Source organism: Bacillus sp. NMCC4, from assembly GCF_002998555.1.
Taxonomy (GTDB): Bacteria; Bacillota; Bacilli; order Bacillales; family Bacillaceae; genus Bacillus.
Genome location: NZ_PVRA01000013.1, coordinates 1 through 55,999 on the forward strand (window position 1 = coordinate 1; position 55,999 = coordinate 55,999).

General features: G+C 41.0%; 71 protein-coding genes, 1 rRNA gene, 1 pseudogene and 1 other annotated feature (1 of these 74 cut by a window edge). Of the genes and pseudogenes, 3 read left to right on the forward strand and 70 right to left on the reverse strand.

Going from position 1 to position 55,999, the window contains the following annotated elements:
* Positions 1-196: ribosomal RNA gene (locus C6Y02_RS17675) — 16S ribosomal RNA — on the reverse strand; the annotation flags it as partial.
* A gap of 378 nt (positions 197-574) precedes the next feature.
* Between C6Y02_RS17675 and pdaB the strand changes: the two genes are divergently transcribed.
* Positions 575-1,339 (forward strand): polysaccharide deacetylase family sporulation protein PdaB, encoded by a 765-nt coding sequence (gene pdaB, locus C6Y02_RS17680; protein ID WP_106031893.1) that lies wholly within the window; start codon positions 575-577, stop codon positions 1,337-1,339.
* On the opposite strand, the gene C6Y02_RS17685 is transcribed toward pdaB, so the two are convergent.
* On the reverse strand, positions 1,332-1,934 hold the full coding sequence (locus C6Y02_RS17685; protein WP_106031894.1) for a KinB-signaling pathway activation protein: 603 nt from the start codon (positions 1,932-1,934) through the stop codon (positions 1,332-1,334). The two genes, pdaB and C6Y02_RS17685, sit on opposite strands and share 8 nt — an antisense overlap.
* A gap of 90 nt (positions 1,935-2,024) precedes the next feature.
* Here C6Y02_RS17685 and gerD point away from each other — a divergent pair, with 90 nt between their 5' ends.
* A complete protein-coding gene (gene gerD / locus C6Y02_RS17690) occupies positions 2,025-2,609 on the forward strand; it encodes a spore germination lipoprotein GerD (protein WP_003217144.1) in 585 nt (194 codons plus the stop codon).
* A 38-nt stretch (positions 2,610-2,647) separates the two neighbouring features.
* Here the strand turns inward: gerD and C6Y02_RS17695 are convergent, their stop codons facing one another.
* From C6Y02_RS17695 to C6Y02_RS17705, 3 genes are all read right to left on the reverse strand, one after another.
* Entirely contained in the window at positions 2,648-3,706 is a 1,059-nt protein-coding gene (locus tag C6Y02_RS17695; protein WP_106031895.1) for an Mrp/NBP35 family ATP-binding protein, read from the reverse strand.
* 103 nt (positions 3,707-3,809) lie between these two features.
* Complete coding sequence (cwlD, locus tag C6Y02_RS17700) at positions 3,810-4,523, reverse strand: N-acetylmuramoyl-L-alanine amidase CwlD (RefSeq protein WP_106031896.1); 714 nt, start codon at positions 4,521-4,523, stop codon at positions 3,810-3,812.
* A gap of 58 nt (positions 4,524-4,581) precedes the next feature.
* On the reverse strand, positions 4,582-5,025 hold the full coding sequence (locus tag C6Y02_RS17705; RefSeq protein WP_106031897.1) for a YbaK family protein: 444 nt from the start codon (positions 5,023-5,025) through the stop codon (positions 4,582-4,584).
* 146 nt (positions 5,026-5,171) lie between these two features.
* On the opposite strand from C6Y02_RS17705, the gene C6Y02_RS17710 reads away from it, so the two are divergent.
* Positions 5,172-5,741 (forward strand): DUF4825 domain-containing protein, encoded by a 570-nt coding sequence (locus tag C6Y02_RS17710; protein WP_106031898.1) that lies wholly within the window; start codon positions 5,172-5,174, stop codon positions 5,739-5,741.
* An 81-nt stretch (positions 5,742-5,822) separates the two neighbouring features.
* Here the strand turns inward: C6Y02_RS17710 and C6Y02_RS17715 are convergent, their stop codons facing one another.
* From C6Y02_RS17715 to cysE, 65 genes and pseudogenes are all read right to left on the reverse strand, one after another.
* Positions 5,823-6,011: a hypothetical protein gene (locus tag C6Y02_RS17715; RefSeq protein WP_060595383.1), complete on the reverse strand. Its 189-nt coding sequence runs from the start codon at positions 6,009-6,011 to the stop codon at positions 5,823-5,825.
* 109 nt (positions 6,012-6,120) lie between these two features.
* A complete protein-coding gene (locus tag C6Y02_RS17720) occupies positions 6,121-6,594 on the reverse strand; it encodes a GNAT family N-acetyltransferase (RefSeq protein ID WP_106031899.1) in 474 nt (157 codons plus the stop codon).
* A 38-nt stretch (positions 6,595-6,632) separates the two neighbouring features.
* Positions 6,633-7,379: an amidohydrolase family protein gene (locus C6Y02_RS17725; RefSeq protein WP_106031900.1), complete on the reverse strand. Its 747-nt coding sequence runs from the start codon at positions 7,377-7,379 to the stop codon at positions 6,633-6,635.
* A 97-nt stretch (positions 7,380-7,476) separates the two neighbouring features.
* Positions 7,477-7,992, reverse strand: coding sequence for a GNAT family N-acetyltransferase (locus tag C6Y02_RS17730; RefSeq protein ID WP_106031901.1), 516 nt, complete (start codon positions 7,990-7,992; stop codon positions 7,477-7,479).
* Between the two features lie 189 nt (positions 7,993-8,181).
* Positions 8,182-12,522: an Eco57I restriction-modification methylase domain-containing protein gene (locus tag C6Y02_RS17735; RefSeq protein ID WP_106031902.1), complete on the reverse strand. Its 4,341-nt coding sequence runs from the start codon at positions 12,520-12,522 to the stop codon at positions 8,182-8,184.
* Positions 12,522-13,271: a DNA methyltransferase family protein gene (locus C6Y02_RS17740; RefSeq protein WP_106031903.1), complete on the reverse strand. Its 750-nt coding sequence runs from the start codon at positions 13,269-13,271 to the stop codon at positions 12,522-12,524. The genes C6Y02_RS17735 and C6Y02_RS17740 overlap by 1 nt, the downstream gene beginning before the upstream one ends.
* A gap of 1,056 nt (positions 13,272-14,327) precedes the next feature.
* The gene (gene rpsI / locus C6Y02_RS17750; protein WP_003217273.1) at positions 14,328-14,720 is read right to left on the reverse strand and encodes a 30S ribosomal protein S9; all 393 of its coding nucleotides are present in this window, start codon (positions 14,718-14,720) and stop codon (positions 14,328-14,330) included.
* 20 nt (positions 14,721-14,740) lie between these two features.
* Positions 14,741-15,178, reverse strand: a complete 438-nt coding sequence (gene rplM, locus C6Y02_RS17755) for a 50S ribosomal protein L13 (protein WP_003217042.1) — start codon at positions 15,176-15,178, stop codon at positions 14,741-14,743.
* A 166-nt stretch (positions 15,179-15,344) separates the two neighbouring features.
* Entirely contained in the window at positions 15,345-16,088 is a 744-nt protein-coding gene (gene truA / locus C6Y02_RS17760; protein WP_106031905.1) for a tRNA pseudouridine(38-40) synthase TruA, read from the reverse strand.
* Positions 16,089-16,099: 11 nt separating this feature from the next.
* Positions 16,100-16,897, reverse strand: a complete 798-nt coding sequence (locus C6Y02_RS17765) for an energy-coupling factor transporter transmembrane component T family protein (protein ID WP_044139647.1) — start codon at positions 16,895-16,897, stop codon at positions 16,100-16,102.
* Complete coding sequence (locus C6Y02_RS17770) at positions 16,894-17,763, reverse strand: energy-coupling factor ABC transporter ATP-binding protein (protein ID WP_044139648.1); 870 nt, start codon at positions 17,761-17,763, stop codon at positions 16,894-16,896. The genes C6Y02_RS17765 and C6Y02_RS17770 overlap by 4 nt, the downstream gene beginning before the upstream one ends.
* Entirely contained in the window at positions 17,739-18,581 is an 843-nt protein-coding gene (locus C6Y02_RS17775; protein WP_008356549.1) for an energy-coupling factor ABC transporter ATP-binding protein, read from the reverse strand. The genes C6Y02_RS17770 and C6Y02_RS17775 overlap by 25 nt, the downstream gene beginning before the upstream one ends.
* A 124-nt stretch (positions 18,582-18,705) precedes the next feature.
* Positions 18,706-19,068 (reverse strand): 50S ribosomal protein L17, encoded by a 363-nt coding sequence (gene rplQ, locus C6Y02_RS17780; protein WP_003216944.1) that lies wholly within the window; start codon positions 19,066-19,068, stop codon positions 18,706-18,708.
* Between the two features lie 76 nt (positions 19,069-19,144).
* Complete coding sequence (locus C6Y02_RS17785; RefSeq protein WP_003217009.1) at positions 19,145-20,089, reverse strand: DNA-directed RNA polymerase subunit alpha; 945 nt, start codon at positions 20,087-20,089, stop codon at positions 19,145-19,147.
* Positions 20,090-20,264: 175 nt separating this feature from the next.
* Entirely contained in the window at positions 20,265-20,660 is a 396-nt protein-coding gene (gene rpsK / locus C6Y02_RS17790) for a 30S ribosomal protein S11 (RefSeq protein WP_003217231.1), read from the reverse strand.
* Between the two features lie 20 nt (positions 20,661-20,680).
* Entirely contained in the window at positions 20,681-21,046 is a 366-nt protein-coding gene (gene rpsM, locus C6Y02_RS17795) for a 30S ribosomal protein S13 (protein ID WP_003217023.1), read from the reverse strand.
* 21 nt (positions 21,047-21,067) lie between these two features.
* The gene (gene rpmJ / locus C6Y02_RS17800; protein WP_003156543.1) at positions 21,068-21,181 is read right to left on the reverse strand and encodes a 50S ribosomal protein L36; all 114 of its coding nucleotides are present in this window, start codon (positions 21,179-21,181) and stop codon (positions 21,068-21,070) included.
* Between the two features lie 31 nt (positions 21,182-21,212).
* Positions 21,213-21,431, reverse strand: a complete 219-nt coding sequence (gene infA, locus C6Y02_RS17805; RefSeq protein WP_003217190.1) for a translation initiation factor IF-1 — start codon at positions 21,429-21,431, stop codon at positions 21,213-21,215.
* Positions 21,409-21,716 (reverse strand): annotated as a pseudogene (locus C6Y02_RS19580) (KOW domain-containing RNA-binding protein). Before C6Y02_RS19580 ends, infA begins: the two are co-directional and overlap by 23 nt.
* A gap of 27 nt (positions 21,717-21,743) precedes the next feature.
* A complete protein-coding gene (gene map, locus C6Y02_RS17815; RefSeq protein ID WP_003217210.1) occupies positions 21,744-22,490 on the reverse strand; it encodes a type I methionyl aminopeptidase in 747 nt (248 codons plus the stop codon).
* Positions 22,487-23,140 (reverse strand): adenylate kinase, encoded by a 654-nt coding sequence (locus C6Y02_RS17820; protein ID WP_034665602.1) that lies wholly within the window; start codon positions 23,138-23,140, stop codon positions 22,487-22,489. The genes map and C6Y02_RS17820 overlap by 4 nt, the downstream gene beginning before the upstream one ends.
* Positions 23,141-23,195: 55 nt before the next feature.
* A complete protein-coding gene (gene secY / locus C6Y02_RS17825) occupies positions 23,196-24,488 on the reverse strand; it encodes a preprotein translocase subunit SecY (protein WP_012008710.1) in 1,293 nt (430 codons plus the stop codon).
* Position 24,489: 1 nt separating this feature from the next.
* Positions 24,490-24,930 (reverse strand): 50S ribosomal protein L15, encoded by a 441-nt coding sequence (rplO, locus tag C6Y02_RS17830; RefSeq protein WP_003216888.1) that lies wholly within the window; start codon positions 24,928-24,930, stop codon positions 24,490-24,492.
* 30 nt (positions 24,931-24,960) lie between these two features.
* The gene (gene rpmD, locus C6Y02_RS17835; RefSeq protein WP_003217067.1) at positions 24,961-25,143 is read right to left on the reverse strand and encodes a 50S ribosomal protein L30; all 183 of its coding nucleotides are present in this window, start codon (positions 25,141-25,143) and stop codon (positions 24,961-24,963) included.
* 13 nt (positions 25,144-25,156) lie between these two features.
* The gene (gene rpsE / locus C6Y02_RS17840; RefSeq protein WP_003217179.1) at positions 25,157-25,657 is read right to left on the reverse strand and encodes a 30S ribosomal protein S5; all 501 of its coding nucleotides are present in this window, start codon (positions 25,655-25,657) and stop codon (positions 25,157-25,159) included.
* A gap of 24 nt (positions 25,658-25,681) precedes the next feature.
* On the reverse strand, positions 25,682-26,044 hold the full coding sequence (gene rplR / locus C6Y02_RS17845) for a 50S ribosomal protein L18 (protein ID WP_003216951.1): 363 nt from the start codon (positions 26,042-26,044) through the stop codon (positions 25,682-25,684).
* A 32-nt stretch (positions 26,045-26,076) separates the two neighbouring features.
* Positions 26,077-26,613: a 50S ribosomal protein L6 gene (gene rplF, locus C6Y02_RS17850; protein ID WP_106031906.1), complete on the reverse strand. Its 537-nt coding sequence runs from the start codon at positions 26,611-26,613 to the stop codon at positions 26,077-26,079.
* Positions 26,614-26,644: 31 nt separating this feature from the next.
* Entirely contained in the window at positions 26,645-27,043 is a 399-nt protein-coding gene (rpsH, locus tag C6Y02_RS17855; RefSeq protein WP_003217040.1) for a 30S ribosomal protein S8, read from the reverse strand.
* Positions 27,044-27,074: 31 nt separating this feature from the next.
* Positions 27,075-27,260, reverse strand: coding sequence for a 30S ribosomal protein S14 (rpsN, locus tag C6Y02_RS17860; RefSeq protein ID WP_008356542.1), 186 nt, complete (start codon positions 27,258-27,260; stop codon positions 27,075-27,077).
* Between the two features lie 22 nt (positions 27,261-27,282).
* Positions 27,283-27,822: a 50S ribosomal protein L5 gene (gene rplE / locus C6Y02_RS17865; RefSeq protein WP_003217159.1), complete on the reverse strand. Its 540-nt coding sequence runs from the start codon at positions 27,820-27,822 to the stop codon at positions 27,283-27,285.
* A 25-nt stretch (positions 27,823-27,847) separates the two neighbouring features.
* Entirely contained in the window at positions 27,848-28,159 is a 312-nt protein-coding gene (gene rplX, locus C6Y02_RS17870) for a 50S ribosomal protein L24 (RefSeq protein WP_003217151.1), read from the reverse strand.
* A gap of 35 nt (positions 28,160-28,194) precedes the next feature.
* A complete protein-coding gene (rplN, locus tag C6Y02_RS17875; protein ID WP_003216882.1) occupies positions 28,195-28,563 on the reverse strand; it encodes a 50S ribosomal protein L14 in 369 nt (122 codons plus the stop codon).
* A 39-nt stretch (positions 28,564-28,602) separates the two neighbouring features.
* Complete coding sequence (rpsQ, locus tag C6Y02_RS17880; protein WP_003216906.1) at positions 28,603-28,866, reverse strand: 30S ribosomal protein S17; 264 nt, start codon at positions 28,864-28,866, stop codon at positions 28,603-28,605.
* 25 nt (positions 28,867-28,891) lie between these two features.
* Positions 28,892-29,092, reverse strand: a complete 201-nt coding sequence (gene rpmC, locus C6Y02_RS17885) for a 50S ribosomal protein L29 (protein WP_003217155.1) — start codon at positions 29,090-29,092, stop codon at positions 28,892-28,894.
* A complete protein-coding gene (gene rplP / locus C6Y02_RS17890; protein ID WP_003156478.1) occupies positions 29,082-29,516 on the reverse strand; it encodes a 50S ribosomal protein L16 in 435 nt (144 codons plus the stop codon). Before rplP ends, rpmC begins: the two co-directional genes overlap by 11 nt.
* A 1-nt stretch (position 29,517) precedes the next feature.
* Positions 29,518-30,174, reverse strand: coding sequence for a 30S ribosomal protein S3 (gene rpsC, locus C6Y02_RS17895; RefSeq protein WP_003217241.1), 657 nt, complete (start codon positions 30,172-30,174; stop codon positions 29,518-29,520).
* A 3-nt stretch (positions 30,175-30,177) separates the two neighbouring features.
* Entirely contained in the window at positions 30,178-30,519 is a 342-nt protein-coding gene (gene rplV, locus C6Y02_RS17900) for a 50S ribosomal protein L22 (protein WP_007496316.1), read from the reverse strand.
* A 17-nt stretch (positions 30,520-30,536) separates the two neighbouring features.
* Positions 30,537-30,815: a 30S ribosomal protein S19 gene (rpsS, locus tag C6Y02_RS17905; RefSeq protein WP_003216920.1), complete on the reverse strand. Its 279-nt coding sequence runs from the start codon at positions 30,813-30,815 to the stop codon at positions 30,537-30,539.
* Between the two features lie 57 nt (positions 30,816-30,872).
* Complete coding sequence (rplB, locus tag C6Y02_RS17910) at positions 30,873-31,706, reverse strand: 50S ribosomal protein L2 (RefSeq protein ID WP_007496314.1); 834 nt, start codon at positions 31,704-31,706, stop codon at positions 30,873-30,875.
* A 28-nt stretch (positions 31,707-31,734) separates the two neighbouring features.
* Positions 31,735-32,022 (reverse strand): 50S ribosomal protein L23, encoded by a 288-nt coding sequence (gene rplW / locus C6Y02_RS17915; protein ID WP_003217016.1) that lies wholly within the window; start codon positions 32,020-32,022, stop codon positions 31,735-31,737.
* Positions 32,022-32,645 carry a 50S ribosomal protein L4 gene (rplD, locus tag C6Y02_RS17920; protein WP_007496312.1) on the reverse strand — a complete coding sequence of 208 codons (624 nt, stop codon included), beginning with the start codon at positions 32,643-32,645 and terminating at the stop codon, positions 32,022-32,024. The genes rplW and rplD overlap by 1 nt, the downstream gene beginning before the upstream one ends.
* Before the next feature lie 27 nt (positions 32,646-32,672).
* Complete coding sequence (gene rplC / locus C6Y02_RS17925; RefSeq protein ID WP_012008703.1) at positions 32,673-33,302, reverse strand: 50S ribosomal protein L3; 630 nt, start codon at positions 33,300-33,302, stop codon at positions 32,673-32,675.
* Positions 33,303-33,339: 37 nt separating this feature from the next.
* Positions 33,340-33,648: a 30S ribosomal protein S10 gene (gene rpsJ / locus C6Y02_RS17930; RefSeq protein ID WP_003156464.1), complete on the reverse strand. Its 309-nt coding sequence runs from the start codon at positions 33,646-33,648 to the stop codon at positions 33,340-33,342.
* Between the two features lie 218 nt (positions 33,649-33,866).
* Complete coding sequence (locus C6Y02_RS17935; protein ID WP_106031907.1) at positions 33,867-34,826, reverse strand: alpha/beta fold hydrolase; 960 nt, start codon at positions 34,824-34,826, stop codon at positions 33,867-33,869.
* Between the two features lie 110 nt (positions 34,827-34,936).
* Positions 34,937-36,127 (reverse strand): elongation factor Tu, encoded by a 1,191-nt coding sequence (gene tuf, locus C6Y02_RS17940; RefSeq protein ID WP_034283892.1) that lies wholly within the window; start codon positions 36,125-36,127, stop codon positions 34,937-34,939.
* Between the two features lie 118 nt (positions 36,128-36,245).
* Positions 36,246-38,324, reverse strand: a complete 2,079-nt coding sequence (gene fusA / locus C6Y02_RS17945; protein WP_106031908.1) for an elongation factor G — start codon at positions 38,322-38,324, stop codon at positions 36,246-36,248.
* Between the two features lie 54 nt (positions 38,325-38,378).
* The gene (gene rpsG, locus C6Y02_RS17950) at positions 38,379-38,849 is read right to left on the reverse strand and encodes a 30S ribosomal protein S7 (protein WP_003216884.1); all 471 of its coding nucleotides are present in this window, start codon (positions 38,847-38,849) and stop codon (positions 38,379-38,381) included.
* A 120-nt stretch (positions 38,850-38,969) separates the two neighbouring features.
* Positions 38,970-39,389, reverse strand: a complete 420-nt coding sequence (gene rpsL / locus C6Y02_RS17955; protein WP_003216962.1) for a 30S ribosomal protein S12 — start codon at positions 39,387-39,389, stop codon at positions 38,970-38,972.
* Positions 39,390-39,501: 112 nt separating this feature from the next.
* Positions 39,502-39,750, reverse strand: coding sequence for a 50S ribosomal protein L7ae-like protein (locus C6Y02_RS17960; RefSeq protein WP_034665612.1), 249 nt, complete (start codon positions 39,748-39,750; stop codon positions 39,502-39,504).
* Between the two features lie 145 nt (positions 39,751-39,895).
* On the reverse strand, positions 39,896-43,495 hold the full coding sequence (gene rpoC / locus C6Y02_RS17965) for a DNA-directed RNA polymerase subunit beta' (protein ID WP_034665614.1): 3,600 nt from the start codon (positions 43,493-43,495) through the stop codon (positions 39,896-39,898).
* Positions 43,496-43,556: 61 nt separating this feature from the next.
* Entirely contained in the window at positions 43,557-47,138 is a 3,582-nt protein-coding gene (gene rpoB, locus C6Y02_RS17970; RefSeq protein ID WP_003217223.1) for a DNA-directed RNA polymerase subunit beta, read from the reverse strand.
* A 255-nt stretch (positions 47,139-47,393) separates the two neighbouring features.
* A complete protein-coding gene (locus C6Y02_RS17975) occupies positions 47,394-47,999 on the reverse strand; it encodes a class I SAM-dependent methyltransferase (protein ID WP_044139657.1) in 606 nt (201 codons plus the stop codon).
* A gap of 96 nt (positions 48,000-48,095) precedes the next feature.
* A complete protein-coding gene (gene rplL, locus C6Y02_RS17980; protein WP_003216952.1) occupies positions 48,096-48,461 on the reverse strand; it encodes a 50S ribosomal protein L7/L12 in 366 nt (121 codons plus the stop codon).
* Between the two features lie 41 nt (positions 48,462-48,502).
* Positions 48,503-49,003 carry a 50S ribosomal protein L10 gene (rplJ, locus tag C6Y02_RS17985; protein ID WP_034665618.1) on the reverse strand — a complete coding sequence of 167 codons (501 nt, stop codon included), beginning with the start codon at positions 49,001-49,003 and terminating at the stop codon, positions 48,503-48,505.
* Positions 49,004-49,072: 69 nt separating this feature from the next.
* Positions 49,073-49,213 (reverse strand) — a sequence feature (ribosomal protein L10 leader region).
* Positions 49,214-49,261: 48 nt separating this feature from the next.
* Positions 49,262-49,960 (reverse strand): 50S ribosomal protein L1, encoded by a 699-nt coding sequence (gene rplA, locus C6Y02_RS17990; RefSeq protein ID WP_034665623.1) that lies wholly within the window; start codon positions 49,958-49,960, stop codon positions 49,262-49,264.
* Between the two features lie 99 nt (positions 49,961-50,059).
* The gene (gene rplK / locus C6Y02_RS17995; protein ID WP_003216956.1) at positions 50,060-50,485 is read right to left on the reverse strand and encodes a 50S ribosomal protein L11; all 426 of its coding nucleotides are present in this window, start codon (positions 50,483-50,485) and stop codon (positions 50,060-50,062) included.
* A 171-nt stretch (positions 50,486-50,656) separates the two neighbouring features.
* Positions 50,657-51,190 carry a transcription termination/antitermination protein NusG gene (gene nusG, locus C6Y02_RS18000; protein ID WP_003217197.1) on the reverse strand — a complete coding sequence of 178 codons (534 nt, stop codon included), beginning with the start codon at positions 51,188-51,190 and terminating at the stop codon, positions 50,657-50,659.
* Positions 51,191-51,360: 170 nt separating this feature from the next.
* Positions 51,361-51,537 (reverse strand): preprotein translocase subunit SecE, encoded by a 177-nt coding sequence (secE, locus tag C6Y02_RS18005; RefSeq protein WP_003216942.1) that lies wholly within the window; start codon positions 51,535-51,537, stop codon positions 51,361-51,363.
* 34 nt (positions 51,538-51,571) lie between these two features.
* On the reverse strand, positions 51,572-51,721 hold the full coding sequence (rpmG, locus tag C6Y02_RS18010; protein WP_012008694.1) for a 50S ribosomal protein L33: 150 nt from the start codon (positions 51,719-51,721) through the stop codon (positions 51,572-51,574).
* A gap of 76 nt (positions 51,722-51,797) precedes the next feature.
* The gene (gene sigH, locus C6Y02_RS18015) at positions 51,798-52,454 is read right to left on the reverse strand and encodes an RNA polymerase sporulation sigma factor SigH (RefSeq protein ID WP_003217132.1); all 657 of its coding nucleotides are present in this window, start codon (positions 52,452-52,454) and stop codon (positions 51,798-51,800) included.
* A 63-nt stretch (positions 52,455-52,517) separates the two neighbouring features.
* Positions 52,518-53,030: a ribosome-dependent mRNA decay endonuclease Rae1/YacP gene (gene rae1, locus C6Y02_RS18020; protein ID WP_034665628.1), complete on the reverse strand. Its 513-nt coding sequence runs from the start codon at positions 53,028-53,030 to the stop codon at positions 52,518-52,520.
* A gap of 2 nt (positions 53,031-53,032) precedes the next feature.
* Positions 53,033-53,782 carry a 23S rRNA (guanosine(2251)-2'-O)-methyltransferase RlmB gene (gene rlmB / locus C6Y02_RS18025; RefSeq protein ID WP_034665632.1) on the reverse strand — a complete coding sequence of 250 codons (750 nt, stop codon included), beginning with the start codon at positions 53,780-53,782 and terminating at the stop codon, positions 53,033-53,035.
* Positions 53,766-54,197 (reverse strand): Mini-ribonuclease 3, encoded by a 432-nt coding sequence (locus tag C6Y02_RS18030; protein WP_034665636.1) that lies wholly within the window; start codon positions 54,195-54,197, stop codon positions 53,766-53,768. The genes rlmB and C6Y02_RS18030 overlap by 17 nt, the downstream gene beginning before the upstream one ends.
* A 3-nt stretch (positions 54,198-54,200) precedes the next feature.
* Positions 54,201-55,601: a cysteine--tRNA ligase gene (cysS, locus tag C6Y02_RS18035; RefSeq protein WP_106031909.1), complete on the reverse strand. Its 1,401-nt coding sequence runs from the start codon at positions 55,599-55,601 to the stop codon at positions 54,201-54,203.
* On the reverse strand, positions 55,598-55,999 hold the 3' portion of the coding sequence (cysE, locus tag C6Y02_RS18040) for a serine O-acetyltransferase (protein ID WP_012008691.1). 252 nt of this gene lie beyond the right edge of the window; the window shows 402 of its 654 coding nt (coding positions 253-654); its start codon lies off the right edge, out of view; it ends in the stop codon at positions 55,598-55,600. Before cysE ends, cysS begins: the two co-directional genes overlap by 4 nt.

Here is a 55,999-nt window from a genome sequence, read left to right on the forward strand (position 1 = left end):
CCATGCGGTTCAAGGAACTATCCGGTATTAGCTCCGGTTTCCCGGAGTTATCCCAGTCTTACAGGCAGGTTACCCACGTGTTACTCACCCGTCCGCCGCTAACATCCGGGAGCAAGCTCCCTTCTGTCCGCTCGACTTGCATGTATTAGGCACGCCGCCAGCGTTCGTCCTGAGCCAGGATCAAACTCTCCGAAAAAGTACAAAACCGAAGTTTTGTTTTTCGTCAGCGTTTGACTGACTACCTATGATGTTTCATAGGATTTTTTTATAAAAACTCGAATTAACAGGTACGTTTTGTCTTGTTTAGTTTTCAAAGATCATCTTCGCCGTTCTTAGCGGCTTTAATAATATAACATTTCGCTTCATCTTATGTCAACAACTTTTTTTAAGTTTATTTCCCGAAGCGTTTTGTGTTTGTCACTGTGTGTCAGCGACGATTAATAATATATCACGAAAATATTCTATCGGTCAACGCCTTTTCAAAACTTTTTTTGAAATAGTTTTATTGTGCATCTCAAATCCTTGTCCTGCATACAATCAAGTAACAATCTCGGACAAGGCAGGAGTGTTTGAATTGAGTCGATTATATGTGTTTCCTATTAAACGGCTGAAGCAAGCCGTCATTATTCTTGTAGCAGCCCTTGCAGCTGCAACCTTTTTTTATGTACAAAAGGCACCGCCGCTGTCGGTATTTAAAACAGAACACGGACCCCGAGCCATTTATAAAGGCGAGACTTCCTCAAAACATGTCTCCCTTACTTTTAATATCGGCTGGGGAGATGAGAAGGCTGTTCCTATTTTAAATGTCCTTCGAGAGTACGATATAAAGAACGCTACTTTCTTTCTGTCTGCTTCTTGGGCTGAGCGTCATCCTGATATCGTCAAACAAATTAGAGAGGACGGTCACCAAATCGGCAGCCTTGGCTATGCTTATAAAAATTATAGCCAGCTTGAAGATAGTGAAATCAAGCAAGATCTTGTCCGGGCACAAAATTCATTTCAAAAGCTTGGACTAGATGACATTCAACTATTAAGACCGCCAACTGGGCAATTTAACGAAAAAGCATTGAAAATTGCCACACAGTACGGTTATACCGTTGTCCATTACAGCGTCAACTCACAAGATTGGCTGAATCCGGGCGTCGATCAGATTGTTCAGAATGTAAATGATCGAATGAAAAGCGGAGATATTGTTCTCCTACATGCCTCAGATTCAGCAACCCAAACCGCTCAAGCCTTACCAGCTATTTTGAAACAAATCAAAGAAAAGAATTTAAAAAATGTGACGGTTGGCGAACTGATCTCCAATACCAAAACAAGGTCATCGGAAGTTAAGTAGCTTTCGCCTTTGAAAACCGCGGCATAGCTAACAACTGAAACGCATTACAGCCTAATAGCGGAAATAGCATTAAATACAGCCAGTCCTCTTCGTTGACTCTGAGCGCCGGGAACCATTCTATCGACGTGATGACAACCATGAGAAACATTGCGGAAACAAAAGTTTTCTTAGAGGACTGCTGCTGTTTAAAGTAAGCCACGATCAATGCGAACACACCGATAAAGACAGGCAGCCATAGGTATGGAAGAAATGATTCATTCTCTCCAAAAAACAAAAATCGCAAGTAAGCTAAATCAAACAGCACAAAGATCACCAGAAACAGCTGAATGGTATTCCATAGAGAATGTGATCGGAATATCTCTAACGCAAACCGGTGCACCGTTAAAAAGACAACAAACCCCATCTGACTAATGACACTAAAAATCATCCCCACACCAATGAACCAAAACAACACAGATGCGATTTCTAGTATTTCAAACGATATAAAAAGCTTCTGATATTTCCCCCACTCCAGCGCAAAGCCAACCACGCTTGTAATGACCGCTCCAACAGCTAGCACAGAGAAGAAAAAACGAACTAAATCCCGACTTTTCATTGAATTGATCCAACCCCTATTTTTGTTATGTATAAATTTACGAGAAACATTCATATTAAAAGTAAGACATGTAACGAAAGGAGCCACAGTATGTCAAAAGGCATCTTGCGTATAATGAGCTGTTTTCTCCTTTTATCTCTAACAGCTTGTGCTCCCAAAACCCAATCCTCATCTAATATGGACTATGACGAAACAAAGAAAATGGTCGTCGATATATTGAAGACAGATGACGGTAAAAAGGCCATTCAACAGTTATTAAATGACGAGGCAATGAATGAAGCTTTGGTAATGGATGAACAAACTGTGAAAAAAACGATAGAGAAAACACTGACTTCTGATAAAGGCAAAGAGTTCTGGAAGAAGGTCTTTGAGGATTCTAAATTTGCCGAGACTTTCGCTAAATCCATGCAGCAACAGCATGAAAAGATGTTAAAACAGTTAATGAAGGACCCTGACTATCAGCAATTGATGATGGATATTCTCAAGGATCCCGAAATGGAAAAGAAATACGGTGAACTGGTGAAAAGCAAAGAGTTCAGAAAGCACTTAGAAAAAGTCATTACAGAAACATTAAGCAGTCCTCTTTATAAGAAGAAATTCGAAGATGAGCTTAAAAAAGCAGCATCTGAAAGCAGTGATTCCGGATCAAAAGGCAGCGAAGAAAGCGGCAGTTAAACATCACCCGAGGGGACATTCATCCACTCGGGCTTTCATTATGCTTTTACTGCTAATTGTTCAATAACTTTATTCGCAATGTGTTGATACACTTCTCCCGTCGGATGACTCGCATCATAGACAGATGGAGCAAAATCATCTTCATTCCAATCAGGCTGCCTTAGAGGAATTTGACCAAGGACCGATACTCGCAGCTCTTCCGCCAGCTTATCCCCGCCTCCTTTTCCAAAGACATATTCTTTCTCACCTGTTTTTTTGCTTTCATAATAGCTCATATTCTCAACGACACCCAGCACCTCGTGATCTGTTTGCAGTGCCATTGCGCCTGCTCTAGCAGCAACGAAGGCAGCTGTAGGATGCGGTGTTGTGACAATGATTTCTTTACAGCTTGGAAGCATTGTATGAATATCAAGCGCCACATCTCCCGTTCCAGGCGGAAGGTCTAATAGTAAGTAATCTAATTCTCCCCACTCGACTTCGTGGAAGAAGTTATTCAGCATTTTACCAAGCATCGGTCCTCTCCAAATGACCGGTGCATTTTCTTCAACAAAAAAGCCCATTGAAATCACTTTGACACCAAAGCGTTCCACAGGAATAATTTTTTCCCCTTTAACAGTTGGTCTGACGGTGATTCCCATCATATCCGGTACACTAAAGCCATAAATATCTGCATCAATCAGTCCGACTTTTTTCCCTAGACGAGCCAGTGCTACAGCAAGGTTAACAGACACGGTGGATTTACCAACGCCGCCCTTTCCACTCGCAATCGCTAAGAACTCAGGCGGATTTTTAGAGTTGAGCAAATTTTCTTCCTCATCTTGTGAAGGCATAAACCTTTCAAGTGTTTCCTGAGGCAATTCTTCAAAACGTAGCCCTACTGTGTTAGCGCCAGCTGCTTTCAAGGCTTGTACGATGTCTTGCTGCAGCTTCATCTGCTCAGCAGTACCCGTTTTGGCAATGGCCACCTTTAAGCTCACATGCTCTTTTTCAGGCTTTAGGCTAATTTCCTTGATGGCATCCAGCTCACCAAGCGGTATATGAAGGAAAGGTTCGTCCATCTTCCCAATTAATTTTCTCACATCATCTTGTCCGATCATAGCAGAACCTCACCCTTTATTGAATTCGTTTACAATCCAAGTATATCATACATATCCTTACAATGTCTGTCCTGTTTGCCTGCGATCAAAAGGAAAAAGCCCCTTATTCAGGCGGCTCTTTTTGCTCTGTTAAATATCTGAGAATGCCTTTATAAATGGAGGCAGCAATTTGATCCTGATATTTAGGTGTTGCCAGCTGACCTGCCTCTTTCGGGTTGGAGAGAAATCCAATTTCCACAAGGGCTCCTGGCTTTGTGACATTTTGCATTAAATAAATGCCATTGATCCGTTTCGCCTTTCGATCTGTGTTTTCAAGATTCCTGCGTAATTCATCTTGGATGAACTTCGCTGCCTTTTCATTCTCTTCATATTTTCCGTAAAAAAACGTCTGTGCGCCGCTCCATTTGTTCGATGGGATCGCATTTAAATGAATACTTAAATAGAGATCGGCTTCAGACTCATTGATGGCTTTTACACGGTTTCTTAGATCCTCCGCTTTCTTTCGGGCATATCCCTTTGTATTCTTTGATGATAAATCAGAATCATCCTCGCGGGTCATAAGAACAAGGGCACCCTGCTCCTGTAAATAGTCACGTATCTTCATGGATACATCCAGTGCAATCTCTTTTTCAAGCAACTCTCCTCCTACAGCCCCGCCATCTGGACCGCCATGACCCGGATCTAAATAGATGATCTTGCCGCTCAAAGGCAAGTTCCACGATTTCCACGAATCATCATTTAGAAACTGAAACCTGAATAAGAATAAGAGGACAATAAACCCGATTAAAAACCCTGTCCATTTCAGCTTTCTTTTCATCCCTGTCCCTCCCATACACCATTATTTTATAGATATGGGACAAGGGCTGGAAATATGCTTAGTGCAGCCGAAGCTTATGCCTTTTTTCTGATTCTCGAAAGCCTTCCTGCCACCACATGCTTAAAAAATCCTTCGCAAATGGATACAGGCACGACATCTTCCGCTCCATTCGGAACATATTCCCCCACGATTGCAAACACCCTGCTAGCTCCTCAACCAGCTCATCTTCCTCCTGGGAGGACCGCTTCTTGATATCGTCGAACGATTCGCCGTATTTACTCGACTCACCGTATCTCCCGCCAGCTAAAAAAGCTTCAATGGCGAAATCTATGCAGCCATCACTCATAATCCCAGCTGGATCATCTGCAAATGGGAACAGCTTCTTCGTGAATTTCTCGGAAGCAACCGTGACCTGTTGAAGAGACAATGTACGCAACAGCTTCTTTTCAAGCGTGACATCTCGTTTTGTTTTCAATTGATAAAATGAAAGAACCTCTGCCATGGACTGAACTCCTTTTTTCTTTGTATTGTTCGTTGATTTGACCAAAACATGCTGTTCAGTAAATGGAAATCAATGAGCTATTGGATTGGGAAATTGTGATAAGATGAACAATTATATATAGAAAGAATGGAAAAGGGGCAAAATCAATGAAGAAATGGATGTATATCCTGCTGCTACTAACAGTCGTCTTATCTGGATGCAGCAGTCAAGCAACCAAGCAGAAGAGCGACATAAAAGGAATAGAAGACATATCCTTAAAACAGCTTTCCAAGCATAAAAGCACGTATCTAGGTAACAACTCAGCCATTCGTGACATCTTATCAGAGCTTCCTGGAGGCATGATTCGAGAATTTGAAATCGTTGATGGGAAAGCATTAGACGTCACGTACGGCGTAAAAGAAAATGCCGGATACACAGAAGAACAATTTGACGCATACTGGTTTGATCAAAAGGAGACAATTGAGAAAACGTATTTATACAACGCACTCGCACTTTTTATCCTTGTCGATAACGTAGAGCAAGTGACACTCAAAATGAACTCTAACGACAAATCATCCGTCACGTTTCAAAGAAAAGAGCTAGAAAAAAAGCTGCCTCACTTATTTAAAGAGTACCAAGACGATGCAGCGCTTTGGCAGAAGGAACTGGTTGATGGAGTTGTGAAGTCAAAAGAGAAACGCCAAGATGTATACAACAAGTTTCCCATGCAGAATTAATAAAACAGAGGGGTGTCTCCCTCTGTTTTATTGATAATTATGTAGTAAAAGCTTGAATCAATCGTTGTCGAAAGTTTTGATCTACTGCTGCAGTAAGCATAAATTCATTGAATATTCTCCAATCCAGTGAGAATGATTCGCTTTCGGATCATTGATAAAAAGAGAAATGGATATTGATGATGTATCTGTTCTTCGATATAAAGCAGCTGTGAAAACAAACAATGTTGCTCCGCCTTTATACCAAAGATATTGATCTGTTTCCGTCTTCAATGTTTCTCCTTTCCAAATAACAGAGGATTTACATATTCAATATAACAAATATTTCAAATAAAGGCGCAAAAAAGCAGAGGTTCGTGAATCCCTCCACTTCTTGATGTTCTTATTGATGGGGCAGATGCAGTTTCATCCCATTATGCGTAGCTTCAAACCCTAATTTTTCGTAAAAACGGTGTGCATCTGGTCTCTGTTTGTCTGTTGTTAGCTGAATCATATGACAGCCGCGGTCGCTTGCGTGTTGAATAGCCCTTTTTATCAACATCGTGCCAATTCCTTTTCCTCTATGAGTCGAGGCTGTACGAACTCCTTCTATTGAAGCTCTCCATCCTCCTTGATGTGTAAGAAAAGGCGTCATGGTCAATTGGAGAACACCTACAGCTTCTTCCTGATCACACGCAACCATGAGTTCAATATTTGGATCAGCATCTATTGAGTGAAAGGCTTTGATATAGCTTTCTAATAATGGTTGAGTGTAGCGCTCTCTTTTTTGACCTAACATATCATCAGCGAGCATGAAGACGATCTTGTCGAGATCTTCCAGCGTGGCTTCTCTGCACGTCAGTTGACTTAAATCCAAAGAAAACACCTCCTATGAAATGAAGTGGAACAATTTCATCATTGACCAAAATACCAATGACGTGCGTTCTCATATAAGATGTGATCAGCAGCTTTTTCATCAAAAATCTGTTGAATTAATTCAACATCACCGTATTCAAACGGACGCTTTGCCCTTGTGGATGGAAGGTCTGTACCAAACATTAGTGCATTAGGATTCGTTTGATAAATAGACGTCAACGCATGTTCGACGTTTAAATCAACACGTCCAAAACCTGTTGCTTTCACACGAACCCCTTTTTCAACCAGCTTTAGCAAATGCGGCAAGCCTTCTTCCGATAAGCCTAAATGATCAATTGAAACGGCCGGCAGCTTTTCAAGTGTTGATGAGATGTCAGGGAGATGCTTAGCGTCTATGTAAATCTCACTATGCCATCCCGCCAGCTCATACACCCTTTTCGCAAAATAATCGAGCTTCGAAATATTCTCCGAACCACCCCGCTTCACGTTAAAACGTAAAGCTTTTACCCCGTGTTGATCCAAATGAACAATCTCATCATCAGTTGCTGTAAAAGGTAATTGAGTCACACCGCAAAAAGACGGCCCCATTTCATCCAGCGCCTTCAACAAATAGCCTTGGTCAAAGCCTTGAAATGACCCTGACACGATTGCTCCACCTAAAATCCCAAAATCAGCCGTCTCTCTCCTATAATCATTCACCACATAACTAGGCGGTGTATACCCTTGGTTTTCTTGAATGGGAAAATCAAAATCAATGATATGAAAATGTGCATCAAAGATCCTCATGCGCGCGCCCCTCTTCTGCTTATTTGATCTGATTATATCAATAGCGAAAGCCAACAGATATTTGGAATGACGAATCACTTCATATCATGAAAACTTATCAAGTTTTCCATTCCTCTCGTAAGATGGCATAGTAAAATTCATCCCACCACTCATTTCCTTGAGGTATACACTTTTTAAAATACCCTTCTCTTCTCATCCCCATTTTCTCCATCACTCTCCACGATGGCACATTTTCAGGCTGACAAGTGGCAATGATTCGATGTAAATTCATTGTGTGAAAGCCATAATGTAGTACAGCATAAGCCGCTTCTGATGCATAGCCTTTGTTTTGATATGCAGGATTGAAGACCCACCCAATTTCATATGTGTGCTCACCAAAGTACGGATGAAACGCGATATGCCCAATGCATGTATGATCTTCTTTTAATAGGACAGCGACATACTTAGCATTTTCATGACGATTATTTTTGATAAATTCCTTCGCATCTTCTTTAGAAAATACATCTTCCGGAATATACTTCATCACTGCCGGATCAGATGTATATGCATAAACATCCTGCCAATCATCATCAGTAAATGGTCGAATGAGACACCTTTCTGTCGTTAGATTCATAGGACAACCTCCAGCTTTTTTAACAGAAAACTTCTATACTCATATTTTATACGTATTCAAGAGGAAGAGACCAGTCATTATTTATCAAATAAAAAGCACCAGCAGGATGCTGATGCTTTTGTAAATTGGAAGAAATTAAATTCAAAAATGTAATAGAAGTTAGTCGAATAAAATGTAATAAAGCTATTTCTACTCCATTATTTTTATATTTTTTTCGATATAACTAATTTCCTCATGTGAAAATTTATACTTCTTGTATAATTGTTGATCAATTTCTGGATTTGACATGTCCCAATTAATATCAGAGTTGACCGAAAAATCCTGTATAGGGATAAAGCGGTAGGTTTTTGATGTAGCATCTTGACTACCTTTAGCTAAACTATGAAGAAATCTCGAAAATTTAGTCTGTAGATATTTCCCTAAAGCTTCAGCTTCATATTTACCATAATCTTCATCTGCTCCAATTACAATATATGATTCCGTACATATTGTTCCTGGTTCCCCAATACGTATATTAAAATTATCATCGGACAATTCTGTTCCGATATTATTAGCACGTGGTGTAAATATTTTCCATTTATTAATCCATTCAGATCGAATCTCGATAATATCTCGTTCTATATATCCTTTTTTCCAACCCTTCGCAAAACAAATGATTGGATTTGCTAATGAAGCAACTGTACCTTTAAACCTTTGGTCTTCTATAAAATAACCGCTCAATCCAAATGGTTTTCTTGGTGATACAATTTCGGCTACTGTAGATATATTTTCATAATCTTTATTATATATTTTCTCTAAGATTTTTATTCCAATATTATCTCTTAACAAAATATCAATTCCTTCAATTGCTAGAGGTCGATTTAAATCACTAATCTTTCTTCCATCTTTATAAGATGCAAATCTAATGGAACCGTCATAAAAGTTTTTATCCCATAAAAAGTAATTGACCCCACCTCTAATATTGGTATTAGGAAAAATATCTTCAGGAGTTAACCAATCATGGATTTCTTTTATATGAGGGTCATTTAACATTTCGTCTCTAAAAGAGTCTAGACCTTTTCCTCCTACAAACCAACGACTAGGTGTAATATAAGTAATATATTCAGGATTCATACTCTTAGCTGCTTGGACAAAATGGTGATAAATTGGGCGTGCGCTAGATTGAGCTCCACCATCTTCCTCCTGAAATGGTGGATTCCCTATGATTACATCGAATTTCATGTTTTCACCTCTATATAATTCTGTTAACTTATCTGCTAAAGTTCCTTTTTTAGCATATGAAGTTAAATCACACTCGATTAAATTATCTGTTGAAATATTATAAAAATCTGAATAAATATATTTCTTCGCGATGTTATAGATGATATTTGTTGGTGCAACTCCATAAACTTGGTTTTCTAAAATATGTTTCAAACGTTCATCTTCATTAGATATTTCATTTTCCAAGCTTTTAAATAACCTTTTGGTGATTTCAGTTAGAAAAAGTCCACTTTTCGTGTATAAATCTATAAATTTTTTTGTAGGATCTTTGAAAATGTCTGGACTTTCTCTCTCTAACATATCAAGCATATACTTCACAACAACTTTTGGTGTAAATATCTGATTTGTTTTCTGCGGAGGAATATAATCAAATATATCTTCTTTCATACTATCATCAAAATAATTTGCTAAACGCTGTTTAGTATCTAGAAATTCTTTGATGCTAGCATTAAAAACTACATCATTGAATAATCCAGGAATTACTTTTGTTTCACCTTTTTCATCAACATACTCAAAGCCATCACGCAGCTGTCTAAATTCATTTATAGTTATACTTGTTAAATCTTCAAATGTAGGTGCATCAATATTCTCTTCAAAATTCGCTAATTTCGTCTGTTCATCCCCGTATGCCATTAAAAATGAAGGAATTGTACGTGCAAATCCTCGTAAATGAGCTCGAACATCATCTTCTGTTGTTTTCTTTTTCTTTTCTTCTACTTTTTCTATTTGTTCTTCCACAACAGTATTGATTGTTTTTTCTACTTCTTTATTTATTTCCGCTGTAAAAGATGTTTCTAATTTAAGTTTTTCTTCTTCATATTGCTTAGTTGCTACTTTTAAAGCATTTTCATCTTTTGTCATTTCTGCTTCTTGTTTCTTGCTTTCAAATTTTGTTTCTAATTCTCTAACCTGATTGCTTAAAGTTAAACTCTTTTCATTTATAACATCTTCTACAGCAGTATTTACTGAGTTCTTTAATTTATCAGTTTGTCCTTTGTTTAAGCTAAAAGAATCACTCAAATTGATAAAACCGTCAGAAAATGACTCTGTTATATCTTGCGCTAAATTTTTAATGGACTTTTTTTGCTTTTCTTCTACTTCTTTAAATGAGGATACAACATCATCAACTACTTCTATTGTTGTATAAATTTTTTCACCAAAAATCTCTTTTGATTTCCCTAACACTACTTCCTTGGGTATTTTTACTTCTCCATAGTCATTTACATGGGGATCAGCTACTGATATTTCACGTCGCTTCTCTAATCTTTTGTTTTTCTCTGGTGGTATTTTATCTAATATTTCCTTAAATGGTGAACTACCCGAGAAGATACCTGATATATTAGCAAATAATAAATTGCTCATAAATCCTCTTTTCACTACTTCTCGTGATGTGATACGTGTAGGAATTGCCAGAACCTCTGAAGCATTTACTTCTTGCATTGTACCATCTTCATCTTCAGCAATAACTGGAAAGAAGTTTAACAACTTCTTAATTTTATCTATTCTTTCATCCGTTGTTTTAGAAGCACTCCCCGATAAATTGTTAGCAAGTTCATCATAAAGCCTTAAAGTTCTATCGGGAGAAAAATCAAATATATAAGCATTCTCTTTACGATATAACTTTCCGTTTTTTTCAAATTCATACGGGTTCTGCGATCTAAAAGCAGCTTGAAAGTATAAGCTAGGTGATTCAATATTATTTAACATGAATACAGCTGTCCATTCTGGAATTGTTACACCTGTTGTCAGCTGTCCCACGGAAAGTGTTATTGTCTTATCACTTTGTTCAATTGCTTTTCTAACTTTATCAAAGCTTCTGGTGTTCTCTTTTAAATCATGTGCCTCTTTTTCTATGCCATCATGTAAACTAACTCCATTGCCTGCCGCAAGTACGATCTTGTAATCCTTAAAAGTGGGATGAGCATTTAGCAATTTTTCAAGTGCTTTTGCAGCATTTACACGCGGTAATAGCCAAAACGTATGATTCAGTTCATCACGATATTGATTTTTAGAAAAAGGGAATTTTCCAGAAGATAAATTGTCTAAAAAGTGAACAACACTTTCTTCATATTCAAAGCATCCGTTTTCCTTCACTCTAAAGAATTCATTTAAATCAAAAGCATAATCAACGTTTTTTTCCTCTTCTAATGTTATCCCTTCGGACACTTCTGCTTCTATCATTTTACTCATTTGATACGTAAACAGATTTAAAGTTGGTAAGCTTTCATAAGGGTTACTACTTATTGCTGGATTCCAGTTCTCTTTAGCTTCTTGTTCATCCACATATGACCAATTAAATATTTGCTCTTCTGAAAACTTATTATTAGCTAATGCCTTAAAAGGAGTCCCAGATAAATGTAGTGTAAAATCTCTTTTTATTTGACTAAACGCTATATCTGTCTTTTTAGTATCAATTCCTTCATGGGCTTCATCAATCACCAATAAGTCCCAATTTAATTTGGATACCCATTCTAATTTTTCATAAGCACCACCAGCAAATTTTGCTCCTTTTAAGTCTTGCAGGGATAGAAAAGTGATTTGTGAAGGATTAGGATAAGATGTAGTATCAAGATACTCACGATATTGCGACCTAGTCATAGCTTTTCCATTTAATGCTTCTGTTTCTGAAACAAATTTCATTTGTGGTTCTTGCCATGCGATAAATTTATGAAAATCATCAAACCATGAGTTTGCAATTGCAGGTCTATTTGTTACGATTAAAACATTGGTTGCATTTAAATTTCTTATAAAATCATAAGTTGTTAATGTTTTACCAAAGCGTGGTTTAGCATTCCACAAGAACTCTTTTGGCTCCTGTTCACTTTGAAAATACTCATACGTTTTCTCAACAGCCTTTTGTTGTTCACTTCTTAATATGTATCCTAAATGCTTATTATTAATTTGTATTGCATCATAATCACGATTAATAAATTTATCGGTTAATGCTTCTGCTTTTTCAGGTGTTCCATTAAAATAGAACCATTCATCTGCACGACCATTAAAGTTTTCCTTCTGGACACCATTTTGGATTAAAAATCTATGCAAGTCCTTATCGCGAAACCATTCCCCATCTGATTTCTGTGCTTTTTTTTCAAATAAAATTTCAGGATTTAAACCAGCAGTTCCTACTTGTTCAAATATCCTTTGAACAGCAGATCTTGTTGTATCTCCGATTTTGACATATCCATTATGATTAGGAACTTCAGGCAATCTATAACCATACACTTTATATTCAATTTCATCAAAGGGCTTAATTATTGTCTTATCCATCAAATTTCCTCCATCTCCGCTTTATAAACATCTATTATGTTTACAGGTATATAGCGCATCTCTTTAGGAATATCATTTACATTATTACTTTCATCTAATAAATCAAACATTTCTAATTGTGTATGTTGTTGGACTGACTTATTTATTAATTTATTGATAGTCACTCCAGATTCCTTTTTCACATTTCCATATATTTCATCAAAAGTGTATTCTGTTCTCTGTATTTTGATTCTTTTAGTTGTTTTTCTGATATTAATTGGAGTCCATTCACTAAATACTAACGGCTCACCATCTAGCGCCTTCCTAGTTAAAAAATTCCCTTGTCTTATATTAGATGAAATGATCTCTTTAGCACTATCCAGCACTTTTTTTCTCATTTTACCATTGTGGATTTTAACTTGTTCTTGGTAGGTTTCATAATAAGCTTGAAACATATTTAGTACACACGTCTGAGCATTATCTTCTAATAATTCAATACCATAAAGGCTAGCTAAAGCTAACAAAGAGTAATTCTCAAATCGTACTAGATCGTCATTATATTGTTTAACAGCTATATTAAGTTTTCTTTCAAGAATCGCAACGAGAAAAGCCCCTTCCCCAGCAGATGGTTCTAGAAAGGTTGTCGATAAATTTTCGCAAGCTTCTTTTACTCCTTGTAAATCCAACATTTTCTCCACTATTTTTAATGGTGTGAATACTTCTCCATGTTTTTGCACGCGGAGTTTACTTTTAAAACCAATTCCCTCCATTTCAACATACTCCTTTCTTGAATAATACAATCTATATAAATATTTATTTCAAAACGAGTTTTCTAAATATATTTTATCATATACAACACTTAATCCAACATTTCCTAAAAAATAAAGATGTATTTCTCCCTAAAAAAGCTCTTTCTTTTAAGCCGGTATGTTTGATACCATTACCTCCTATTAAATTACTTATATAGAAAAACACAAAATTGTTATTATGTGTTTTGGGAAATCAAAATGAATTAAAGTGCTTTAAAAGCATTTCTTTCTTATGAACCCTTTTTCTACAGCTGATCCATGAAATAAAGAGGGATGAAGACCTTTTATATAACTAATAACGCATCTCTGCTTTAGACTTATTTGAAGATTTTAATTAGAGGAACTGCAAAGGATAGGTCTGAGAGATTCACCCTATTTCACTCCAACACACAAAACTACTATTTGTCCTGTTAAAAATACAAGTGAAATCTATCCTATTTTATCTCCATAAATATTAAATAATTTTTAAAATTTATGAAATTAGAGGGCTAAACTCAGTACACAAAGATGAATTTAGAAATTTATGAAAAAAAAGAGAAACAACTATCACGAAACACATGCGCCAAATCTCTATAGAAGTAGATAACTGAACAAGTGTTGAAGCTGAGTATTCTGGAGGTTATGGCCGTCAGCTTAAAGATTTACAAGAATGTAGCAGAGATGAACAATTCAAAAAAAGGCGATGGTTATTCTTTAATCGATTGCTACATGCTCTTCTATTTTAATTTAAATCGACCTCATAAGATAACTAGATTATTAAAAGAACTATCTTTCACGATTCTAGGAAATACGCAGGCATCAATTTTATTGGCCTAGAATATAGATATTACAAATAACTCAAAGTGATTATGACTCATAAACATTCAAACAACACAAAATTATTATCTAGAATCAATGACAGAAAAAAAGCACCAGCAAGATGCTGATGCTTTTTTTGTTGAGTTCTCTATACAGTTGATAATTTGAACCAACTTGAACCAAGGATCTCTTGTAAACGTTGATGCAATAAGGAATTGATTAACGTTTTGAGAACTGAGGAGCTCTACGTGCGCCTTTAAGACCGTATTTCTTACGCTCTTTCATACGAGGGTCACGAGTAAGAAGTCCAGCACGTTTAAGTGATGTACGGTACTCAGGATCTACTTCTAGAAGAGCACGAGAGATACCGTGACGAATTGCTCCAGCTTGACCAGAGAATCCACCACCGTGAACAGTTACAAGAACATCGTAGCTGTTAGCTGTTTCTGTGATGTTCAAAGGCTGTTTCACGTCTTCGATTAAAGCAGCGAATGGAATGTATTCAGTAATTTCACGATTATTAACGACGATACGGCCTTCACCTGGAACTAAGCGAACGCGCGCTACAGAACTTTTACGACGACCTGTACCGTAATATTGAACCTGTGCCAAATTGTTAACCTCCCTTATAATTAACCGCGAAGTTCGTAAACTTCAGGTTGTTGTGCTTGATGTGGATGCTCAGAACCACGGTACACATTTAATTTTTTGAACATTTGACGGCCTAATGGACCCTTTGGAAGCATACCTTTGATAGCAAGCTCCAACATTTTTTCAGGGTAGTTTGTACGCATCTCAAGAGCAGTTCTTTGTTTCAAACCACCTGGGTGCATTGTGTGACGGTAGTAAATTTTGTCCGTCAATTTCTTACCTGTTAATTCGATTTTCTCAGCATTGATGATGATGACGTGATCACCTGTATCAACGTGTGGTGTATAAGTTGGTTTGTGCTTACCGCGCAAAAGTGATGCTACTTCAGTAGAAAGACGACCTAGAGTCTTGCCTGCCGCATCAACAACTAGCCATTTGCGCTCAATTGTGCTTGCGTTCGCCATTGGTGTTGTACGCATGAGTTTCCCTCCTAAATAAATCAATGATTTTTCCTTGAATCAAATGCTACGTTCTATTTCAAAACACAAGATAAGTCTTCCGGGGCTTATTTGTGGGGTTGAAATACATACCATATGATATCTTATAACTTTCTGCTTCCTGTGTCAAGAACATGTTACACCTGGTTTAGTTGTCATAGAAAACTTCCCATAAATACAGTCCGTGACTAGGCGCAGTCTTGCCTGCCGCTTCGCGATTTCGGGCGGCAAGCATGGCTTTTATCTCCTCAGGGTGAAATTTACCAGATCCGATTTCAAGTAACGTTCCAGCGATAATTCGCACCATGTTGTATAAAAAGCCATTTCCTCTCACACGCATTTCAAGCCCGTCTGAGACGTTTTTCCACTCGAGGGTGTAAATCTCCCTCACCTTGTCCTGAACCTCTGTATTGGCCGCACAAAAGCTTGTGAAGTCGTGTGTGCCAATGAGGTGTCCAGCAGCTTCTCTCATTTTGTCTGCATCCAGCCGGTAAGGAAAGTGGCAGGCATACTGTCTCGTGAATACATTTTGGTGCGTTTCCGTTGAGACCTTATAACGGTACTCCTTCGAAACGACACTAAAACGTGCATGAAACGACTCATCCACTTCCTCAGCCTTTAGAACCCTGATGTCATCCGGCAGGAGACTATTGAGGGCAAAAGGCCATCTTTCCATCGGAATCGAGAGCGGCGTGTCGAAATGGATGACCTGCCCCTTCGCATGGACGCCGCTGTCCGTCCGGCCAGAAGCCACAATCGAAATCAGTTCATCCTGTTTGTGCATTCTTGCAAGAGCCGACTCGATCTCCGTCTGAACAGTTCGCTGCCCAGGCTGCACCTGATAGCCTTTAAAATGGGTTCCATCGTAGGATACGGTACATTTGACCTTCATCTAGGAATCACCTAATTTCTTAGAAGCACAAGGAGTGCTGTTAACAGGATGAATAGGAGCAGTGTGAACGTGTCTTTCATGCCCCAGACAAGCTGACGGTATTTCGTCCGTCCTTCTCCCCCGCGGTAGCCTCTCGCTTCCATAGCGGTCGCCAGTTCCTCTGCACGCTTAAACGCACTGACGAAAAGCGGGACAAGCAAAGGAACGATGGCTTTCATGCGATCTTTAAGAGGGCCGCTTGTAAAATCAACGCCTCTTGCCATTTGCGCCTTCATGATTTTGTCCGTCTCTTCTAGTAAAGTTGGAATAAACCGAAGAGAGATGGACATCATGAGAGCAAGCTCATGAACAGGCAGCTTGATTTTACGGAATGGATGAAGCAGCTTTTCCATACCGTCTGTCACTTCTATAGGCGTTGTAGTTAACGTCAGAAGTGTCGTCATCATGATGAGATAGACAAAACGGAGAGAAATGAAAATCCCCTGCTTTAGACCTTCTTCATAAATATTTAAAAAACCAAAGTGAAATAGCAAGGCGCCATCCTTTGTCATGAAGATATGCAGAATGAAGGTAAACAGGACAATCCATAGGATCGGCTTCATTCCCTTAAGAATAAAGTATAGCGGCACCTGAGAAACCATCACCACAAGGAGGGTAAAGACACCTAAAAGCCCGTAAGTGATGTAATTATTAGCAAAAAAGACAATAAAGACAAAAAAGAAAATTGATAACAGCTTTGTCCTTGGATCAAGACGATGGACAAAGGATGAACCTGGCACATATTTGCCGATAATCATACTATCCATCATGATGTCGTGTCCTCCTGATAAAGAGCTGTTAAGGCTTCTGCCATTTCATCCATGGTCAGAAGCGGCCTTGGAAACGTAATACCCAGCTTTTCTTCTACAGTCTGCTGGAATTTAATCGTTTCTGGGAGGTCGAGACCAAACGAAGACATGTCTGTACGATTGGCAAACAATTCTCTCGGCGTACCTGTCGCCTTTACCGTTCCTTTATGCATCACAATCATTTGATCCGCATAATGAGCGGCGTCCTCCATACTGTGTGTAACCAGAATCGTGGTAAGGTTTGCCTTTTGATGAAGCTCATAGAACATGTCCATGATTTCCTTCCGTCCGCGTGGATCTAACCCTGCAGTCGGCTCATCCAGCACAAGCACTTCTGGCTCCATCGCTAGAACACCTGCAATCGCCACACGTCTCATTTGACCGCCGCTTAGTTCAAAGGGAGATCGAGATAATAGGGATTCAGGAAGACCGACTAGCTTCAGCATTTCCTTCGCCTTCGCTTCTGCCTTCTCCTGAGGAACGCCAAAATTCATCGGACCAAAGCAGATATCCTTTAGGATCGTTTCTTCAAAGAGCTGATGCTCAGGAAACTGAAACACGATGCCTACTTTTTTCCGGAGGGACTTTAAATCCTTCTGCTTTTTATTGGCTTGTAAGACGGTATCTCCAAGCGCAATGCTCCCCTTCGTTGGTTTGAGCAAGCCATTTAAATGCTGCAGCAATGTAGACTTGCCAGAGCCCGTATGACCAATGACAGCGACATAGCTACCCTCTTGGATGGAAGCATTGACATCATACAAAGCGAGACGCTCAAACGGCGTTTTCATTTGATAACGATGCTCTAATTCTTTGATCGTAATGTCCATAGCTCTTTCACCAATCCTTCTTGTGTCAAATGGGCATTTGCAAGCGGTACACCTTGCTGCTTCAATTGTTTGCTCAACCGATAGGAGAATGGCAGATCAAGTCCAATCTGAACCAGCTGTTCGTCTAGTTCAAATACTTCCTCTGGGGTTCCCTCGGCAAATTTTTTCCCGCCATTCATGACAATGACCCGGTCTGCCTTGGCGGCCTCGTCTAAATCATGTGTGATGGAAATGACTGTGACCGTTCCTTGTTCCTTCAGTAGTCTAACAGTCTCTAACACTTCTTCACGGCCAATCGGATCAAGCATCGATGTTGCTTCATCTAAGATCATGATGTCAGGGCTTGCGGCAAGTACACCTGCAATGGCGACTCTCTGCTTTTGCCCGCCTGATAGATGGTGCGGCTCTTGATCAAGAAACTCCTGCATATTGACCTGTTTGACAGCCCAATCTACACGTTCTATCATCAATTCCCGCTCAACCCCGTTATTTTCTAAACCAAAAGCCACATCATCACGAACCGTTGAGCCAACGAATTGGTTATCTGGGTTTTGAAAGACCATTCCGACCTTTTTGCGAATATCCCAGACACTCTCTTCTTTCAGCTCAATCTCTCCAACCTTGACCGTTCCAGCATCCGGTAAAATGAGCCCATTCAGTACACGGGCAAGTGTGGATTTACCTGAACCATTATGGCCAACAATGGCGAGCCATTCATTTTGATTCACATGCAATGACACTTGATCTAAAGCGGGCTTGTCCGCATCCTTGTGATATCGAAATACAATGTCCTTTACGTCAATTAATGTCTTCCCCATCTCTACCGGACCTCCTCTCAGCTCAACCTCTTCTTTGCTTATTGCTAAAAAGCCGTAGTATCTAAAAAAGGGCATAGATCCAGTTATGAACTGTCCCGCCCTTTCTTAGATACACGCTATGTGATTAAACTAATTCAATGACAGCCATTGGTGCGCCATCGCCGCGACGAGGTCCAAGCTTCATGATACGAGTGTATCCACCTTGGCGATCTTCGTAGCGAGTTGCAACGTCAGCGAATAATTTTTGAAGTGCATCTTGGTTTGTTTCAGCGTTAGCTACTTCATTACGAATGTAAGCTGCAGCTTGACGGCGAGCATGAAGATCTCCGCGTTTGCCAAGAGTGATCATTTTTTCAACTACAGAGCGAAGTTCTTTCGCACGTGTTTCAGTTGTTTCGATGCGTTCGTTGATGATCAAATCAGTCGTTAGGTCACGAAGCATTGCTTTACGTTGTGCACTAGTGCGTCCTAGCTTTCTGTATGCCATGTGATGTCCCCTCCTTAGTTAGAGAATGCTGTATGAATAAAAAACACACGAAAATCCTAGTTCACAATGAAACTAGTCAATCGTCTTTACGAAGACCCAGTCCAAGTTCTTCTAGTTTCGCTTTCACTTCTTCAAGAGATTTACGTCCAAGGTTACGAACTTTCATCATATCCTCTTCTGTCTTGTTAGCAAGCTCTTGAACAGTGTTAATACCCGCACGCTTCAAACAGTTGTAAGAACGAACAGAAAGATCAAGCTCTTCAATTGTCATTTCAAGCACTTTTTCTTTTTGGTCTTCTTCTTTCTCAACCATGATTTCAGCATGCTGAGCTTCGTCAGTTAACCCAACGAAAATATTCAGGTGTTCAGTTAAAATCTTAGAACCTAGAGCGATCGCTTCTTTCGGTCCTGTGCTTCCATCAGTCCATACATCTAGTGTTAATTTATCATAGTTTGTGATTTGCCCAACACGGGTGTTCTCCACTTGATAAGTCACACGAGATACAGGTGTATAGATTGAGTCGATCGGAATCACACCGATTGGCTGATCGTCTCTTTTGTTTGCATCAGCAGGATTATACCCGCGACCTCTTTGTGCAGTTAAGCGAACACGGAAGCTCGCATTCTTGCCAAGAGTTGCGATGTGAAGATCTGGATTTAAGATTTCAATATCGCTGTCGTGTGTAATATCAGCAGCTGTTACAGTACCTTCATCTTGTACATCAATTTCAAGCGTCTTCTCTTCTTCAGAGTAGATTTTGAGTGCAAGCTTTTTAATGTTTAAGATAATCGTTGTAACATCTTCAACCACGCCTTCGATCGTTGAGAATTCGTGTAAGACACCATCTATCTGGATCGATGTTACAGCTGCACCAGGAAGTGAGGATAAAAGGATACGACGAAGGGAGTTCCCTAAAGTGGTACCATATCCACGCTCAAGTGGCTCTACGACAAACTTGCCATACTTGGCATCGTCGCTGATTTCAACCGTTTCGATTTTTGGTTTTTCAATTTCGATCATCTAATAAAACCCTCCTTCAAAACGTCGAAACCTCGAATAGAATCATATGAGATTCCATCCGAAATTCCTCATTGTTTAGTCCCGTATGTGCTCAGGCAACGAGTCGTGTATTCGTCTCATAAATAACTGTATCATAACCCATTATTGACAGGGACACAAAATCTATACAAACAAATTACACGCGGCGACGTTTTGGTGGACGGCATCCGTTATGAGGAACTGGAGTTACGTCTCTGATTGCAGTAACTTCAAGACCTGCAGCTTGAAGCGCACGAATTGCAGCTTCACGACCAGAACCAGGACCTTTAACAGTTACTTCAAGTGTTTTAAGACCATGTTCGATAGAACCTTTAGCCGCAGTTTCAGCAGCCATTTGTGCAGCGAAAGGAGTAGATTTACGAGAACCTCTGAATCCTAATGCACCAGCACTTGACCAAGAAATTGCGTTTCCATGAACATCAGTAATCGTTACAATCGTGTTGTTGAAAGTGGAACGGATATGAGCGATTCCAGCTTCAATATTCTTTTTCACGCGACGTTTACGCGTATTTTGTTTACGAGCAGCAGCCATTCTTTAACTACCTCCTTTACTTATTTTTTCTTGTTAGCTACAGTACGACGCGGACCTTTACGAGTACGCGCGTTGTTTTTTGTGTTTTGTCCACGAACAGGAAGTCCTCTACGATGACGGATTCCGCGGTAGCTTCCGATTTCAATTAGACGCTTAATGTTAAGTGAAACTTCACGACGAAGGTCACCTTCTACTTTAAGTTTGTCAATGATATCACGGATTTTACCAAGTTCGTCTTCAGTTAGATCGCGAACGCGAGTGTCTTCAGAAACACCTGCTTCTTTAAGGACTTGTTGCGCAGTCGTACGACCAATTCCAAAAACATATGTTAAAGAAATGACAACACGTTTATCACGTGGAATATCTACACCAGCAATACGAGCCATGATTTGGGCACCTCCTTGTTATTAGCCTTGTTTTTGTTTATGTTTTGGGTTTTCACAGATCACCATTACTTTTCCTTTTCTGCGAATCACTTTACATTTTTCACAGATAGGTTTAACAGATGGTCTCACTTTCATGTGTTTCCAACCTCCTTCTTCCGGAGTTGCTTTATTTGTAACGGTACGTAATTCTACCACGAGTTAAGTCATATGGAGATAATTCTACCGTAACTTTGTCTCCAGGTAAAATGCGAATGAAGTGCATACGGATTTTTCCTGATACATGAGCCAAAACTGTATGACCATTCTCTAGTTCAACTTTGAACATTGCATTTGGCAAAGTTTCTGCTACAGTACCTTCCACTTCAATTACATCGTCTTTCGCCATTCAAGTGTTCTCCCTTCTTCAAATCAGTAACTTGCTCTCTGACAAATGTCCAAATGAGATCATCTCAATTGTCCATCTATCACCCGACCTGTTTTGAATATACTGTTCTGAACTTCCGGAGATACGCAACCATAAAAGGTTATATGATTGATATTTTTTCTTAGGAGAATGAAATTTACGCTTTTCTCCGTCTGCGATTAGTACATGGCAGCCACCGAACATGCCGATGACACCTGTATACTGATCTTGTTCTTTCCTTTGGACTATACAGACAACCTGCCCGATTTGGGCCTGAAAGGCTTCAGTGAAGACCTAAATCTTAGTCAGTATATCAAAACCTGTATCTGTAATCGCAATCGTATGCTCAAAGTGAGCACACTTTTTCCCATCAACCGTTACAACCGTCCAGTTATCAGCCAATGTTTTCACATATCGGCTGCCTGCGTTCACCATCGGTTCGATGGCCAACACCATTCCAGGTTTTAGCCGCGGGCCTTTGTTGGGCGGACCATAATGAGGAATTTGAGGGTCCTCATGAAGATCCTGTCCGACCCCATGTCCAACATATTCTCTAACAACTGAGAAATTCTCGTTTTCTACATACGTTTGTATGGCATGGGAAATGTTCGACAGACGTTCGCCTGGCTTTGCTTCCTGTAAGCCTTTATATAGAGATTCCTCTGTGACTTCCAGTAGTTTGCGGTCTTCATCACTGATTACCCCAACTGGATAAGTCCAAGCAGAGTCACCATGATAGCCATTTAACTTTGCGCCAATATCGATACTAATGATGTCGCCATCACGTAAAACCCGTTTACCAGGAATACCGTGAACGAGTTCTTCATTCACCGAAACGCAAATGCTCCCGCGAAAACCATTATACCCTTTAAAAGATGGGATTGCACCCTGCTTTGTAATAAAACGTTCGGCAATTTGATCCAATTCTTTTGTCGAAATACCTGGTTTTATGTGTTTCTTCAGCTCTTCATGAGTCAGTGCGACAATGCGTCCAGCTTCTCTCATAATCTCAAGCTCGCGAGGAGTTTTACAGATAATCATTTATTTAATCCCCCAAGCAGGTTCTTGATATCTGCATATACATCGTTAATGTGCTTCGCACCATCAATGTTTGCAAGATATCCTTTTTCTGAATAGAAGTTCAGTAAAGGTTCAGTCTGCTTTAAGTTTACTTCAAGTCTAGTCGAAACGGTTTCTGCATTATCATCTGCACGTTGATAAAGCTCGCCTCCACACTTATCGCAAACATTTTCTTTCGCAGGTGGATTGAATACTAAATGATATGTCGCTCCGCAATTTTTGCAAATTCTTCGGCCAGTCAGACGCTCCATCAAAGCATCTTTATCGACTTTAATATTAATGACATAATCAATCGTTCTGCCAAGGTCCTTTAGAATTTCTTCTAAAGCTTCAGCCTGAGCGACTGTTCGCGGAAATCCGTCCAGAAGAAAACCTTGTTCACAATCATTTTTGCCAAGTCTTTCTCTAACAATACCGATTGTGACCTCATCAGGAACAAGCTCTCCTTTATCGATAAAGGATTTTGCTTCGAGCCCAAGTTGTGTCTCCTCTTTCATAGCAGCGCGGAACATATCTCCTGTTGAGATATGAGGGATCCCATAATCATCAACAATTCGTTCTGCCTGAGTGCCTTTACCAGCACCCGGAAGCCCCATTAAGACTAAGTTCATTTCGGATTTCCCCTTCCTTACTTAGAGAGGTTGGGCAGAAGCCCAGCCCTCTGTTTTATTTCATAAATCCACGGTAGTTTCGTTTCACTAATTGGCTTTCAAGCTGTTTCATTGTTTCAAGTGCAACACCTACAACAATGAGAAGACTTGTGCCGCCAATTTGTGCAGCGGAAGGTAATCCAGCGAATTGAATGAAAAAGATAGGAAGTATTGAAATCACGGCTAAGAAAATGGCGCCCACAAACGTGAGTCGGTACAAAATGCTCGTAATTCTATCTTGAGTCATTTTCCCTGGACGAACTCCCGGGATATAGCCACCCTGCTTTTGCAGATTTTCAGCCATTTGTTCAGGATTCACTTGGACAAAGGCATAAAAATATGTGAAAGCAACAATCAGTGCTACATAAATCGTCATACCGATTGGCTTAGTATAGTCAAAGTTGTTGGTTATCCAAGTTGTCACATTATTGGTTCCGAAGAACGATGCAACCGTCTGCGGAGTAATAATGAAAGAAACGGCAAAGATGACTGGAATCACCCCTGCTGGATTCACTTTCAATGGAAGGTGCGTTGCTTGACTAGCAGACATTTGTGCACGGCCAGTTCCTTTTGAATATTGAATCGCAATCTTTCTCACTGCCATTTGAATGTAAATAACACCGATAACAATGACAAGGATAGCAATAACAATAAGGGCAATTTTCAGGATTTGCATGAACAGCTGTCCATCTCCACCCACAAATTGCTGAGCGTACACTTGTTTTAATGTTTGAGGGATACCTGCGATGATACCGGCAAAGATAATAATCGAAATACCGTTACCAACACCGTGAGCAGTAATCTGCTCTCCTAGCCACATTAAAAATGCTGTTCCCGCAGTGAGTACGACCGCAATTAAGAGGTACGTTGAAACACCTGGGTTTTCAATCAGCATGCCTCCTGCCATATTGTTGAATCCATATGACATTCCTAACGCCTGGATAAAACCTAGAACAATTGTAAAATACCTTGTGAATTGTGCTAATTTTCGGCGGCCAACCTCTCCTTGCTTTGACCACTCAGTGAACTTCGGAACAACATCCATCTGCAAGAGCTGAATGATGATCGAAGCAGTGATATACGGCATAATCCCCATTGCAAGAATGGAGAATTGGAAAAGTGCCCCGCCCCCAAACGTGTTGAGGATCCCGAAAACACTCATTTGATCCTGTGCCTGGAGAACTTCGGCGTTCACATTAGGCACAGGGATGAAAGCACCTATACGAAAGACGATTAACATTAAAAGAGTGAATATAATCTTATTCCGTATATCTTTCACGCGCATAAAATTGGAGATTGTCTTAAACAAGTTAGATCACCTCGGCTGTACCGCCAGCAGCTTCAATAGCTTCTTTCGCAGAAGCAGAGAATTTATTGGCTTTTACAGTTAATTTTTTTTCTAATTTACCGTTGCCAAGAATTTTTACTCCTGCTTTTAACTTGCTTATTGCACCAGTCTCTAGAAGAAGTTCAGGAGTTACTTCCGTTCCTTCGTCAAAACTGTTTAATCTGTCTAAGTTGATAACCGCGTAATCTTTACGGTTGATGTTTGTAAAACCACGTTTTGGAAGACGTTGGAATAAAGGCATTTGACCACCTTCGAAACCAGGGCGTACACCGCCGCCAGAACGAGCGTTTTGACCTTTATGACCTTTACCAGAAGTTTTACCGTTACCTGATCCAATACCACGACCAACACGGTTGCGTACTTTACGTGAACCTTCTGAAGGCTTCAATTCATGAAGTTTCATTTGGGCACCTCCTTATCGATTAAAAATGTTTTATTGTTCTTTAACAGAAACTAAATGAGACACCTTGTTAATCATGCCGCGGATCGCTGCATTGTCTTCATGTACGACTGTTTGGTTTGTTTTCTTAAGACCAAGAGTACGAACAGTGACACGCTGATCTTCTGGGCGACCGATTACACTGCGTTTGAGGGTAATTTCTAATTTATTTGCCATTAATGTTCCCTCCTTATCCTAACAGGTCTTCTACAGATTTTCCACGAAGCTTCGCAACGTCTTCAGCACGTTTAAGTTCACTTAAACCCTGAAGTGTTGCGCGGATCATGTTGATCGGTGTATTAGAACCTAGAGATTTAGAAAGGATATCAGCTAGACCAGCAAGCTCAAGAACCGCACGCACTGGGCCTCCAGCGATAACTCCTGTACCTTCTGAAGCAGGCTTCAATAGAACGTTTCCTGCACCGAATCGACCGATGATTTCATGTGGAATTGTAGTTCCAACCATTGGTACTTCAATTAAATTCTTTTTCGCATCTTCAACAGCTTTGCGGATCGCTTCTGGTACTTCTTGTGCTTTACCAGTACCGAAACCTACATGACCGTTTTTGTCACCGACAACAACTAAAGCTGCAAAACGGAAACGACGTCCACCTTTAACAACTTTCGCTACGCGGTTAACCGTAACTAAGCGTTCTTCTAACTCTAATTTGCTTTGGTCAATACGACTCATTCGGATGTGTCCCTCCTTCTTTTATTAAAATTTAAGTCCAGCCTCACGAGCAGCTTCAGCTAGAGCTTTTACACGTCCATGATATAAGTATCCTCCGCGGTCAAATACCACGTTAGAGATTCCTTTTTCAACAGCACGTTTTGCAACAAGTTCGCCAACTTTAGTAGCAGCTGCAGCGTCAGAACTATTCTCGATCTTTAACTCTTTATCAAGAGTAGAAGCACTTACAAGTGTTACACCGTTAACATCATCAATTACTTGAGCGTAGATGTTCTTGTTAGAACGGAAAACGTTAAGGCGAGGTCTTTCAGCAGTACCTGAAAGTTTCGCACGAACACGAGCGTGTCTTTTAAGACGAGTAGCGTTTTTGCTAGTTTTCGTAATCATCCGAGTCACTCCTTTCTTCACATTAAGCGATCTTACTTACCAGTTTTTCCTTCTTTACGGCGAACGAATTCACCTTCGTAACGAATTCCTTTACCTTTGTAAGGCTCTGGAGAACGGACAGCGCGGATGTTAGAAGCTAGAGCTCCCACACGCTCTTTATCGATACCTTTAATGACTACTTTCGTTTGAGATGGAACTTCGATTTCAACTCCAGCCTCAGGAACGATTTCAACTGGATGAGAGTATCCAACGTTAAGAACAAGTTTGTTTCCAGATTTAGCTGCACGGTAACCGACACCGATAAGTTCTAAACCTCTTTCGAAACCTTTAGATACACCTTCAACCATGTTTGCAATCAAGCTACGTGTTGTACCATGTAATGCACGGTGTTCTTTATGTTCAGACGGGCGGCTTACAGTTAAGACGCTGTCCTCAATTTTAATTTCCATATCAGGGTGAAATGTACGAGTTAGTTCACCTTTTGGTCCCTTTACTGTCACTGTGTTATCGTTGTTTGTCACAGTAACTCCTGAAGGGATCTCGATTAGTTTTTTACCTATACGAGACATACCAAGCACCTCCATTCATCTTAAACTTTTTTTACCATACGTAAGCAAGTACTTCTCCACCAGCTTGTTTAGCACGGGCTTCTTTGTCCGATAAAACACCTTGTGATGTAGAAATAATTGCGATTCCAAGTCCGTTAAGTACACGTGGTACTTCATTTGATTTCGCATATACACGTAAACCAGGTTTACTGATTCTTTTTAGACCAGTGATAACACGCTCGTTGTTTTGGCCATATTTAAGGAACATACGGATAATTCCTTGTTTGCTGTCTTCAACATATTCAACGTCACGGATAAAACCTTCACGCTTTAAGATTTCAGCAATTTCTCTTTTGATTTTTGAAGCCGGTACTTCTAGCTTCTCATGACGTACCATGTTCGCATTGCGAATACGAGTCAGCAAATCTGCAATCGGATCTGTCATAACCATTATTTAATAACCTCCTTCCCATTTATGGGGATTACCAGCTGGCTTTTTTAACGCCAGGAATTTGTCCTTTATATGCAAGTTCGCGGAAACAAATACGGCAAAGTTTAAACTTGCGAATTACTGAATGTGGACGTCCACAACGTTCGCAGCGCGTATACTCTTGAACTTTAAACTTTTGTTTGCGTTGTTGTTTCGCAATCATAGACTTTTTAGCCACGATTTCGCCTCCCTTTCATTGATTATTTCTGGAACGGCATACCTACTTGAGTTAATAACTCACGTGCTTCTTCGTCCGTATTGGCAGTCGTAACGATAACGATATCCATACCGCGGACTTTTGTTACTTTATCGTAATCAATTTCTGGGAAGATTAACTGTTCTTTAATACCAAGCGTGTAGTTTCCACGACCGTCGAAAGATTTCTTAGAAATCCCGCGGAAGTCACGTACACGTGGTAAAGATACAGAAATAAGTTTATCAAGGAAATCGTACATGCGCTCTCCGCGAAGTGTTACTTTCGCACCGATTGGCATTCCTTCACGTAGACGGAATCCAGCAATAGACTTCTTCGCACGAGTAACGACAGGTTTTTGACCAGCGATAAACGTTAATTCTTCAACAGCAGTATCGATTGCTTTAGCGTTTTGAACAGCGTCACCAACACCCATGTTGATCACGATTTTTTCGATTTTTGGCACTTGCATTACTGATTTGTATTCAAACTTAGAAACTAATGCAGGTGTAATTTCTTTTACATACTTTTCTTTAAGGCGGTTCATGAGAAAGACCTCCCTTCCTTATTTACTATTTATCTAGAACTTGCCCAGATTTTTTCGCTACACGGACTTTCTTTCCGTCCTCAACTTTATACCCAACACGTGTCACTTCACCCGTTTTAGGATCAAGCGGCATTACGTTTGATACGTGGATCGGCGCTTCTTGTTCAGAAATTCCGCCCTGAGGGTTAGCTTGGGTTGGTTTAGAGTGTTTTTTCACAAGGTTAATACCTTCTACTAAAACACGGTCATTCTTAGGGAAAGCAGCAAGGATGACTCCTTGTTTACCTTTATCTTTACCAGAGATAACCACTACTTTATCGCCCTTTTTAACATGCATTTAATCGCACCTCCTTGAGTCGCGGATTGTATTCATTAAAGTACTTCTGGTGCTAGAGAAACAATTTTCATATAGTTGTTTTCACGAAGTTCACGTGCTACTGGTCCGAAGATACGAGTTCCACGCGGGCTCTTGTCGTCACGGATAATGACACATGCATTTTCATCGAAACTGATGTAAGATCCATCGTTTCTGCGAGCTCCGCTCTTTGTACGAACGATAACTGCTTTCACAACTTCACCTTTTTTGACAACGCCTCCTGGTGTTGCTTGTTTAACCGTACAAACAATGACATCACCGATGTTAGCCGTCTTACGTCCAGAGCCACCAAGAACTTTAATCGTTAGTACTTCGCGTGCGCCAGAGTTGTCAGCTACTTTTAAACGAGTCTCCTGTTGAATCATTAATGTTACCTCCTTTCGGAAAAAGAAATCCGAACTTTATTAGATAATAACGGCTTCTTCGACAACTTCAACTAGACGAAAGCGTTTAGTCGCAGATAAAGGACGAGTTTCCATGACCTTTACGATGTCTCCGATTTTTGCTTGGTTGTTTTCATCATGTGCTTTGAACTTCTTAGAGTATCTTACACGTTTGCCATAAAGTGAATGCTTTTTGTATGTTTCAACTACAACAGTGATGGTTTTATCCATTTTGTCAGAAACAACACGACCTTGATACACTTTACGTTGGTTACGTTCGCTCATGTTTGCGGGGCCTCCCCTCTAATTATTATTTATTAGCAGCGATTTCTCTTTGACGAATCACAGTTTTCATGCGTGCGATTGATTTACGCACTTCACGAATGCGAGCAGTGTTTTCAAGCTGCCCAGTCGCTAATTGGAAACGAAGATTGAAAAGTTCTTCTTTAAGAGACTTTACTTTTTGTTCAATTTCAGCAGTGGTAAGGTCACGAATTTCATTAGCTTTCATTTGATTCACCACCAATTTCTTCACGTTTTACGAACTTCGTTTTAATTGGCAATTTGTGAGATGCAAGACGAAGAGCTTCACGAGCAACTTCTTCAGACACACCAGAAATTTCAAATAAAACTTTGCCCGGTTTTACTACAGCTACCCATCCTTCTGGAGCACCTTTACCGGAACCCATGCGGACTTCTAGAGGTTTAGCTGTGTATGGCTTAGAAGGGAAAATTTTAATCCAAACTTTACCGCCACGTTTCATGTAACGAGTCATAGCAATACGAGCAGCTTCGATTTGACGGTTCGTGATCCAAGAAGCTTCAAGAGCTTGGATACCGTACTCACCGAAATGTACTTCAGTGCCACCTTTTGCACGACCACGCATTTTCCCACGATGTTCTCTGCGATACTTCACGCGTTTTGGCAATAACATATTATTTTCCTCCTTCCGCAGTATTCTTCTTAGTTGGAAGGACTTCTCCACGATAGATCCATACTTTTACGCCAAGCTTACCATAAGTAGTGTCAGCTTCAGCAGTAGCATAGTCGATGTCAGCACGAAGTGTGTGCAACGGAACAGTACCTTCACTGTAATATTCAGAACGAGCAATATCTGCACCGCCAAGACGACCAGAAACCATTGTTTTGATTCCTTGTGCTCCAGCACGCATTGTGCGTTGGATTGTTTGTTTTTGTGCACGACGGAATGAAATACGATTTTCAAGTTGACGAGCGATGTTTTCAGCAACTAGCTGAGCATCAAGATCTGCTCTCTTGATTTCAAGAATGTTGATGTGTACACGTTTGCCAGTTAGGCTGTTAAGAGCTTTACGAAGTGCTTCAACTTCAGATCCGCCTTTACCAATTACCATACCTGGTTTAGCCGTGTGGATTGTGATATTTACGCGGTTTGCAGCACGTTCGATTTCTACTTTAGAAACAGACGCGTCAGACAAACGCTTGCTGATGAATTCACGGATTTTCAAGTCTTCATGTAAGAAGTCAGCGTAATCTTTTCCTGCGAACCATTTAGATTCCCAATCACGAATGACGCCAATACGAAGACCTACTGGATTTACCTTTTGACCCACGGATTATCCCTCCTTCTTTTCTGATACAACGATTGTAATGTGGCTAGTACGTTTGTTAATTGCGCTCGCACGACCCATAGCACGTGGACGGAATCTCTTAAGTGTTGGACCTTCGTCAACGAATGCTTGAGTAATCACTAGGCTGTTAGCGTCCAACTCGTAGTTGTGCTCAGCGTTTGCGATAGCAGATTTTAATACTTTTTCAATAATTGGTGAAGCAGCCTTAGGTGTAAGGTTTAAGATAGAAACTGCTTCTCCTACTTGCTTACCTCGGATCAGGTCCATTACTAGACGTGCTTTACGAGGAGCAATACGGACTGTTCTTGCGACAGCTTTAGCTTGCATTTAAAAGCCTCCTCTCATTAGCGTCTTGTTTTTTTATCGTCACTAGCATGACCTTTGTAAGTACGGCTTGGTGCGAATTCGCCCAATTTGTGACCTACCATATCTTCAGAAATGAAAACAGGTACATGTTTGCGTCCGTCATAGACAGCGATTGTGTGACCGATGAATTGTGGGAAAATTGTAGAACGACGAGACCAAGTTTTTACGACTTGCTTTTTGTCAGTTTCATTCAATTTCTCGACTTTAGCCATCAAATGATCATCAACAAATGGTCCTTTTTTTAAGCTGCGAGCCATTGTGGAACCTCCCTTCGTGATTGAACTACGGTCCTAAATGAACCGTAGACAACCCCGTTACTTGTTTTTACGACGACGTACAATGAATTTATCAGACTTGTTGGTTTTCTTACGAGTCTTGAATCCAAGAGTCGGTTTACCCCATGGAGACATTGGTGATTTACGTCCGATTGGAGCGCGTCCTTCACCACCACCGTGTGGGTGATCGTTAGGGTTCATTACAGAACCACGAACTGTTGGGCGTACGCCTTTCCAGCGAGAACGTCCAGCTTTACCGATGTTAATTAATTCGTGTTGTTCGTTTCCAACTTGACCGATAGTCGCACGGCAAGCAGAAAGAATCATGCGAACTTCTCCTGAGTTCAAACGTACAAGAACGTATTTACCTTCTTTACCAAGAACTTGAGCAGAAGTACCAGCAGAACGAACTAATTGTCCACCTTTACCTGGTTTTAATTCAATGTTATGCACAACTGTACCAACTGGGATGTTGATAAGTGGAAGAGCATTACCTGGTTTGATGTCAGCTTCTGGTCCAGAAGTAACTTCAGTACCAACTTGGATTCCTTTCGGAGCAAGAATGTAACGTTTCTCACCATCTGCATAGTTTACAAGAGCGATGTTCGCTGAACGGTTTGGATCATACTCGATTGTAGCAACGCGTCCAGGTATACCGTCTTTATCACGCTTAAAGTCGATGATACGGTATTGACGTTTATGACCGCCACCTTGATGACGAACAGTCAATCTACCTTGGTTGTTACGTCCGCCTTTTCTGTGAAGCGGTGCAAGCAACGATTTTTCTGGTTTGTCAGTCGTGATTTCAGCAAAATCTGAAGTAGTCATGCCACGACGACCATTACTGGTTGGTTTATACTTTTTAATCGCCATTTTGAATTTCCCTCCTTCTTTTTAAGATTTACGCTTCAAAAATTTCGATTTCTTTGCTGTCAGCAGTTAATTTCACGATCGCTTTTCTGCGACGGCTAGTCATACCAGTGTAGCGTCCAACGCGTTTAGATTTTCCTTTGTAGTTTTGAACGTTGACTTTCTCAACTTTCACTCCAAAGATTTCTTCAACAGCGTCTTTCACTTCTGTTTTGTTAGCTCTGACATCAACTTCGAACGTGTACTTCTTCTCTGTCATTAGATCAGCAGAACGTTCAGTAATGATAGGGCGCTTTAGAACATCACGAGGATCTTTCATTATGCAAGTCCCTCCTCTACTTTTTCAACCGCTGCTTTAGTGATCAGAAGTTTGTCGTGGTTGACAACGTCAAGAACGTTGATACCGTTAGCTTCAACAACTGTTACTCCAGGGATGTTACGAGCAGATAAAGCAACTGTTTCGTTTGCATCCGCAGTGACGATCAACGCTTTCTTCTCAACAGATAATCCTTTAAGGATGCCTGCGAATTCTTTCGTTTTCACTGCATCAAGAGTCAAATCTTCAAGAACGATGATGTTGTTGTCGATTACTTTAGAAGACAATACTGACTTGATAGCCAAGCGGCGAACTTTTTTAGGTAATTTATATGAATAACTGCGTGGTGTTGGACCGAATACGATACCGCCTCCGCGCCATTGTGGTGAACGAATAGAACCTTGACGAGCACGACCTGTACCCTTCTGTCTCCAAGGCTTACGACCTCCGCCACGTACTTCAGAACGAGTTTTTACTTTATGAGTTCCTTGACGTAAGGAAGCTCTTTGCATAAGAATAGCATCGAATACTACGCTTTCGTTTGGCTCGATTCCAAACACAGAAGCGTTTAATTCGATTTCACCGTTAGTAGAACCGTTTTGGTTAAATAATGCTACTTTTGGCATGACTTGTTTCCTCCTTTCCTAAGAGAGTTATTTAGATTTAACTGCACTCTTTACAGTTACTAGAGATTTTTTAGCTCCTGGTACATTTCCTTTGATCAATAGTAGATTGCGTTCTGCATCAACTTTAACGATCTCAAGGTTTTGGACAGTGATTTGCTCTCCGCCCATACGACCTGGAAGAAGTTTACCTTTGAATACTCGGTTTGGATCAACAGGTCCCATTGAACCAGGACGACGGTGGTAACGTGAACCGTGAGTCATTGGTCCGCGTGATTGTCCGTGGCGCTTGATAGCCCCTTGGAATCCTTTACCTTTTGATGTTCCTGTTACATCTACGATATCTCCATTTGCGAAAATATCAACTTTGACTTCCTGACCAACTTCATACGCATCTAACTCCGCACCGCGTAATTCTTTTACGAAGCGCTTAGGAGCAGTTTCCGCTTTAGCAACGTGGCCCTTCTCTGGTTTGTTAGAAAGCTTTTCACGTTTGTCGTCAAAACCGATTTGGATTGCTTCATAGCCATCCGTGTCAGTAGTCTTCTTTTGAAGAACAACGTTAGCAGCAGCCTCAACAACAGTTACAGGGATAAGATCACCGTTTTCTGCGAATACTTGCGTCATACCAATTTTTCTACCTAAGATTCCTTTGGTCATTAGTCACACCTCCTATAATATGTGTTTTCTATTTGAATTAAAGTTTGATTTCGATATCTACACCAGATGGTAAATCTAAACGCATAAGTGCATCAACTGTTTGTGGAGTTGGATTCACGATGTCGATTAGACGTTTGTGAGTACGCATCTCAAATTGCTCACGAGAATCTTTGTACTTATGCACCGCACGAAGGATTGTGTAAACTGATTTTTCAGTTGGAAGCGGGATTGGACCAGATACACTAGCACCAGAACGCTTAGCCGTTTCAACAATCTTCTCAGCAGATTGATCAAGAATTCTATGATCATATGCTTTTAAACGAATACGAATTTTTTGTTTTGCCATTATTTTCCCTCCTTTTCGCCTACTTACGTTAGACAGTTCTCCGTGAGAAAAACCTGATCACCTTGCCATGGCAAAGCGGCCGGGTGTGTCAGCAACCTCTCACTTCATCGCAGTCAAAGACCAACATGCACTATTGTACCAAATTGGCCTGCGTGTTGCAATAATAAATCGGATAAATTTATGATTTGCACACTTTTCATATTATACAGGGGTTCAGCCTATAAATCAAGCTTTCCCTGAAGATGATGTACAGCAGTCTTTTTTATGGTACGGATAAATTCTTCTGGTTCTTCTAGATGCGGGGAATGTGCAGATTCTTTAAAGGTGAACCATTCTTTGATTGGTGCTGTTAATTGATCAACATATGGTTTTGATACAGCAGCTGGTGTAATCATGTCATATGCGCCAATGATAAAGTAGCAAGGTATTAATATAGTAGAAACTCGGTATTCAATGCTCTCATTCATCAATTCATCCCATAGCATGTCCTGACTAAACTTCTGTCCTTTAAGGAACTTCCACTTATCTTTCAGCTGATATTCCTTACTAAAAAGAAATCCGCGCAGCATTTGAATAAGCGGCCTCCACCTATGTGTGAGACCTACGCTTCCGACCTCTTTATAGAGAGAGAACAGAGCATGAGCTGATAATCGTTTCCACGGAGGAGGCGTCAGTAATCGCAGGCACCAAGTAAACAACCGATTCCGATGGTGTTTCTCCAAAAGGAGCTCGTACGACACAATATCTTCTTTTAATACATCTACTACCTGACTAATTCCATAATAAGCATGATATAGATCTGGACGCTTATGTACTGCTTGTATGGCGATTAATGATCCCCATGAATATCCTGCGATGTACAATTTTGATTGACCTAGATATGAAAGGACTTTCTCTGTCAGTTCAATCGTATCTTCAATAAATTGCTGAATGGTCATGGAAGTATCGGGAAGATTCTTTTGATAGGAAAGTCCCGCGCCTCGCTGATCCCAATGAACTACTGTAAAATCTTGATTAAGTTCCTCATGAAACGAGTCGATATAGCTGATTTGAGCGGAGCCGGGCCCACCGTGTAAAAATAAAAGAACAGGCTTTGCTTCATTTGTGTGATCTTCTTTGATCATAATCCATTGGTCAACCCCGCCGATTAACCATTTCTTCAAATATATCTTCGCCATTCCAGTGATCCTCTCGGTTCCAATTAGATTCTATAGCTTATAGTAGCCGTTCTGATCTGGAAAAGCAAAAAAAGAGACCCTTTTGCAAGGAGTCTCTTTTATATGTTTTATTACTTAATGATAGTTGAAACGACGCCAGAACCTACAGTACGTCCACCCTCACGGATAGAGAAACGAGTTCCTTCTTCGATAGCGATAGTAGAGATAAGTTCAACTTCCATCTCAGTGTTATCGCCAGGCATTACCATTTCAGTACCTTCTGGAAGGTGTACGATACCAGTTACGTCAGTTGTACGGAAGTAGAACTGCGGACGGTAGTTAGCGAAGAATGGAGTATGACGTCCACCCTCTTCTTTAGAAAGTACATAAACTTCAGCTTTGAAACGGCTATGTGGAGTGATTGTACCTGGTTTAGCAAGTACTTGACCACGTTGGATATCTTCACGAGATACACCACGAAGTAGTGCACCGATGTTGTCACCAGCTTCAGCATAGTCAAGAAGCTTACGGAACATTTCAACACCTGTAACAGTTGTTTTACCGTTTTCTTCTTGAAGACCGATGATTTCAACTTCGTCACCGACTTTAACTTGTCCACGCTCAACACGACCAGTAGCAACTGTTCCACGACCAGTGATTGAGAATACGTCCTCAACTGGCATCATGAATGGCTTCTCAGTGTCACGCTCTGGAGTTGGGATGTACTCATCAACCGCATCCATAAGTTCGAAGATTTTTGCTTCGTAATCAGCATCACCTTCAAGAGCTTTAAGAGCAGAACCTTTGATAACAGGTACATCGTCACCAGGGAAGTCATAGTCAGAAAGAAGGTCACGAACTTCCATTTCAACAAGTTCAAGTAACTCTTCATCGTCAACCATGTCACATTTGTTAAGGAATACTACGATGTATGGTACACCTACGTTACGAGAAAGTAGGATGTGCTCACGTGTTTGTGGCATTGGACCATCAGCAGCAGATACTACTAAGATCGCGCCGTCCATTTGAGCAGCACCAGTGATCATGTTTTTAACATAGTCAGCGTGTCCTGGGCAGTCTACGTGTGCATAGTGACGAGTTTCAGTTTCATACTCAACGTGTGCTGTTGAGATTGTGATTCCACGCTCGCGCTCTTCTGGAGCACCATCGATTTGGTCATAAGCCATAGCCGTACCTTTACCAGATTTCTTATGAAGAACTGTTGAGATAGCAGCAGTTAGAGTTGTTTTACCATGGTCAACGTGTCCAATTGTACCAATGTTAGCATGCGATTTGGAACGGTCGAATTTTTCTTTAGCCATTCTAAAAATCCTCCTTAAAGGTTCATTGTATTTGGTATAGAGTGATAGAAAGTGAAGAGTTACCTCTCACTTTCTGATCTTCAATAGTAGTTATACTTTAGTTTAAAGGCAAAATCAATTATTCACCTTTATTTTTTTTGATGATTTCTTCACTGATGCTCTTAGGCACTTCTTCGTAGTGATCCATGTGCATAGTGAAAGTACCGCGTCCTTGTGTATTAGAACGGAGTGCAGTTGCATATCCGAACATTTCAGAAAGTGGAACCATTGCGCGAACAACTTGAGCGTTACCGCGAGCTTCCATACCTTCTACACGTCCACGACGAGATGTGATATCACCCATGATGTCTCCCATGTATTCTTCAGGGATAACGACTTCCACTTTCATCATTGGCTCAAGTAGAACTGGGTTACATTTGCTGACAGCATTTTTCAATGCCATAGATGCAGCAATTTTAAACGCCATTTCGTTAGAGTCAACATCGTGGTAAGATCCATCAAATAATTTTGCTTTGATGTCGATTAATGGGAATCCAGCTAATACACCATTTTCAAGTGAATCTTCAAGACCTGCTTGAATAGCTGGAATGTATTCACGAGGAACAACCCCACCGACGATTGCATTTTGGAATTCGAAGCCTGCGCCTTCTTCGTTTGGTTCGAATTCGATCCAAACGTGTCCGAACTGACCACGTCCACCAGACTGACGTACGAATTTACCTTCAACTTTTGCACCAGAACGGAATGTTTCACGGTACGCAACTTGAGGAGCTCCTACGTTAGCTTCAACCTTGAACTCACGCTTCATACGGTCAACAATGATATCAAGGTGAAGCTCACCCATACCAGAGATGATCGTTTGACCAGTTTCAGTGTTTGTTTGTGTACGGAATGTTGGATCCTCTTCAGCTAGTTTAGCTAAAGCGATACCCATTTTATCTTGGTCAGCCTTAGACTTAGGCTCGATTGCTACATCGATAACTGGCTCTGGGAATTCCATAGACTCAAGGATAACAAGACTTTTCTCGTCACAAAGAGTGTCACCAGTTGATGTATCTTTAAGACCTACAGCTGCTGCGATATCCCCTGCATATACAGTAGAGATTTCTTCACGGCTGTTTGCGTGCATTTGAAGGATACGTCCAACACGTTCACGCTTGTTCTTAGAAGAGTTCTTCACGTAAGAACCAGAATCAAGTGTTCCAGAGTATACACGGAAGAAAGTTAGTTTCCCAACATAAGGGTCAGTCATTACTTTAAAAGCAAGGGCTGCGAATGGTGCGTCATCAGTAGACTCACGTACAACCTCTTCATTTGAATCTGGCAAGGTACCTTTGATTGCAGCAACATCAGTTGGTGCAGGAAGGTAATCAAGCACAGCGTCAAGTACAAGCTGAACACCTTTGTTTTTGAAAGCAGATCCAACAAGAACTGGATAGAATTCAACATTCAACGTTCCTTTACGGATTGCAGCTTTCAATTCAGGAATTGTAATTTCTTCACCCTCAAGGTATTTTTCCATAAGCTCTTCGTCAAGCTCAGCGACAGCTTCAATTAGGCTGTTGCGAAGCTCTTCAGCTTTGTCTTTATACTCAGCAGGGATTTCTTGTGCATCAGAGCGAGTTCCAAGGTCATCTTCGTAGAAGTATGCTACGTTATCTACAAGGTCGATGATTCCTTCGAATTGATCTTCAGCGCCGATCGGCAATTGAATTGCATGAGCGTTCGCTTGAAGACGATCTCTTAATGTGCTTACAGAGTAAAGGAAGTCCGCACCGGTTTTATCCATTTTGTTAACGAATACGATACGAGGTACTCCGTAAGTTGTTGCTTGGCGCCAAACTGTTTCAGTTTGTGGCTCTACACCTGATTGTGCATCAAGAACAGCAACCGCACCATCAAGTACACGTAAAGAACGTTCAACTTCAACAGTGAAGTCTACGTGTCCTGGTGTATCGATGATGTTTACACGGTAACCTTTCCATTGTGCTGTAGTAGCAGCAGAAGTGATTGTAATACCACGTTCTTGCTCCTGCTCCATCCAGTCCATTTGGGAAGCTCCTTCGTGAGTTTCGCCAATTTTATGGATACGACCAGTGTAGTATAAGATACGCTCAGTCGTTGTCGTTTTACCGGCATCGATGTGAGCCATGATACCAATATTACGAGTTTTGTCTAAGGAGAACTCTCTTGCCATTGGGTAATTTCTCCTTCCTTATTAGGGAATAGTTTTTTTAGTTTGGTATAAATCCTACCAGCGGTAGTGAGCGAATGCTTTGTTCGCTTCTGCCATTTTGTGTGTATCTTCACGTTTCTTAACAGCAGCACCAGTGTTGTTAGCTGCGTCAAGGATTTCGTTAGCAAGACGCTCTTCCATCGTTTTTTCTCCACGAAGACGAGCGTAGTTTACTAACCAGCGAAGACCTAAAGTAGTACGACGGTCTGGGCGAACTTCTACAGGAACTTGGTAGTTGGCTCCACCTACACGACGTGCTTTAACTTCAAGAACTGGCATGATGTTTTTCAAGGCTTGTTCGAAAACCTCCATCGCTTCATTACCAGTACGTTCTTTGATGATATCAAATGACTTGTAGAGAATTGTTTGTGACTTTCCTCTTTTACCGTCGATCATCATTTTGTTGATCAAACGAGATACAAGTTTAGAATTGTAAATTGGATCTGGCAATACGTCTCTTTTTGCTACAGGACCTTTACGTGGCATCTGATAGCCTCCCTTCTCATTTAAAAGGATTTCTATCTGTCTCTCATCTCAATATCATTGTCAGTTGCCTGACTCCACTGATCTGATATCAACTTCTAAAAACCCTTATGTTTGTTTGTATTATTTGCTTTGTTTAGGGCGTTTTGTTCCGTATTTAGAACGTCCTTGCATACGACCGTCAACTCCGGCAGTATCAAGCGCACCACGAACGATGTGGTAACGTACACCCGGTAAGTCTTTTACACGTCCGCCACGGATAAGTACTACACTGTGCTCTTGTAGATTATGTCCGATACCAGGAATGTAAGCTGTTACCTCAATCAGGTTAGACAAACGTACACGAGCATATTTACGTAGTGCTGAGTTTGGTTTTTTCGGTGTCATTGTACCGACACGAGTACAAACCCCGCGCTTCTGTGGAGATGTTACGTTAGTGTGCTCTTTTTTGAAACTGTTGTATCCTTTGTTAAGTGCAGGAGACTTTGAGTTTTCAACTTTACTCACGCGTCCTTTGCGTATTAGCTGATTAATTGTAGGCATGTTGTTATTCCTCCCTTCGTTGCTTTTTTTATAACCCACATACCCAGGTGGTTCATCAAAAGGCAAAAAACAATGCTTTTGCATTTACACATGCAAAAACAAAACAAGTACGCTATAACATAATGGCAACAGCTGCTGCCCCAACTTCAATTCCGCAGGCTTTGCCGAGCTTTTTCATGGAATCTACCACTAAAATGTCTACACCCTTCTCTTGCGCTAGTTTTATTACACTAGCTGTTAAAGCAGGATCAGCATCTTTCGCTACGACGATTTCCTTTACTGAATCTCGTTTCAGAGCTTTTACTGTTTGCTTCGTACCAATAATAATGGATTGAGCCTGTGATACTTTATCATAAGACATCGAATATCCTCCAAAGTAACAGGTTTTATTTTGAGCACCTTGGTTATATTATCATCATGGCAGAAGGATGTCAATATCATATGACAGATTATCTTGACATCCTTCACCATTTTTTGATGATTTTATAGGAATCTCACGAGAAAGATTACTCTACAGGAACCATATCGTCAGACGGCTGCACTTGTGAAACCGGCTTAACTTTACGGTAGTTTGGCATTCCTGTTCCAGCTGGAACAAGTTTACCGATGATAACATTCTCTTTCAAGCCAAGCAGTTCATCACGTTTTCCTTTGATCGCCGCATCTGTTAGGACACGAGTCGTTTCTTGGAAGGATGCCGCAGACAAGAATGAGTCTGTTTCAAGCGATGCTTTTGTAATACCAAGAAGAACTGGACGGCCTGTTGCAGGACGTTTGCCTTCGAATAGTACTTTTTTGTTCGCTTCAGTGAATTGATGTACATCAAGAAGTGTGCCTGGTAATACATCTGTATCCCCTGCATCAGCGACACGCACTTTACGAAGCATTTGGCGAACCATTACCTCAACGTGCTTATCTCCGATTTCTACCCCTTGCATACGGTATACTTTTTGTACTTCATGAAGCAGATATTCTTGAACAGCTGTCATGTCAGTCACTTTAAGAAGTTCTTTCGGATCGATCGAACCTTCTGTCAGTACTTGACCACGAGTGACTTTGTCACCTTCAACAACTTTCAGACGCGCATTGTAAGGAGCTGTGTAAGAACGAGTTTCAACGTCGCCTTGAACCACAATTTCCTGCTGCTTGTCACGAACATCGTTAATTTCAGCAACGACACCATCAATTTCAGAAATGGTCGCTTGCCCTTTCGGATTACGCGCTTCAAATAGCTCTTGGATACGAGGTAAACCTTGTGTGATATCGTCTCCTGCTACCCCACCGGTGTGGAACGTACGCATTGTAAGCTGTGTTCCTGGCTCACCGATTGATTGAGCAGCGATGATTCCAACTGCTTCACCGACTTCAACGTCAGTACCAGTTGCAAGGTTACGGCCGTAGCATCGTTTACATACACCATGAGGCGTGTTACATGTAAATGCAGAACGGATCCATACTTCCTCAATTCCTGCTTCAACTACTTCAAGTGCTTTATCTTCATCAATTAGTTCGTTTTCGTCCACAATGACTTCGCCCGTTTCAGGATGAACAATTGGTTTTCTTGCAAAACGTCCGATCAGACGTTCTTCAAGCTTCTCAATAATTTCATTTCCTTCTCTAATGGACTTCGCCAAGATACCACGGTCTGTACCGCAATCTGTTTCACGGATGATAACATCCTGTGCAACATCGACTAGACGACGCGTGAGGTAACCTGAGTCAGCTGTTTTAAGGGCTGTATCGGCAAGACCTTTACGCGCTCCGTGAGTGGAAATAAAGTATTCCAATACGGTTAAACCTTCACGGAAACTAGATTTAATCGGAAGTTCAATGATACGTCCAGCCGGGTTGGCCATCAGACCACGCATACCAGCCAACTGAGTGAAGTTAGATGCGTTACCACGCGCTCCAGAGTCACTCATCATGTAGATTGGGTTGACTTCATCAAGGGACTTCATCAGTTTACCTTGGATGACATCTTTAGAAGAACTCCAGATCGAAATGACTCTCTCGTAACGCTCTTCTTCAGTAATCAAACCACGTCTGAATTGCTTCAAGACGTTATCTACTTTTGCTTGTGCTTCTTCGAGGATCTTCTGCTTATCATCTAATACGACGATGTCAGACACACCAACCGTAATACCCGCTTTAGTAGAGTATTTGAAACCAAGATTTTTCATGCGATCAAGCATTTTAGATGTCTCAGTGATATGGAATCTCTTAAAGATTTCCGCAATGATTTTACCTAAAATACCTTTTTTGAACGGCGCATTGATTTCTTGTTTCTCGATCGCAGCTTTGACATCCTCACCTTTTTCAAGGAAGAAGCGGTCAGGCGTTTTTTCTTCAATATTGCTCTTTGTCGGCTCATTCATGTAAGGGAATGATTCCGGTAAGATTTCGTTAAAGATCAGTTTTCCAACTGTTGTGATCAACAATTTAGAACGCTGTTCATCAGTAAATGTCACATTCTTCAACGAGCTAGCTGCAACAGCTACACGTGTATGAAGATGCACATACCCATTTTGATAAGCTAGAAGGGCTTCGTCAGTATCTTTGAAGACCATACCTTCTCCGATAGCACCTTTACGCTCAAGTGTAAGGTAGTAGTTACCAAGCACCATATCCTGAGATGGCGTAACAACAGGTTTTCCATCTTTCGGGTTCAAAATGTTTTGAGCAGCAAGCATTAAGATACGAGCTTCAGCTTGAGCCTCAGCAGATAATGGTACGTGAACCGCCATTTGGTCACCGTCAAAGTCAGCGTTGTAGGCTGTACATACAAGTGGATGCAGACGAATTGCGCGTCCTTCCACAAGTGTAGGTTCAAACGCTTGAATACCAAGTCTGTGAAGAGTCGGTGCACGGTTTAGTAAGACTGGGTGCTCACGAATAACTGATTCTAAAACATCCCATACTTCCGGCTGCACGCGCTCAATTTTACGCTTCGCACTCTTGATGTTGTGAGCTAAACCTTTTTCAACAAGCTCCTTCATCACGAATGGTTTGAATAATTCAAGAGCCATTTCTTTCGGAAGTCCACACTGATACATTTTCAAATGTGGTCCTACGACGATAACGGAACGTCCAGAATAGTCAACACGTTTACCGAGCAAGTTTTGACGGAAACGTCCTTGTTTCCCTTTCAGCATATGAGAAAGAGATTTCAATGGTCTATTTCCTGGTCCTGTTACTGGTCGGCCTCTACGTCCATTATCAATCAAGGCATCGACAGCTTCTTGAAGCATACGCTTCTCGTTCTGAACGATGATGCTTGGCGCACCAAGATCTAATAAACGTTTCAGACGATTGTTACGGTTGATAACACGACGATAAAGGTCGTTTAAGTCAGAAGTAGCAAAACGTCCACCATCAAGCTGGACCATTGGACGTAATTCTGGCGGAATAACCGGAAGTACATCAAGAATCATCCATGATGGTTTGTTTCCTGAGTTACGGAAGGCTTCTAGCACTTCAAGGCGTTTAATCGCACGTGTACGACGCTGTCCTTGAGCAGTTTTCAGCTCTTCTTTCAGTGTATCTACTTCTTTTACAAGATCGATATCTTGAAGAAGTTTATTGATTGCTTCTGCACCCATAGCTGCTTGGAACGTATTACCGTATTTATCTAAATACGCACGGAATTCCTTCTCAGAAAGAAGTTGTTTCTTCTCAAGCGGTGTGTTGCCCGGATCTGTTACAACGTAAGAAGCGAAGTAAATCACTTCTTCTAACGCACGTGGTGACATATCAAGAACAAGACCCATACGGCTTGGGATACCTTTGAAATACCAAATGTGGGAAACTGGGGCAGCCAGTTCGATATGCCCCATTCTCTCACGACGGACTTTTGCCCGTGTTACTTCTACACCACAACGGTCACATACAACACCCTTATAACGAACGCGTTTATACTTTCCACAATGACATTCCCAGTCTTTTTGCGGTCCGAAGATACGTTCACAAAAGAGACCATCTTTTTCAGGTTTCAGTGTACGATAGTTAATCGTTTCAGGCTTTTTCACTTCACCAAAAGACCAAGAACGGATTTTATCAGGTGATGCGAGACCGATGTTCATATACTCAAAATTGTTCACATCTAGCAAGGGGCCTACCTCCCTTTTAATCTTCGGGTTATACCCTAGTCACTTGCTCTAATCGTTTCTGCTATTCTTTTGTGACTGCGTCACGTTCAAGATCGACAGGTGCGAGGTCTGCAGCATCTTCGTCATTAGATAACGCTAATCCGTCTGCTTTCTTCGTTTCCTCATCGTCTTCTAAATCTCTCATTTCTATCTCTTCTTCATCGCCAGATAGGATTTTGACATCCATACCTAAACTTTGAAGTTCTTTAATTAACACTTTGAATGATTCAGGGACACCTGGTTCAGGGACGTTATCCCCTTTGACGATGGCCTCGTATGTTTTCACACGACCTACAACGTCATCCGATTTAACTGTTAAGATCTCTTGAAGTGTGTATGCTGCACCGTAAGCTTCAAGTGCCCATACTTCCATCTCTCCGAAACGCTGACCACCAAACTGTGCTTTACCGCCAAGTGGCTGCTGCGTAACAAGTGAGTATGGTCCAGTTGAACGGGCGTGAAGTTTATCGTCAACCATGTGAGCCAGTTTGATCATGTACATGATTCCGACTGATACACGGTTATCGAATGGTTCACCAGTTCGACCGTCATAAAGGACTGTTTTCGCATCACGGGACATACCTGCTTCTTCAAGCGTTTCCCAAACATCTTCCTCACGCGCACCATCGAATACTGGTGACGCAATGTGGATGCCAAGGTAACGTGCAGCCATACCCATATGAAGTTCAAGTACCTGACCGATGTTCATACGAGATGGTACCCCTAGAGGGTTTAACATGATATCAATCGGTGTTCCATCTGGAAGATACGGCATATCTTCTTCTGGAAGGATTTTAGAGATAACCCCTTTGTTACCATGTCGTCCGGCCATTTTGTCACCTTCAGAAATTTTACGCTTCTGAACGATGTATACGCGGACTAACTGGTTTACACCTGGAGGTAATTCATCTCCATCTTCACGGTTAAAGACTTTGACGTCGTGGATAATTCCGCCGCCGCCGTGTGGAACACGTAGAGACGTATCACGCACTTCACGAGCCTTTTCACCGAAGATTGCATGTAATAGACGTTCTTCAGCTGTTAGTTCTGTTACACCTTTAGGCGTTACTTTCCCTACAAGAAGGTCTCCGTCTTTTACTTCTGCACCAATACGGATGATTCCGCGCTCGTCAAGGTTGCGTAAAGCATCTTCCCCAACGTTTGGAATATCACGAGTGATTTCTTCCGGTCCAAGCTTTGTATCACGAGCTTCTGATTCATATTCTTCAATATGAATAGACGTGTAGACGTCATCTTTTACAAGGCGCTCACTCATGATGATCGCATCCTCGTAGTTATAACCGTCCCAAGTCATGAAGCCGACCATGACGTTACGTCCTAGAGCCAATTCACCTTTTTCCATTGAAGGACCGTCTGCAAGGATTTCTCCTTTTACGACTTCATCTCCAACACTTACGATTGGACGCTGGTTGTAGCAAGTCCCTTGGTTAGAGCGGACAAATTTCAGCAAGCTGTATTTGTCTAGATTTCCTTTGACTTGTTGTCCGTCAACGTCTTCATAGCGACGAACCCAAATATTTTTCGCTTCAACACGTTCTACAACACCAGGGTAGCGGCAGATAACAGCAGCACCAGAGTCTTTCCCTGATACATACTCCATACCTGTACCAACAATCGGTGATTCCGGCTGCATCAAAGGCACAGCCTGACGTTGCATGTTCGCTCCCATTAGAGCACGGTTAGAGTCATCGTTTTCTAAGAATGGGATACATGCTGTCGCTGCAGAAACAACCTGCTTTGGCGAAACGTCCATGTAGTCAACGCGGTTTCGAGGAACAACTGTGTTTTCCCCTCTGAAACGAGCAATGATATTATCATCGATAAACGAACCATCTTCACCTAATATAGCATTCGCTTGTGCTACAACGTAGTTATCCTCTTCATCAGCAGTTAAGTAATCGATTCTCGGTGTCACTTTACCTGTTTCAGGGTCAACCCGGCGGTAAGGTGTTTCAATAAAGCCGAAGCGATTCACTTTTGCAAATGAAGATAGAGAGTTGATCAAACCGATGTTTGGACCCTCTGGTGTTTCAATCGGACACATACGGCCATAGTGAGAGTAGTGAACGTCACGAACTTCCATTCCTGCACGCTCACGTGTCAAACCACCCGGTCCAAGCGCCGACAGACGACGTTTGTGCGTCAATTCAGCAAGCGGGTTTGTTTGATCCATGAACTGAGAAAGCTGAGAGCTACCAAAGAACTCTTTGATAGAAGCGATCACAGGACGGATGTTGATCAGTTGCTGAGGTGTGATCGTGTTTGTGTCTTGGATCGACATTCTTTCACGAACAACACGCTCCATTCTGCTTAAACCAATACGGAATTGGTTTTGCAGAAGCTCACCTACAGAACGCAGGCGACGGTTACCAAGGTGATCGATATCATCTGTGTCACCTACACCATGAAGAAGGTTGAAGAAGTAACTGATCGATGCAATGATGTCAGAAGGCGTGATGTTTTTCACAGCTTCCTCTACGTATGCATTCCCGATCACGTTGATCACTTGCTCGCCTTCTTGATCAGACGGTGCATAAATCTTAATAGATTGAAGTTCTACTTCATCTTCTACTACGCCACCATTTGGATAAAGCTTTCTAAATCCGATGCCGTTTTCTAAGTATGGAAGAACTTTATCAAGAACTCTTCTGTCTAAAATTTGACCTTTTTCTGCTAGAATTTCACCTGTTTCAGGGTCAACTAACGTTTCAGCCAATTTTTGATTGAACAGTCTATTTTTAATATGAAGCTTTTTATTAATCTTGTAGCGTCCAACATTAGCTAGGTCATATCTCTTCGGATCGAAGAAGCGAGAGTCTAGCAGGCTTTTCGCATTTTCAACAGTTGGCGGCTCTCCAGGACGGAGGCGCTCGTAGATTTCGAGAAGTGCTTTATCCGCATTCTCTGTATTGTCTTTTTCCAGCGTGTTGCGTAAGTATTCATTCTCGCCAATGAGGTCAAGAATCTCTTGATCAGAGCTGAAGCCGAGAGCACGCAAAAGAACCGTAACCGGCAACTTACGTGTGCGATCGATGCGTACATAGACTACATCCTTCGCATCAGTTTCGTATTCTAACCATGCGCCACGGTTTGGAATGACAGTCGCAGTAAAACCTTTTTTACCGTTTTTGTCTACTTTACCACTGAAATATACACTTGGAGAACGCACTAACTGAGAAACGATTACACGTTCCGCACCGTTAATGATAAAAGTACCTGTGTCTGTCATGATTGGGAAATCACCCATGAACACATCTTGGTCTTTTACTTCTCCAGTTTCTTTGTTAATTAAACGAACTTTTACTCTTAGTGGAGCAGAGTAAGTTACATCACGTTCTTTTGATTCTGCTACAGGATACTTAGGATCCCCTAGGCTGTAATCAATGAATTCAAGAGAAAGGTTACCAGTAAAATCCTCAATTGGGGATATATCTTGAAACATCTCTCTAAGACCCTCATCAAGAAACCACTGATAAGAAGAGGTTTGAATTTCAATGAGATTTGGTAATTCTAACACTTCGCTTATGCGTGCGTAGCTTCTGCGCTGGCGGTGTCGTCCATACTGAACTAGTTGACCTGTCAACTGATTCACCCCTCAAATCATGCGTATTATATGTGTAAAAAGTATTTCAGCCTTTCAAATGTCAGTAAAGAAATACTTTTACAAGACAAAAGAAAAAAGGGTTTCTAAAATAAGAAAACCACATCCAAAAACAAATACCGATTTTATTAGTTTTCCCAAGTATGCATAATTTATACAAAATAGTTGTTTTTTAAGCCTATCAAGCAAAATATACACATTGGCATTTTATAATGTTAACACAGCTAGGAAACTGCGTCAAACTTTTTTAGCTTTGATAATATAGTAGCCCTTTTTTTTCAATACAACCTCGACTTCTCCAAAGAGCTGTTCTAATTTTTCAATCGCAGATGGTCCGCCCTGCTTTTTCTGAATAACCACCCACAACTCACCTTCCGGCAATAAATGATCAGCACTTTTTTCAAAGATCGCATGTACAACTTTCTTCCCTGCCCGTATTGGGGGATTGGTCAGTATAGAGGCAAAAGCAGCTGATGAATGAACATTCGAGAACAAATCACTTTGATAGATGCGGACATTATCAATGCGATTATGTTTAGCGTTTTCCTTTGAAAGTTCGACTGCTCTTTCGTTCACATCAATCATATGAATGGTGCGGCTCGTCATTTCGTTTGCTAACGATAAGCCAATCGGTCCATAACCGCAACCGACATCTAAGACATCGCCATCCACGTCAGGTTCTTCAAAAGCTTCAATTAAAAGCCTTGAACCAAAGTCGACTTCTTTCTTAGAAAACACTCCACTGTCACTTGTAAAAGTAAAGGTACGGTTTCTCAAGGTGAAGTCCCATGTCTGTTTATTGCTTTTCACTGATGGCTTTTCCGTATAATAGTGGTCACTCATGATGAATGGACCTCCTCTGGATTCAATCGTTTCAGGAGAATAGAAAAGAAAAAGCCCGCCAGTAAAAGCGAGCTTTCCCAAAAGATTAGGCGAAGATTACTTAACTTCTACAGAAGCGCCAACTTCTTCAAGCTTAGCTTTAAGTTCTTCAGCTTCTTCTTTAGCAATACCTTCTTTAAGTGGTTTTGGAGTGTTGTCAACAAGTTCTTTAGCTTCTTTCAAGCCAAGACCAGTGATTTCACGAACCACTTTGATAACTTTGATTTTTTGGTCTCCAGCACCAGCAAGTACTAGATCAAAATCAGTTTTCTCTTCAGCAGCGGCACCACCAGCTGCAGCTACAGCTACAGGAGCAGCAGCAGTTACGCCAAATTCTTCTTCGATTGCTTTTACTAAGTCGTTTAACTCAAGTACAGTTGCTTCTTTAACTGAAGCAATGATTTCTTCGATATTTAAAGCCATTTGTAATTCCTCCATTTTAAGTTTTTTACGTTAAGTACGCATTAAGCGCCTTGTTCTTCTTTTTGTTCTGCAACTGCTTTAGTAGCAAGAGCAAGGTTACGAACTGGAGCTTGAAGAACGCTAAGCAACATAGAAAGTAAGCCTTCGCGAGACGGAAGTTCCGCAAGAGCCTTCACTTCTTCTACAGTCGCTACGTTTCCTTCGATGACACCAGCTTTGATTTCTAAAGCTTCGTGGCTTTTCGCAAATTCGTTGATGATTTTCGCAGGTGCGATAACATCTTCGTTACTGAATGCGATAGCGTTTGGACCTGTTAAGAAATCGTTTAAACCCGTTAGTTCAACTTGTTCAACTGCACGGCGAGTCAAAGTATTTTTGTAAACTTTGAATTCTACGCCAGCATCACGAAGCTGTTTACGAAGTTCAGTCACTTCAGAAACTGAAAGACCACGGTAATCTACAATTACAGTAGACATACTGTCTTTAAATTTAGAAGTAATTTCATCAACGACAACTTTTTTAGTATCGATTGCATTGCTCATGGTTACACCTCCTGTACATTCTTTGTGTAACACTTATACCGATCAGGCCATCACGTTCCTAACGAACGGTTCTCCATATAAAAAGCCTCCATTAAGACATGGAGGCTGTATATACAAGCATACGTTAACGTAAGACTGTGACATATACACCTCGGCGGGTTAATTAAGCCATAAGGCCCCTGCTGTCTACGGTATAAATGGACATATTCTATTTTACAACATTTTGATATTATCAAAACGATTGTGATAAGTCAAGATTTATTTTGCAGAGAAAGAAGATGGATCCACTTTCACGCCAGGGCCCATAGTAGTTGTAACAGAAACGTTTTTCACGTATACACCTTTAGCCGCTGCAGGTTTTGCTTTAAGGATTGTATCATAGATTGTTGCAAAGTTCTCAACAAGCTTTTCGTCCTCGAAAGAAACCTTTCCGATTGGCGCGTGGATGTTACCAGCTTTATCAACGCGGTATTCTACTTTACCAGCTTTGATTTCATTGATTGCTTTTTCTACTTCGAATGTAACAGTTCCTGTTTTAGGGTTTGGCATAAGACCTTTTGGTCCAAGTACACGACCGATCTTACCAACTTCACCCATCATGTCAGGTGTTGCAACGATTACATCGAATTCGAACCAGCCTTGTTGGATTTTAGTGATGTAATCAGAATCTCCAACGTAGTCTGCTCCAGCAGCTTCTGCTTCTTTTGCTTTTTCGCCTTTAGCGAACACAAGAACGCGTTGAGTTTTACCAGTTCCGTTAGGAAGTACAACTGCACCGCGGATTTGTTGATCGTTTTTACGAGGGTCTACGCCCAAACGAAAAGCAACTTCTACAGTCGCATCAAATTTCGCTGTATTTGCTTTTTTTGTAAGAGAAACAGCTTCAGCTACATCATACGCTTTAGTACGTTCGATCAGCTTAGCAGCTTCTACATACTTTTTACCTTTTTTAGCCATTATAAAAATCCTCCTTATGTGGTTTTAGCGGAATAACCTCCCACGAATAAGGGTTGCGAACTTGTCAAAACCAAACTCGCAACCCAACAAGACAATAAATTAATCTTCGATGACAATACCCATACTGCGTGCAGTACCTTCAACCATGCGCATAGCTGATTCAACGCTAGCAGCGTTTAAGTCAGGCATTTTTGTTTCCGCGATTTCGCGTACTTTATCACGCTTAACAGTTGCCACTTTATTACGGTTAGGTTCACCAGAACCAGACTCAATACCAGCTGCTTTTTTAAGTAAAACTGCAGCAGGTGGAGTTTTAGTAATAAATGTAAATGAACGGTCTTCAAAAACCGAAATTTCAACAGGAATGATAAGACCAGCTTGGTCAGCTGTACGAGCATTAAACTCCTTACAGAATCCCATGATATTAACACCGGCTTGACCTAGTGCAGGTCCAACTGGTGGAGCTGGGTTAGCTTTTCCAGCAGGAATTTGCAATTTAACAACTTTAACTACTTTTTTAGCCACGAGACACACCTCCTTAAAGTCCGTGATGTGGTAATAGGGGAATCCCCCTCCCACTCAACAACTTCATTCTTTATATGAATGACGAAATAACTAGCTAGCGATCTTGAGCGAACTCAAGACGTACCTTTGCTATATTACCACTTCTATACACTCATTTCAAGCTCTTTTGAATTACAATTTATCGATCTGCGTGAACTCAAGTTCCACGGGTGTTTCTCTACCAAACATATTAACGAATACTTTGACTTTGCTTTTATCGTAATCAATCTCTTCGATAGAGCCTGTGAAGTTAGCAAATGGTCCGTCGATTACCTTGACTGTTTCTTTCAATTCAAAGTCGATTTCTGTTTTGCGTTCTTCAAGACCCATTCTCTTCAGAATGGTTTCGGCTTCGCCTGGCAGCAGCGCTGTCGGCTTTGAGCCTGATCCAGCTGATCCAACGAATCCTGTGACACCTGGTGTATTACGAACAACATACCAAGAGTCGTCAGTCATCACGATTTCCACTAGGACATAGCCAGGGAATACTTTCTTTTTGACGACTTTTTTCTTACCATTTTTAATATCTGTTTCTTCTTCTTCTGGTACGACAACGCGGAAGATTTTATCCTGCATGCCCATTGATTCAACACGCTTTTCCAAGTTTGCTTTTACTTTGTTTTCATAGCCAGAGTACGTATGCACAACATACCAATTCTTTTCCATTTCGTTCAGGACTATTCAGTCCTTCCCTCCCCACATTTCGTAATGTCTATTTGACGAATCTCGAGTACCGGTAAATATTTTCAAGCAATTGAAAAAACCCGTAAAACGGGTTTTTTGGCAAGTCATATTATGATCTATTATAGCACGTTCAGCAGACCATTATTCAAGTATTAATGAATTAATTCGATTAATTGTGAGATTCCTATATCAAGAAAAGAGAAAAAGATTGCAAAGAATACGACTGTTAAAATAACCGTGATTGTGTAGCGAATCATTTCGTTTTTCTTTGGCCAGCTGACCTTTTTCATTTCTTTCCCGACACTTTTTAAGAAACTGATAATACGCATGTAAAAGACCTCCACAGATTAAAGAACGCAAATCTTACTTCGTTTCTAAATGTGTTTTATGTGAATTACAAGTCTTGCAATATTTCTTAACTTCTAATCTTTCAGCTGCTGAAGCATCACTTTTCATTGTCGTATAATTGCGGCTTCCGCAGTCTTTACAGGCTAGAGTAATCTTTTTCCTCATATTTACACCTATTTTCTCGACATCATTTCCTTAGTACCTTATCACAGTGTCGAAAAAGCTGTCAATATAGGTTTGATTAGAGACTAATCTCGCGAAGCTCTAAATATTTCTCTAATTTTCTCTTTACTCTTTGGAGTGCGTTATCAATTGATTTCACATGACGGTTTAAATCTTCAGAAATCTCTTGATAGGATCTGCCATCAAGGTAAAGCACAAGTACCTTTCTTTCCAGCTCACTTAGTAGTTCCCCCATTTTCATTTCAATATCATCAAATTCTTCTTTGCTAATGATTAAATCTTCTGGGTTAAGCGCTTTAGCACCGGAAATGACGTCCAACAATGTTCTGTCTGATTCTTCATCATATATTGGCTTGTCTAATGATACATAGGAATTTAACGGGATATGTTTTTGGCGAGTAGCTGTTTTAATTGCGGTGATAATTTGGCGGGTAATACATAATTCTGCAAAAGCCTTAAATGAAGTAAGCTTGTCCTCTCTGAAATCGCGGATAGACTTATAAAGTCCGATCATCCCCTCTTGGACAATGTCCTCTCGATCCGCTCCAATCAAGAAATAAGATCTTGCTTTTGCACGTACAAAATTGCGGTATTTCGTTATTAAGTAATCTAGCGCATCACTATCTCCGACATGAACCCTTTCAATGACTTGTTCATCTTCCAACTGGCAAAATTGCTCTCTGATGGATTTATCCTTGCTGTTGTTTAGATTCACTTCGATCCCCCCGACCGCACCTAGATAGAAATATTATACATTAATGGTTGAAATATCGTCAAGCTATTCCAGATTCCCACGCCGCCATTTTTCAAACGTTTTCAATACATCTTCTGACAATTCAATCTTGGATACTGGTTTATCAGAAGTAATCTTTTTGACTCTCGTCTCTATCTTTCGTTCGATCACTTCAATCTCTCTCAAAAGCTCTCGAGCCGACTTCCGAAGAGCTCCTTGTCCAAAAATTGCCCATTGTTCTGTGAAGTCTGAGGTCGCCACATGAATTTGCGTCCGAACATTATTCAAATCCTGGGCCAGCTTTTCAATCCGCTCATCAGCTGTTTCATTCTCTCTCGTAAAGATGACCTCTACTCGGTGGTTGATCCGCTTTTTTTCGATTCCTTTGACCATATGGGCATCGAATACGACAATGACTCGATACCCTGTGTATGCTTGATATTCTGCTAAATTTTGAATCAGCACGTCTCTGGCTTCTTCAAAGCTGTTTTCCTTTAAGTGCTGCAGCCGAGGCCATGCACCTATCATGTTGTATCCATCGACTAAGAGGATGTCCATCTCTATTCTCCTAACGGATAACGTTTTCGATACACTTCATACATCAATAGACTAGCGGCAACTGATGCGTTTAACGAAGTGACCTTCCCGGCCATAGGCAGCTTAATCAGAAAATCACACTTTTCCTTGATCAATCGGCCAATCCCTTTTCCTTCACTGCCAATCACAAGAGCAAGCGGCATCGTGCCATCAAATTGTCTATAATCCTGTTTGGCAGACGCATCTGTTCCCGCGACCCAGATTCCTCTTTCTTTCATCTCATCAAGAGCTCTTGAAAGATTGGTGACCTTAGCAACAGGAATATGTTCAATTGCCCCAGTAGATGCTTTGGCAACGGTTGTCGTTAAGCCGACCGCTCTCCTTTTCGGAATGACAATCCCGTGTGCACCTACAGCATCTGCTGTACGCATAATGGATCCTAAATTATGCGGGTCTTCAATTTCATCTAATATAAGAAAAAACGGCTGTTCATTCCGCTTTTCGGCAATTTGATACAGATCGTCCAATTCCGCATATTCATATGCTGCTACTTGTGCAACGATTCCCTGGTGCTGACCTGTTACCATTTGATCAAGCTTTTTCCTCGGAACATACTGAATGGTGATATTTTGTTTTTTAGCGAGTTCAATGACCTGCTGGGCTTGTCCTTTTACAGTGTTTTCTGCCATCCAGAGCTTGTATAACTCCCGATCTGACTTCAGTGTTTCAATCACTGCATTTTTCCCAATCACATAATCATGTTGCTGACTCATTTGTCTTCCTCCCTGACGTTCCGATTTCAATCGCCTGACTAATCAGCTCTTCTAAGCGTTCGTCCTGCTTTTCAATAAATAAATAACCCATGAGCGCTTCAAGCGCCGTACTATAACGATACGTTTGAACGTCTGTGTTTTTAGGCACTGTGCCTGATTTTGCATTTCTTCCTCTTTTCAGCACTGCTTCTTCTGCTTCAGTGAAAAAGCCTTGCTGCTGAAGCGTAAATAAAATAGCTGCCTGAGATTTAGCTGAAACAATCTTGCTTGCTCGTTTGTGCAGCTCATTTGGTTTTGTCGCCCCCGTTTGGAGGAGGTGATGCCTCACATAGACTTCAAAAATGGCATCACCCATATAAGCAAGCGCAAGTCCGTTCAACTGTTTACCGTCTTTCAGCTTTTCAAAATTCAACATGACCTATTCTCCTCTTTTCCAGCGAGTACCTTGAGGAGTGTCCTCCAATACAATATTCATGCTCTTTAACTGGTCACGAATTTGATCAGATAGCGCAAAGTCACGATTTCTTCTAGCCTCATTGCGTTTTTCAATTAACGCTTCTACTTCTTCGTCAAGCGTGTGCTTTTCTTCTAATGAGAAGCCAAGAACAGACGTGATTTCTTGGAATAAGCCGATAAATGCCTTGATCACTTCCTCCGAAGTATGATCATTTTCCATATAATAATTCGCCTGTTTCGCAAGTTCGAATAAAACAGAAATTGCATTTGCCGTATTAAAGTCATCATTCATTTCAGAAATAAATGTCGCACGCTGCTCTTCAATCTTCGCCAGCCATTCAGTATTGTCTTCTGTGATATTCGTGCTGCTCTCAAGGCGATGATGTAAATTAGCATACGACGTTTTGAGTCGGTTAAACGCACTCTTTGTACTCTCTAGTAAATCCATTGAGTAGTTAATTGGATGACGGTAGTGAACCGACAACATAAAGAAGCGTAGCACATCAGGATCTTGTTCTTTCACAATGTCATGCACGAGCACAAAGTTGCCAAGTGATTTTGACATTTTTTCATTCTCAATATTAATATATCCGTTATGCATCCAATACTTCGCAAAAGGTTTCCCTGTCAAAGCCTCGGATTGAGCGATTTCATTTTCATGGTGAGGGAAGGTTAAATCCTGTCCGCCAGCATGAATGTCGATCGTATCACCTAAATATTTTTTAACCATGGCCGAGCATTCGATGTGCCAGCCTGGGCGTCCTTCGCCCCACGGGCTATCCCATGAGATTTCTTGATCCTTTGCAGCCTTCCATAAAGCAAAGTCCAGTGCATCTCGTTTCTTCTCACCTACACGAATACGAGCACCTGTCTTCAGTTCATCAATCGACTGGTGGGAAAGCTTTCCGTAGCCTTCAAATGAGCGTGTGCTGTAATACACGTCGCCATCCGCTTCATAGGCGTAGCCTTTTTCAATCAATGTCGCAATAAATGCAATGATATCATCCATATTTTCCGTCACTCGCGGGTGAAGGTCAGCTTTTTTGCAGCCTAGTGCACTGACGTCTTCAAAGTAGGCTTGGATAAAGCGGTCAGCAATCGTCGGAACATCTTCTCCGAGTTCATTGGCTGCTTTGATGAGTTTATCATCCACATCTGTAAAGTTTGATACAAAGTTCACATCATAGCCGCTGTATTCTAAATACTTACGTACAGTGTCATAAACAATAGCAGGTCTGGCATTCCCGATATGAATGTAGTTATAAACGGTTGGTCCGCACACATACATCTTGACCTTTCCTGGTTCAAGCGGGACAAATTCTTCTTTCTTACGTGTCAATGTATTATAAATATTGATTGTCATGATTGTTCTTCCTTTCTGCTCAATGAAGCCAGCTCACCTTTTAGCTTTTCCATTTCTCGTTCCAATTCTTTGAAACGATCGGAAATTGGATCTGGCAAATCTTGATGATTGAGATCACGATTGATTTTCTTCCCATTTTGAACGACGACTCGCCCAGGTATACCGACAACGGTGGAATGGTCTGGTACGTCCTTTAACACGACTGACCCCGCACCAATCTTGGCCCCTTTTCCGACTGTAATGGAACCAAGCACCTTTGCACCTGTCGCAATGAGGGCATCGTCTAAAATGGTCGGGTGCCGCTTTCCCTTTTCTTTCCCTGTTCCCCCTAGTGTCACGCCTTGGAAAACAGTGACGTTGTCTCCAATTTCACATGTTTCCCCAATCACCACTCCCAT

Coding starts and splice junctions, on each gene's coding strand:
- C6Y02_RS17820 (WP_034665602.1), bottom strand. CDS start 23,140: ATGAACTTAGTCTTAATGGGGCTTCCGGGTGCTGGTAAAGGCACTCAG.
- rpsM (WP_003217023.1), bottom strand. CDS start 21,046: ATGGCTCGTATTGCTGGTGTAGATATTCCACGTGATAAACGTGTTGTC.
- rplN (WP_003216882.1), bottom strand. CDS start 28,563: ATGATTCAACAGGAGACTCGTTTAAAAGTAGCTGACAACTCTGGCGCA.
- map (WP_003217210.1), bottom strand. CDS start 22,490: ATGATTATCTGTAAAACTCCTCGCGAGCTTGAGATTATGAGAGAAGCT.
- rpmC (WP_003217155.1), bottom strand. CDS start 29,092: ATGAAAGCTAATGAAATTCGTGACCTTACCACTGCTGAAATTGAACAA.
- C6Y02_RS17705 (WP_106031897.1), bottom strand. CDS start 5,025: ATGGCAGAGGTTCTTTCATTTTATCAATTGAAAACAAAACGAGATGTC.
- C6Y02_RS17725 (WP_106031900.1), bottom strand. CDS start 7,379: ATGAGGATCTTTGATGCACATTTTCATATCATTGATTTTGATTTTCCC.
- rpmJ (WP_003156543.1), bottom strand. CDS start 21,181: ATGAAAGTGAGACCATCTGTTAAACCTATCTGTGAAAAATGTAAAGTG.
- C6Y02_RS17770 (WP_044139648.1), bottom strand. CDS start 17,763: ATGGACATTACGATCAAAGAATTAGAGCATCGTTATCAAATGAAAACG.
- rplJ (WP_034665618.1), bottom strand. CDS start 49,003: ATGAGCAATGCAATCGATACTAAAAAAGTTGTCGTTGATGAAATTACT.
- C6Y02_RS17740 (WP_106031903.1), bottom strand. CDS start 13,271: ATGGAGGGAATTGGTTTTAAAAGTAAACTCCGCGTGCAAAAACATGGA.
- C6Y02_RS17695 (WP_106031895.1), bottom strand. CDS start 3,706: ATGATCGGACAAGATGATGTGAGAAAATTAATTGGGAAGATGGACGAA.
- rpmG (WP_012008694.1), bottom strand. CDS start 51,721: ATGAGGAAAAAGATTACTCTAGCCTGTAAAGACTGCGGAAGCCGCAAT.
- truA (WP_106031905.1), bottom strand. CDS start 16,088: ATGAAGGTCAAATGTACCGTATCCTACGATGGAACCCATTTTAAAGGC.
- C6Y02_RS17775 (WP_008356549.1), bottom strand. CDS start 18,581: ATGGGGAAGACATTAATTGACGTAAAGGACATTGTATTTCGATATCAC.
- C6Y02_RS17730 (WP_106031901.1), bottom strand. CDS start 7,992: ATGAATCTAACGACAGAAAGGTGTCTCATTCGACCATTTACTGATGAT.
- rplM (WP_003217042.1), bottom strand. CDS start 15,178: ATGCGTACAACACCAATGGCGAACGCAAGCACAATTGAGCGCAAATGG.
- rpsG (WP_003216884.1), bottom strand. CDS start 38,849: ATGCCACGTAAAGGTCCTGTAGCAAAAAGAGACGTATTGCCAGATCCA.
- rpsK (WP_003217231.1), bottom strand. CDS start 20,660: ATGGCTGCTGCTCGTAAACAAAATACGCGTAAACGTCGCGTGAAAAAG.
- rplD (WP_007496312.1), bottom strand. CDS start 32,645: ATGCCAAAAGTAGCATTATTTAACCAAAACGGTTCTACTAACGGTGAA.
- C6Y02_RS17960 (WP_034665612.1), bottom strand. CDS start 39,750: ATGTCTTATGATAAAGTATCACAGGCTCAATCCATTATTATTGGTACG.
- gerD (WP_003217144.1), top strand. CDS start 2,025: ATGTCAAAAGGCATCTTGCGTATAATGAGCTGTTTTCTCCTTTTATCT.
- rpmD (WP_003217067.1), bottom strand. CDS start 25,143: ATGGCAAATAAATTAGAAATTACCCTCAAACGCAGTGTAATCGGTCGC.
- rplX (WP_003217151.1), bottom strand. CDS start 28,159: ATGCATGTTAAAAAGGGCGATAAAGTAGTGGTTATCTCTGGTAAAGAT.
- C6Y02_RS17765 (WP_044139647.1), bottom strand. CDS start 16,897: ATGATGGATAGTATGATTATCGGCAAATATGTGCCAGGTTCATCCTTT.
- rplA (WP_034665623.1), bottom strand. CDS start 49,960: ATGGCTAAAAAAGGTAAAAAGTATGTAGAAGCTGCTAAGCTGATCGAA.
- nusG (WP_003217197.1), bottom strand. CDS start 51,190: ATGGAAAAGAATTGGTATGTTGTGCATACGTACTCTGGCTATGAAAAC.
- rplF (WP_106031906.1), bottom strand. CDS start 26,613: ATGTCTCGTATAGGTAAAAAACTAATCGAGATCCCTTCAGGAGTTACT.
- rpsQ (WP_003216906.1), bottom strand. CDS start 28,866: ATGAGCGAACGTAACCAACGTAAAGTGTATCAAGGTCGTGTTGTTTCT.
- rplP (WP_003156478.1), bottom strand. CDS start 29,516: ATGTTATTGCCAAAACGCGTGAAGTATCGCAGAGAACATCGTGGGAAA.
- C6Y02_RS17785 (WP_003217009.1), bottom strand. CDS start 20,089: ATGATCGAAATTGAAAAACCAAAAATCGAAACGGTTGAAATCAGCGAC.
- C6Y02_RS17710 (WP_106031898.1), top strand. CDS start 5,172: ATGAAGAAATGGATGTATATCCTGCTGCTACTAACAGTCGTCTTATCT.
- C6Y02_RS17685 (WP_106031894.1), bottom strand. CDS start 1,934: ATGAAAAGTCGGGATTTAGTTCGTTTTTTCTTCTCTGTGCTAGCTGTT.
- rpsL (WP_003216962.1), bottom strand. CDS start 39,389: ATGCCTACAATTAATCAGCTAATACGCAAAGGACGCGTGAGTAAAGTT.
- infA (WP_003217190.1), bottom strand. CDS start 21,431: ATGGCGAAAGACGATGTAATTGAAGTGGAAGGTACTGTAGCAGAAACT.
- cysS (WP_106031909.1), bottom strand. CDS start 55,601: ATGACAATCAATATTTATAATACATTGACACGTAAGAAAGAAGAATTT.
- rplC (WP_012008703.1), bottom strand. CDS start 33,302: ATGACCAAAGGAATCTTAGGTAGAAAAATTGGTATGACGCAAGTATTC.
- rplV (WP_007496316.1), bottom strand. CDS start 30,519: ATGCAAGCTAAAGCTGTCGCAAGAACAGTCCGTATTGCTCCTCGTAAA.
- rplR (WP_003216951.1), bottom strand. CDS start 26,044: ATGATTACGAAAACTAGCAAAAACGCTACTCGTCTTAAAAGACACGCT.
- rplL (WP_003216952.1), bottom strand. CDS start 48,461: ATGGCTTTAAATATCGAAGAAATCATTGCTTCAGTTAAAGAAGCAACT.
- tuf (WP_034283892.1), bottom strand. CDS start 36,127: ATGGCTAAAGAAAAATTCGACCGTTCCAAATCGCATGCTAACATTGGT.
- rpsE (WP_003217179.1), bottom strand. CDS start 25,657: ATGAGTCGTATTGACCAAAGCAAATTAGAGTTAGAAGAACGCTTAGTT.
- rplB (WP_007496314.1), bottom strand. CDS start 31,706: ATGGCGATTAAAAAGTATAAACCAACCAGTAATGGTCGTCGTGGCATG.
- rplO (WP_003216888.1), bottom strand. CDS start 24,930: ATGAAACTTCATGAATTGAAGCCTTCAGAAGGTTCACGTAAAGTACGC.
- C6Y02_RS17975 (WP_044139657.1), bottom strand. CDS start 47,999: ATGAGTGACCACTATTATACGGAAAAGCCATCAGTGAAAAGCAATAAA.
- rpsJ (WP_003156464.1), bottom strand. CDS start 33,648: ATGGCAAAACAAAAAATTCGTATTCGTTTAAAAGCATATGATCATAGA.
- C6Y02_RS17735 (WP_106031902.1), bottom strand. CDS start 12,522: ATGGATAAGACAATAATTAAGCCCTTTGATGAAATTGAATATAAAGTG.
- C6Y02_RS17935 (WP_106031907.1), bottom strand. CDS start 34,826: ATGGCGAAGATATATTTGAAGAAATGGTTAATCGGCGGGGTTGACCAA.
- rpsH (WP_003217040.1), bottom strand. CDS start 27,043: ATGGTTATGACAGATCCGATTGCAGATTTGCTGACTCGTATTCGCAAT.
- secE (WP_003216942.1), bottom strand. CDS start 51,537: ATGCGTATTATCAGTTTCTTAAAAAGTGTCGGGAAAGAAATGAAAAAG.
- rpsS (WP_003216920.1), bottom strand. CDS start 30,815: ATGGCTCGCAGCTTAAAAAAAGGACCATTTGTTGATGATCATTTGATG.
- cwlD (WP_106031896.1), bottom strand. CDS start 4,523: ATGAAAAGAAAGCTGAAATGGACAGGGTTTTTAATCGGGTTTATTGTC.
- C6Y02_RS18030 (WP_034665636.1), bottom strand. CDS start 54,197: ATGTTGAATTTTGAAAAGCTGAAAGACGGTAAACAGTTGAACGGACTT.
- rplE (WP_003217159.1), bottom strand. CDS start 27,822: ATGAACCGCCTTAAAGAAAAGTATGTAAAAGAAATTACACCTGCATTA.
- rplQ (WP_003216944.1), bottom strand. CDS start 19,068: ATGGCATACAGAAAGCTAGGACGCACTAGTGCACAACGTAAAGCAATG.
- rlmB (WP_034665632.1), bottom strand. CDS start 53,782: ATGAGTCAGCAACATGATTATGTGATTGGGAAAAATGCAGTGATTGAA.
- fusA (WP_106031908.1), bottom strand. CDS start 38,324: ATGGCAAGAGAGTTCTCCTTAGACAAAACTCGTAATATTGGTATCATG.
- rplW (WP_003217016.1), bottom strand. CDS start 32,022: ATGAAAGATCCTCGTGATGTTCTAAAGCGCCCTATCATTACTGAACGT.
- rae1 (WP_034665628.1), bottom strand. CDS start 53,030: ATGGACATCCTCTTAGTCGATGGATACAACATGATAGGTGCATGGCCT.